The following is a 44,630-nucleotide window of genomic DNA, read 5'->3' as shown; positions in this document are numbered from 1 at the left end:
CTCTTTCCCAGGTCCTGACGTCGCTGCCCGGCGTCGGCGTCAGGACCGCCGCCGTCCTGCTGGTCACCGTCGGCGACGGCACCAGCTTCCCGACCGCCGCCCACCTCGCCTCCTACGCCGGCCTCGCTCCAGCCACGAAGCAGTCGGGCACCTCGATCCACGGCGAACACGCACCCAGAGGCGGGAACCGGCAGCTCAAACGCGCGATGTTCCTCTCCGCGTTCGCCGCCCTGCACGACCCCGCCTCCCGCACCTACTACGACCGGTGCCGGGCCCGCGGCAAGACCCACACCCAGGCCCTCCTCCGCCTGGCCCGGCACCGCATCAGCGTCCTGTTCGCCATGCTCCGCGACGGAACCTTCTACGAGGCACGCGGCCCCGAACCAGCCACCGCATGACCAGCCCCGGCTTGACGAAGGACATAGAGGCACCCCCCCGCCAACCGCCGGTAACCCCTCGGGAACTCGGCCTTTACACGATTTGAACGGTGCGCGCTGCCCCTTTTTCCCAGGTTCGCTCGCATTGGGGATCCCGAGCCCCAGCCGACACGGAAAACAACCCTCTTATCGGTCTCCCCAACCAGCACATCGTGGGCTTAACTTATGTGCCATGACCTCCCCCCGCTCCACCTATGGCGGCGGCTACTACTCCTCCGCCTCCTTCCCGGACACTCCGATCTACGACTCGCTCGTGGCCGAGCGGGGCACCCCGCAGATCGCCCCGATCCGGGTCCCCGCCGCGTACGACACGGGCAGCCATCTGCCTGCGTTGCCGTCGGCGCTGCCCGCCCTCCCGGCGGCACCGTCCCAGCCCTCCTACGGCTACCCGCAGGCACCGCAGCCCGCCCCGCTGCAACAGGCGCCCGCGGCCTACATCCCGCCGCAGGCCACCGCGCCGCGCGGCTACCCCGGCCCGCAGGGCGGCCCGATGCAGCAGCCCCGCCCCGCCGCTCCCGGCATGGGGTACGAGGCGATGCGCCCGGCGGCCCCTCGGCCGGGGCCGGCGCCTTACCAGGATCCCTACAACAACCAGCACTACCGCGGTTACTGATTCTTGATCACGCGTTGTCGGTGCCACCTGGCACGATGACGTCATGACTGAGGCACGACTGCTGTCGATCCATGTCCATCCGGTCAAGGCGGCCCAGGGGGTGGCACTCCCGCAGGCCGTCGTGGAGCCCTGGGGCCTGGCCGGAGACCGGCGCTGGACGCTGATCGACGACGGGGGAAAGGTCGTCACGCAACGCCGGCATCCGCGCCTCGCCCTGGCCGCCGCCGAGCCCCTGCCCGGCGGCGGTGTCCGGCTGTCCGCGCCCGGTCTGCGACCGCTGGAGGTGTCGGTGCCGGGCTCGGCCCGCACGGTCGTCGTCGAGATGTTCCGCGACAAGGTGGAGGGGGTTCTCGCCGACGACGCCGCGCACGCGTGGTGCAGCGCCCATCTCGACGACGACGTACGCCTGGTGCACATGGACGACCCCGCGACCCGCCGGCCCGTCGACCCGGAGTACGCGCTGCCCGGCGAGACCGTCACCTTCGCCGACGGCTATCCCCTGCTGGTCACCACCACCGCCTCCCTGGACGCCCTCAACTCGCTGATCGCGCAGGGTGACCTCGCCGACGAGGGCCCCCTGCCCATGAACCGTTTCCGGCCGAACGTGGTGGTGGCGGGCACCGAGCCCTGGGCCGAGGACTCCTGGTCGCGCCTGACGATCGGTGAGGTCGCCTTCCGGGTCGCCAAGCCCTGCGGGCGATGCGTGGTGACCACCACCGACCAGGTCACCTCCGATCGCGGCAGGGAGCCGCTGCACACGCTGGGCCGCCACCGCCGCCAGGGCGGCAAGCTCGTCTTCGGCCAGAACCTGGTCCCGCTCTCCCGCGGCACCGTCCGCGTCGGCGACCCCGTCGAGATCCTCGGCTGACCGAGACCGTCCTCCCCCGCCCGGCGGGAACACTCTTGCCTCCCCTGCTCGTTGGCCGGTCATGAGAAGTTCATGAGAGGACCCGGGCGGGGGCTGTCATGGAGCGGGAAGGGGGTGCGGGGCGATGCGGGCGATCGGCGGGCTCTGGCGTTGGCCGCACAATCCGCTGTGCCGGACGACGGACCTGATCGAGGCTTGGGTCGCCCTGATCGCCCTGCTGCTGATCCTGCTCCTCGCGCCCGTCGTCGGTGTCCTGGCCGGCGGTTCCGCCCAGGACAGCCTCCAGCAGGCGGTGCGCGAGCAGCGCGCCTCCCGCCACCAGATCACCGCCACCGTGCTGCGCAAGGCCCCCGGCTCCTCCCCCTTCCGGACGGAACCCGACGGCGGCTCCGGCCGCGACACCCACACCCGGGTCATCGCCGAGTGGTCCGCCCCCGACGGCACCGCCCACCAGGACGCGGTCCTGTCGGACCTCACCGATCCACGACCCGGCGACCGGTTCCTGATATGGACCGACGCCCGGGGCCGGGTCGCCACCCGCCCGCTGGACTCCGCGACCGCCACCACCCACGCCGTCCTCGCCGGATTCGGCGCCGCGCTCCTCACCGCGGGCACCGCCGAGGCGGCCCGGCGCGCGGCCGTCCGACACCTGCTCCGCCGCAGATACGCGCGCTGGGACCAGGCATGGGACCGCGCGGGCCCGGACTGGGGCCGCACCGGCACCGGCAGCTGACGGCCTTGCGCCTCTGGTCAACTCACCGCCCGCGCGCACGCTACGGTGGACCGGCCGAGGCTTTCGGGCATCAACCCGCGCACGAGGGAGCCACCGGGGTGCGCCCCGACGGCGACGAGCCAACCGGTACGACGAGGTGGGGGCACAGCAACGCCATGGCACAGGGCACGGTCCAGGTGACGCACACCGGCACATCGCGGTGGCGGCGCCGCACGGGGGAGTACGCATCGCTCGCCGCCGCCCTGGAGGCCGCGGCGGACGGTGACGTCCTCACCGTCGCTCCGGGGACCTACCGGGAGAACCTCGTGGTGCAGCGGGCGGTGACCCTGCGCGGACCCGAGGGCTCCCCCGGGTCGGTGCGCATCGCACCCGTGGACGGGGTGCCGCTCACCGTGCGGGCCTCGGCGGTCGTGCAGGACCTCCACATCGAGGGCCAGGACGCGGCCGCACCCGCGCTGCTCGTCGAGGAGGGCACGCCCGAGCTGATGGACGTACGGATCGTCACGCGCTCGGCGGCCGGCATCGAGGTGCGCGGCAGCGCGCGGCCGACGGTACGGCGGTGCACGGTCGACAATCCCGCCGGCATCGGCATCGCCGTACTCGACGGCGGGGGCGGGGTGTTCGAGGAGTGCGAGGTGCTCGCGGCCGGACAGTCCGGCGTCGCGGTGCGCGGCGGTGGCCACCCCCGGCTGGAGCGCTGCCGGGTGCACCACGCCTCCGGGACCGGTCTGAGCGCGACCGGTGACAACTCCGCGCTGGAGGCGGTGGGCTGCGAGGTCTACGAGGTGCGCGGCAGCGGGGTGCAGGTGACCGGCCGGGCCACCGCGCATCTGACCGACTGCGATGTGCACCGCACCACCGCCGACGGTGTCACCCTCGACACCGACGCGGTGCTCACGCTGGCCGACTGCCGGATCCACGACATCCCGGAGAACGCGATCGACCTGCGCTCGCGTTCGGTGCTGACGCTGACCCGGACGACGGTGCGTCAGTTCGGGCGCAACGGCCTGTCGGTGTGGGACCCGGGGACCCGCGTGGACGCCAACCAGTGCGAGATCTTCGACAGCACCGGCGACTATCCGGCCGTGTGGGTCAGCGACGGCGCCACGGCCGTGCTGGACTCCTGCCGGGTGCACGACGTGCCGGACGCGCTGTTCGTCCTGGACCGCGGCTCGCGCGCCGACGTCGTCGACAGCGACCTGTTCCAGGTGCGCAACACGGCCGTGTCGGTGAGCGACGGCGCGACAGCCCAGCTCGACGACTGCCGCATCCGGGACGCGGCGACCGGCGCCTGGTTCCGCGACCACGGCAGCGGCGGCACCCTCAGCAACTGCACGGTGGACGGCACCCAGACCGGTGTGATCGTCACCAAGGGCGCCGACCCCACGGTCGAGCGGTGCACGGTCGACTCCCCCGCCGAGGCCGGTTTCTACGTCTCGGCCGGCGGCCGCGGCAGCTTCCTGCACTGCCGGGTCACGGGCAGCGGCGGGTACGGCTTCCATGTGATAGACGGCTGCCGTACGACGCTGAAGAGGTGCCGCACCGAGCGCTGCGCGCGCGGCGGGTACGAGTTCGCGGAGGGCGCCGACGCCGGGCCGGGTGCGGGACCGGAGGTCGAGGACTGCACCAGCGACGAGAGCGCGGGTCTGCGGGCCCCGGCGCCCACGCTGCGGGAGACCGCCGTGGAGACGGTGGCCGCGACACCGGGGCTGCTGGGCTCGGTCCCGGAGCAGCGCGTGACCGCACCGGAGCCGTCGGCCGCCGTGCCCGGCACGGAGCAGCCGGGGCGGTCGGTGCGGACCTCCAAGGACGTCCTCGGTGAACTCGACGCGCTGGTGGGCCTGGACAGCGTCAAACGCGAGGTGCGGGCGCTCACCGACATGATCGAGGTGGGCCGGCGCCGGCAGCAGGCGGGGCTCAAGGCGGCCTCCGTCAAGCGGCACCTGGTGTTCACCGGTTCCCCCGGCACCGGCAAGACGACGGTCGCCCGGCTCTACGGCGAGATCCTCGCCGCGCTCGATGTGCTGGAGAAGGGCCACCTGGTCGAGGTGTCCCGGGTGGACCTGGTCGGCGAGCACATCGGCTCCACCGCGATCCGCACCCAGGAGGCGTTCGAACGGGCGCGCGGCGGTGTGCTGTTCATCGACGAGGCGTACGCGCTCTCCCCCGAGGACGCCGGGCGTGACTTCGGCAAGGAGGCCATCGACACGCTGGTGAAGCTGATGGAGGACCACCGCGACGCGGTCGTGGTGATCGTCGCCGGCTACACCGCCGAGATGGAGCGCTTCCTCACCGTCAACCCCGGCGTGGCCTCGCGCTTCTCCCGCACCATCACCTTCGGCGACTACGGCCCGGAGGAACTGCTGCGCATCGTCGAGCAGCAGGCCGAGGAGCACGAGTACCGGCTGGCGCCGGGCGCCACGGAGGCCCTGCTGAAGTACTTCACGGAGATCCCCAAGGGCCCCGCCTTCGGCAACGGCCGCACCGCGCGCCAGACGTTCGAGGCGATGGTGGAGCGCCACGCGAGCCGGGTCGCCCAGGTCACCGAGCCGAGCACCGACGACCTGACCCTGCTGTACGCGGAGGACCTGCCGGAGCTGCCCTAGACGGCCTTCCGTGGTTGCTCCGGTCGCAAGCGGGCCAGCAGCCGCTGCCGTTCCTGCGCGAAGGCCGGGTCCGCCTGGTAGTCGGAGTGGCCGAGGAGGGGTGCGGGCAGGGGGTGCCGGTCGGTGCGGCCGTATTCCAGCGGGTCGTCCAGGGAGGCTCGGTCGACCGCCGGGCCGCAGCAGCCGGGCAGCCGGACCGGGCCGCCGATCGGGTCGGTGGTCCGGTGGAGGTTGCGCCAGCAGTCGACGTCCTCGTGCAGCGCGGCCAGCGCGGGCGGGCCGAAGTGGGCCGGGAACCAGCGGCCGTAGAGGCGTTCGATCGGGGAGCCGTAGGTGAGCAGGGCGACGCGTTTGCGGTCGGCCGGCTCCAGCTGCCAGGCGGCGGCCGCCGCGAGCACACTGCCCTGGGAGTGCCCGGAGATCACCAGGCGGCCGCCCGTCTCACGCGTCCAGGTGGTCATCCGCCAGGTCAGGTCGGGCACCGCGCGCTCGGCGTAGCAGGGCGGGGCGAAGGGGTGGGCGGCGCGCGGCCAGAAGGTGCCGACGTCCCAGAGGATCCCTATGGTGCGCCGTGCGGAGGCGTCCTTGTAGGCGCGGCGGCCCCAGGTGACCAGGAGCAGCACGCCGAGGCCGATCAGCCAGGAGCCGAGTGCCTGCGCGGTGTGGGCGGCGCCGTGGACGAAGGGGTACGACCCCTCGGTGGCCCCGGTCGGGGTCCTGCCGCCGGCCCACGCGCCCGCCAGCGCACCCGCGCCGAGCAGGAGGGTGGAGACGGCGGTGACCGCGACGACCAGGGGCGCGTGGTCGGTGAGCGTGGCCATCGCGCGGGCCCGGGCGATGACCCGGGTGCGCCCGGCGTCTCCGCCGTTGTCGATCCCGTAGTCGCGGAGCACGGCGGCCCGTTCCGCCCGGGCGAGCAGCAGGGCCCGGCGGCCGAGCAGCGCGGCCAGCGCCAGCAGGACGAGGAGTACGGCCGGGATCACGGACGCCTGCCAGGTCAGCAGCACGGGCGGACCCGCGAGTGAACTCCTGGTCCCGTCCAGCCAGTCGCCGACCCGTTGGGCCACCCCACCGGACATCACCCCGCCCAGCGCACAGGCCAGCATGACGACGGCGGGCCCGCCGAGCCCGCGCAGGGCGGCCCGGTCGGGGCTCGGGGTGCTGTCGTCCGGCGGGGCGGCACGGTCGGCGCTCCCGCTCCTCTGACCCGGTACGGCGTCCAACGGGGCGCACCGGTGCGTCCCCGGCCCGCCGGGCGGGGCGGCAGGGCGGTGCAGCGTGCGGGCGACCGCGGCGAGGGCGAGCACCAGGAGGCCCTGGAACAGGGCGATGGCGCCGAAGGTGATGTCTCCGGGCAGGCGGCCCGCCGAGTGCCAGCCGGGGCGGGACCAGCCGGCGTACAGGAGGGTGAGGGCGAGCAGGAGCAGAGCGGTCAGCGGGAGGCGGCGGACCAGGTGCCGGTCCAGGGCCCGGTCGAGACGGCGTTCGGTGCGGCCCCGGCGGCACACCACCCAGACGACGGCGACCGCGCCGCCCACCAGGGCGGTGACCAGGAGCCAGCCGAGCGCGTCGAGGAGCGCGGGGCCGCCCGGGCGGCGGTCCTCGCGGGCGGCCGCCGTACCGACCGCGGCGGCCACCGTGAGCAGTCCCGCCGCGGTGTGCGCGGCACGCAGTCGGGCGACCAGCCGGCGCCCGTACCAGAAGCCGGGCCGGCTCAGCGCGGTCGGGCTGACGCGGTCTGCGGGTTCGGGCGCGCGGTCGAGGGGCTCCTGGGACTCGTAGGCCCGCCAGGTGCGGTGGGAGAGGTACCAGAGCAGGCCGGTGAGGGCGGTGGGTACGAGCGCGGCGAGGGCGAGCCGGCGGCCGGGCAGGCTCCACCAGCCGTCGTCGGAGACGGCGGGCGAGAGGAAGCCCAGCCAGCTGTGGCGCTCGGCGCACGCCTGGGTGCCCGCGCACTGCCAGGCCGTGAGGTCCAGGGCGACCTCGCAGGCGGCGGCGACCAGCAGCACCGTCAGGGTGAGCCCGGCGAGCCGGACGAGCAGCCCGTACAGCCGGACCGAGCGGATGCGGCCCTGGGCGGCCGGGCGCATCCAGTGGGCGAGGTTGACCACCATGAACGGCAGCAGCAACAGCCACAGGGCGCGGGTGCCGTTCCCGGAGGTGAGGTTGGACCAGACGTACGCCTCCGGGATCGGCCCGTCGCGCCGGGCGGCGGGGCCGGTCTCGGCGTCGACGTCGTCGGCGCGGCGGTGGACGGCCGCCGTGTCGTCGCCGGTGATCCGCACGGTGCGCGGATCGTTCAGCATTTTCTCCGGTGTGGCACCGCCCACCCCGTGGACGAGGAGTTCCAGGGCGGCTCGGGCCCCGGTGGGGCGGTCGGGGCTCGGGGCCCCGTCGGTCAGGACGTGTTCCACTGTTCGCACTTCCCCCGTGACGCACCGACGGTGATGTCTGTGTGATGTCTTCGTGCGGGCACAGGATCTCCACTCGGGGCGCGGTCCACACCCGTTGTCACCGAATCTCCTCCGACGACTCGCCGGGCCTTCCCCTCGGATGGCATGCACGCGTCGGGTGGGCGGTGGCGCGGCCCGGACCACGCCGTGCGAGGATGGGACGCCCGCACCCGTCCGACCGGCAGAATGTCCTCGTCGCGGCAGGTGCGTGAGTGTGTCGGCGGAGTGGATCGGCTTGAGGCGAGAGGACCGGAGCGTACGTGAGTGAGAATCAGAACCTCCTCGCCGAGCAGCGTCGCGCCCTGATCCTGGACGAGGTCCGGCGGCGTGGCGGCGTCCGCGTCAACGAACTGACGCGCAAACTCGGCGTGTCGGACATGACGGTACGACGCGACCTGGACGCGCTGGCCCGGCAGGGCGTACTGGAGAAGGTGCACGGCGGCGCGGTGCCGGTCGTGGAGGCGAGCACCCACGAGCCCGGCTTCGAGGCGAAGTCGGGCCTGGAGCAGAGCGCCAAGGAGGACATCGCGCGCGCGGCCGCCGCGCTGGTGACCCCGGGCAGCGCGATCGCCCTTTCGGGCGGTACGACGACGTACGCCCTGGCGCACCAGCTGGTGGACGTGGCGGACCTGACCGTGGTCACCAACTCGGTGCGGGTCGCCGACGTCTTCCACGTGGCGCAGCGCACCTCCGGACAGCGGCAGGGCGCGGCGACGGTCGTGCTGACCGGCGGGGTGCGCACACCGTCCGACTCGCTGGTGGGGCCGGTGGCCGACCAGGCGATCGCGACGCTCCACTTCGATGTGCTCTTCCTCGGGGTGCACGGGATATCGCCGGAGGCCGGCCTGTCCACGCCGAACCTCGCGGAGGCGGAGACCAACCGGCGGCTGGTGCAGTCGGCGCGCCGGGTGGTGGTGGTCGCGGACCACACCAAGTGGGGTGTGGTGGGACTGAGTTCGTTCGCGGCGCTGGAGCAGGTCGACACGCTGGTGACCGATGCGGGGTTGCCTGCGGCGGCGCGGGCGGAGATCTCCGAGCATCTGCGGCTGGTGGTGGCGGGCGAATCCGAAGGCGATACAGACAGCTGATGGCGTGTCAGCTAGGGTGACGCTGCCCGTCGTCTTGAGGGGGTGGCGTCACCATGGTCGTCCGTCGGCTTCGTCCGGTGGGGGTCGAGTTCGTCGAGTCGGCGCCCGTGCGGATGGTTTTCGCGCGGGAGATGTCGGCTTCGCCGGAGTCCGTCTTCCGGGCGCTCGCGGAGGATGTGGCCGGGTGGGCCGACTGGTTCTCGGCGGTCACCAGGGCCCGGCCTACCGCGGGTGGGCGTGAGGTGTGGCTCCGGGGTGGTGCGCGGTTTCAGGAGACCGTGCTTGTGGCGGAGGCGCCTGAGATTTACGCCTATCGGGTGGACGTGACGAATGTGCCTGGGGTGCGGGCGTTGGTCGAGGAGTGGCGGGTTGTGCCTGCCGGCCGGGGTTCGCGGGTTCAGTGGACCTTTGTGGCGGACGGCAGCGGAGCGTTTCGGGCGGTGCTGCGGATGGCTCGGCCCGGGTGGGGGCGGGCCTTTCGGGAAGCCGTCACAGCGTTGGACCGTCGGCTGGGAGCGTAAGCGTCTGCCCAGGAATGTCGTCCTGCGGAGTGCGGGCCGTATGCGGCTTGTCGCGCAGGTCCCCGCGCCCCTGACTCAGCTCACGTCGGTTGCCCACCCACCGGTCTGCAGGAAAACCTCGATCGCTGTCGTGTACGGCTTGATGTCCAGACCCTGTTCGGCCAGCCAGGCATCCGAGTAGTACTTGTCCAGATAACGGTCCCCCGGGTCGCACAGCAGAGTCACCACGCTGCCCTGCTGCCCCGCCGCCACCATCTCGGCGACGATCTTCAGGGCGCCCCACAGGCCCGTGCCCGTGGAGCCGCCCGCCTTGCGGCCGATGGCCTGCTCCAGGGCGCGTACGGCGGCGATGCTGGCCGCGTCGGGGACCTTCATCATGCGGTCGATGGCGCCGGGGACGAAGCTGGGTTCCATGCGGGGGCGGCCGATGCCCTCGATGCGGGAGCCGCAGTCACAGGTGACGTCGGGGTCGCCGGTGGTCCAGCCGTCGAAGAAGCAGGAGTTCTCCGGGTCGGCGACGCAGATGCGGGTGTCGTACTGCATGTAGTGGACGTAGCGGGCGATGGTGGCCGAGGTGCCGCCGGTGCCGGCCGTGGCGACGATCCAGGCAGGTTCCGGGTAGCGCTCCAGGCGCAGTTGGCGGAAGACGGACTCGGCGATGTTGTTGTTGCCGCGCCAGTCCGTGGCCCGTTCCGCGTAGGTGAACTGGTCCATGTAGTGGCCGCCGGTCTCCGCCGCGAGGCGGGCGGACTCCTCGTACATCTTGCGTGAGTCGTCCACGAAGTGGCACCGGCCGCCGTGGAACTCGATCAGGCGGATCTTCTCGGCGCTGGTCGTGCGCGGCATGACGGCGATGAAGGGCACGCCGATCAGCTTCGCGAAGTACGCCTCCGAGACGGCGGTGGAGCCGCTGGACGCCTCGATCACCGGGCGGTCCGGCCGGATCCAGCCGTTGCACAGGCCGTAGAGGAACAAGGAGCGGGCGAGGCGGTGCTTGAGGCTGCCGGTCGGGTGGGTCGACTCGTCCTTCAGGTACAGGTCGATGCCCCAGTGCTCGGGCAGCGGAAAGCGCAGCAGATGGGTGTCGGCCGAGCGGTTGGCGTCGGCCTGGACCTTGCGGACGGCCTCTTTGAGCCAGTCGCGGTAGGCGGGGTCGGTGTGGTCGACGTCGAGGGTGGCGCCGGTCCTGGTCTGCGGGTGGGTGGTCACGGCGGGGCTCCTTAGGCTGCGCGCCGACGGCGTCCGGGCGCGGCCGACACACCGATCATAAGCACCTTCCGCACACCTTCCCACCTGCATAAACACACCTTTGGGCGGCTCAAAGACGGGCCTGGGGAGTGGTGGTGGCCGAGGTACGGCGCGCCGAGGGGGCGCATTCGGGCGAGTGCTCCGGGCTGTTTTGGCCAGGCTGTCGTACACACTGGTGCGGGCCGTCGGGTGGGAGCAGACTGCACCGGGCGGGGGGCGCACACGGGAACATCACGCAAGGGGGCGGCATGACGGAGCCGGAGTTCACGGCGACGGGTGTGCGGATCGGGCGGAGACTGCGCTCGCTCACCCGGGCCGGGCAGGTCCGGATCAGCGGTGGCAGGCTGCAGTTGCTCAACAGCCGGGGCAGTGAGATAGACAGCGCCCCGGTGCAGGCGGTGCGCGCGTCCCGGCCCTGGTTCGCGCCGGAGGACCGGGCGCTGGCCGACCTCAACGGCCACCGGTATCTGCTGACCCTGGGCGAGCGCGACGCCGCGCCGGGCGAGCCGGGGCCGCCCGCGGCCCGCCGGTTCATCGAGGCGGTACGACGGGCCGCCGGGCGTGGCCGCTGAGAGCTCATGTGGCTGCAGTGGCCGATGGGGCGCGAGTTGCGGTCAGGCACCCCCTGCGGCACGCTGTTATCTACGTCACTCTGGGTGTACCGGCGATAACGCTGCGAACCAGCCCGCCGGCCATGACAGCAGGCGGCCGCTTGGCGCAGGGCCACTGCTGGATCGATCCGAACTCCGTGTTCTTCCGGACCTCACGTCGGGGAGTCGCAGCCGTGATCAGCAACCCAAGCAGGCACTGCACGGTGGAGCTCCAAGCCCTGCCGTCGCGGATCGGCCAGGTCCGCAGAATCGTATCGGCGCAGTTGCGCTACTGGCATCTGGATCAACTGATAGACCGGGCCTCGCTCGGTGTGACCGAGCTGTTGACCAACGTCCACCAGCACGCCCGGGCCGACAAGACATGCACCGTGGAGATGGAGCTGCTGCTCGACCGGCTCACCGTGTCCGTGCGTGACCGAGATCCGCGGCTTCCGGTCGTGGAGGACGTCACGGACGGCGACGCGCTCGCCACCTGCGGGCGTGGGCTGGCCATGGTGGCCGCGGTCAGCGAGAGCTGGGGCGCGCGCCCGGACGGCGAGTCGGGCAAGGTCGTGTGGTTCACCCTGCCCGCTCCCCCGTCGACCCCCGCCCCGCCCGCGCGACCGCCGCGCCGTGCGGCCGCGGAGCACACCGCGGTCCGGTTCCCGGACGTCGAGCAGGTCGACGCCCACCGGCCGGCTCATGCTCCCGCCCGGTCCGCCGTTGCCGGCTGACCGGGCGGTGAGACCCTCTCGGCGGTACGTACGTCACTCGGTGCCGACGGCGCGCAGCACGTCCAGGCGTGCCGCGCGCCGGCCGGGCGCAGGCCCGCGAGGGCGCCGGCCTGCACCGGCCCACCAGGGCGACCGCGACGGCCGTGCGGCCGCGGTCAGGTTGCCGGTGGGCTCGTCGGCGAAGACGACGTCGGCCCGGGCGGCGAAGGCCCGGGCCGACGCGTCGCGTTGCTGCCGACCGCCGGAGAGCTCGCAGGGGCGGTGGCGCAGCCCGTCGCACAGCCCGACGACATCGACGAGCGAGTCGTCCACTCCGCGTCGCCCCGCTCCCCGGCGAGGTCGAGGGGCAGCCGGATGTCCTCCTCCACGGTCAGCACCGGCACCGAGGTTGAACACCTGGAACACGAAGCCGACGCGGTCGCGGCGCAGCAGGGCGAGGCGGCGGTCGTCGAGGGCGCCCAGCTCGGTGTCGCCGACGTGGGCGGTGCCGGAGGTGAGGGCGTCGAGGCCGGCAGCGCAGTGCATCAGGGTGGACTTGCCGGAGCCCGAGGGCCCCGTGATCGCGGTGAAGCGGTCGGCCGGGAAGCCGACGCTCACCCCGTCCAGGGCCCTGACCTCGGTGTCGTCGCGGCCGTAGACCTTCACGGCGTCGACGACCCGGGCGGCCGTGCGGGTGGCGGTGGTGACGGTCATGCCTCGACCCCCCTGCCCGTGCGGCCGAACTGCTCGTCCAGGGCCGACAGTCGGCGCCAGTACTCGTCCTCGTCGATCTCGCCGGAGGCGAACGTGACGTCTCCTTCGGTGATGCTCCGAGACTTCCGCTGACGATCGAGGTCGTCGTACGGCCAGCGGCAACGCGCGTACCTCCCGTGGAGTGCGCCGACTTCCATCGGGTGCTCCCGACAGGGCTCGACTTCTGTAACTACTAGTATGTACAGTGGGGTGGTGAGTACTTCCGAGCGACTGATCGAGTCCACCCGGGAGCTGCTCTGGGAGCGCGGCTACGTGGGCACCAGCCCCAAGGCGATCCTGGAGCGCGCGGGCGCCGGGCAGGGCAGCATGTACCACCACTTCAAGGGCAAGCCCGATCTGGCGCTGGCCGCGATCCGGCGGACGGCCGAGGAGATGCGGGCCACGGCCGGCGCCGTCCTCGACGGCCCTGGCACGCCGTCCGATCGAATCCGGGCGTATCTCCTGCGCGAGCGCGATGTGCTGCGCGGCTGCCCGGTCGGCCGGCTCACCATGGACCCGGACGTCATCGCCAGCGAGGAGCTGCGCGCACCCGTCGACGAGACGCTCGACTGGCTGCGTGAGCGGCTCGCCGGACTGGTCGAAGTGGGCAAGGAGCAGGGGCAGTTCGGCCCGGAGCTGGACGCCGAGGAGATCGCCGCCACGATCGTCGCGACCGTGCAGGGCGGTTACGTCCTCGCCCGGGCCTCCGGGTCGTCCGCCGCCTTCGAGGCGGGAGTCCGGGGACTGCTCTCCCTGCTCGAACCGTGAAACCGGCACCAGGAGACGACATCCATGCACGCCCTGCAGTACGCCCTCACCCTCCCCGCCGACTACGACATGGGAAGCATCCGGGACCGAGTGGCCCGACGCGGCCATCTCCTCGACGACTGGGCGGGGTTGGGCCTCAAGGCGTATCTGGTCCGCGAGCGCGGCAGGGACGGCTCGCCGGTGAACGAGTACGCGCCGTTCTATCTGTGGAACACGGTCGAGGGCATGAACGCCTTCCTGTGGGGAGGCCCGTTCCAGGGGATCGCGGACGACTTCGGGCGGCCGGTGGTCCGGCAGTGGACGGGGCTGGCGTACGAGGAGGGCGGCGCCGCGGGCGCTCCGGCGCGGGTCGCGGTACGGCACACCCGGCGGATCCCGGAGGGTGTGGTGCTGACGGAGGTGATGGAGGAAGCGGTCCGCGAGGCGGGGCGGCTCGCCGCGCGGGACGGGGTGGTCTGCGCTGCGGCGGCCGTGGATCCGAGCCGCTGGGAGGTCGTGCACTTCTCGCTGTGGGCACAGGAGCCACCGACGGCCGACGGCGATGTCTTCCGGGTGCTGCACCTGTCGGCCCCCGGCCGGGAGCGGCTGCCCCGGGGCCGGCAGTGGTGAGCACGGCGGGCCGCCGATCTGCCGGCGCCGTGCTCGGCGTGCCGCACGGCGGCCCGGCCGACCTGTTCGTCTCCGAACTCACCGTCCGTATTGGCACATCGGGGGTCCGCGCCGGACCGATCAAGGTGGCGGGCGGCTTCCACGCCACGGGCGCGCCCGTCGCCGTCCACCTGGAGCTCGGCACCGGCGCGCCCGATGTGCTCGACCTGTTGTGCGGCGAGCTGGGCGTACCGCCGGACCGGGTGGTCCTCAGTCACCTCAACCGCTCACCCGATCCCGTAACGCATCGTCATGTCGCCGAGGCCCGACGCCTGGTTGGACTTCGACGGCCGTCGCACGCCGACCACGCCCGGGACTGGCGAATGCCGGACGCCGTGCGCGCCCTGGCCGAGGCCGGGTTCGGGGACCGCCACGAGCCTCCACCACCGTCGACCGAACGCGCGGCCGCGGTAGTGGTGTCCCCGCCGAGCAGGACAACCCGGCCCGCGCCTTCGCGGTGGAGTGGGACGCCCGGGCGACGGCCCGGAGCGCCGCGAGGACAGGAGCACCGCATGGCACTGGAGATGCGCGACCACTACGAGCGCGGTACCGCGACTGAGCTGCCGCTGGAGGCGCCGGCGCGGATCTGCTCGTACGAGTGCACGCTCTGCGTGCCGTGCACCGAGGCCATGGCGGGGGTATGCCCCAACTGCGGCGGGGAACTGGTGACCAGACCCCGGCGGACGGTTGGTCCACTTGACTGAAGATCGACCGACCTTGACCCCCGTCCATGCACTCCGCTCGCGGCGGCATAGGCCATTATTGACCGATCGTTCTTGAATCGCTTAGGGTCATCACATGGCTCGCACCAAGGAGTTCGACCCCGACGCCGCCCTGCAGTCCGCACTGGAGCTGTTCTGGCGGCACGGCTACGAGGCGACGTCGATGGCCGACCTCGTCGAGCACCTCGGGATCGGCCGGGCCAGCATCTACGCCACGTTCGGCAACAAGCGCGACCTGTATCTGAAGGCACTGGACCGGTACGGCGAGCAGCAGAATCCGTATCTGCTGCACGAACTGTCCCGGCCGGGGCCCGCGTTGCCGGCCGTGCGCGCGCTGGTGCGCCGGTTCGCGGCGGAGGCCGCGGACGACGCCCGCCGCGAGACCGGCTGCTTCGTCACCAACACAGCCGCCGAACTCGCCCCGCACGACAGCGCGGCGGCCCGCCGCGTGGAGCTCAGCTGGGAGCGTCTGGAGACGCTGCTGCACTCCACGCTCGTCCGCGCGCAGGAGCAGGGCGAGCTGGACGAGGAGCGCGATCCGCGGGCCCTGGCCCGCATGCTGCTGGTGCTGATGCAGGGCCTGCGGGTGGTCGGCAAGGCGTCCACGGACCCGGCGCGCGTGCGGGACGCGGCGGACCAGGCGCTGGCACTGCTGGACTGACCGACTCCGCGCACCCCGCTGACACTGGATCCTCGCACGCCAAAATTCTGAACCGATCGGTCAAGAAACCGGGGGGCTCATGACCACGACCGACGCCGCCACGGCCGGGCCCACGGCCCGCACCGCCACCCGCGGCCCGTTCCTCCTGCTCGGCTCCGTGCAGGTCACGCTGATCTTCACGCTGGCCGCCGTCGCCGTCCCACTGCCGGAGATCGGCGCCCGGTTCTCCTTACGCCGCGAGGAGTTGGTGCTGCTCAGCGCGGCCTACGGGCTGACCTTCGCGGGGTTGCTGCTGTTCGGCGGGCGGCTCGCGGACCGCTGGGGCGGGCGGCGCGCTCTGGTCGCCGGGCTGCTGCTCTTCACCGCCGCCTCCATCGCCGCACCGCTCGCCCCCGGGTACGCCGCCCTGCTCGCGGCGCGCTTCGCCCAGGGCGCCGGCGCGGCCCTGACCGCCCCCGCCGCGACGGCCGTCCTGGGCGACCTCTTCCCCGAACCCCCGGCATACCGCGGGGCGATGGCGACCTGGGGCGGACTGTCGGTGCTCGGCGCCACGGCCGGGAACCTGCTGTCCGGCGTGATCTCGGCACTGCTCTCCTGGCGCTGGGCGTTCGCCCTGCCGCCCGCCGCCGCCACGACCGCGCTCCTCCTGGCGCCGCGTGTCCTGCCGCCGGGCCCCGGACGCCCGGCGGGCCACCGTCCCGGCCTCGACCTTCCCGGCGCGCTGTTCGCCACCGGCGGGATCGCGGCGACCAGTTACGGCCTCGTCCTCACCGACGCCCGGCCATGGACGTCCGCCGACGTGCTGACTCCGTCGGCCGTCGGCCTCGCCCTCCTCGCCCTGTTCACGGTCGTCGAGCGGCGGGCCCGCGATCCGCTGCTGCCGCCGGGGTTCCTGCGCGACGGCCGCCGCGCGCCCGGGCTGGCCGCCACCGCGCTCACGGCGGCCGGGACCAGCACCGTGTTCGTCCTGTTCTCCCTCCACCTCCAGGAGGAACGCGGCTGGTCGGCCCTGCGGACCTCCGCCGCGTTCCTGCCGTTCGCCCTCGCCCTGCTGCTGTCCGCGCGCGTCGCCGGGCGGCTCGTCGCGCACCGAGGGCCGGTCGCCGTCACCGCCGGCGGGCTGGCCACGGCCGCCGTCGGGCTCGCGGTGCTGGCACTCCTCGGGCTCGACTCCGGTGTCCCGTACGCCCTCGGGGTGCTGCCCGGTTTCGTGCTGCTGCCCGCCGGGGCCGCCGCGTCCTTCGCCGGTGCGGCGGTGCTGGCGACCGACCGGGTGCCCGCCGAACGCGCCGGGCTGGCCGGAGGCGTCCACAACACCGCGATGGAGGTGGGGCCGACCGTGGTCTTCGCGGTGCTGCTCGCCGTCGGCGGCGACCGGGCGAGTCTCGCCACGGCGGCCGCCCTGTTCGCCGTGACCGCGTCCGCGCTGCGGCTCGCACGCTCCTGAGCTCTCTCGCGTCCTTGTCCGTCTGACTGAAAGGAACCTGACTCCATGTCCGACAACCGCTTCACCGGCCGCACCGTCCTCGTCACCGGCGCCGGCTCCGGCATCGGCCGGGCCGCGGCCCTGGCGTTCGCCGCCGAGGGCGCCCGGGTCGTCGTCGCCGGGCGCCGTCGTCCGGCGCTGGAGGAGACTGTCGCCCTGGCCGAGCGGGCCGGCGGCAGCGCCGTCGCCCGCGTCGCGGACGTCAGCCGGGCGACCGACGTGGAAGCGCTCGTGCGGGGCGTCGCCGAGGAGTTCGGCTCGCTCGACGTCGCCGTGAACAACGCCGGCGTCTTCCGCGGCGGGCCCACCGCCGACCTGGCGGAGGACGACTGGCGCACCCTGTTCGACACCAACGTCACCGGTGTGTTCCTCGCCCTGCGGGCCGAGATACGGCAGATGCGGACGCAGACGCACGGCGGCGCGATCGTCAACGTCTCCTCCAACCTCGGCCGGCACATGCAGGTGCCCAGCACCACCGCCTACGCGGCGAGCAAGGCGGCCGTGACCTCACTGACGCGCGGGGCGGCCCTGGAGTACATCGCCGACGGGGTGCGCATCAACGCGGTCAGCCCCGGAGCCACCGACACGACCATGTCGCTCCTGCCGGGCGAGACGGAGGCCGAGCGCGCCGCCCGGATGAAGGACCAGTCGCCGGTGGGCCGCGTCTCGACGACGGAGGAGGTGGCCGCGGCGGTGCTGTATCTGGCGTCCGACGCGGCGGCCTCGGTGGTGGGCACGGATCTGGTGGTCGACGGGGGTGCGGAGCTGTAGCCGGCAGCTCTCCATGAGGCAGGGCCTCGTGGCCGACGCGGTCCGTCAGCTCTGCGTCAGTACCCCCAGCGGGTCGTCCAGGACCGGCTGCCAGGCCAGTTCGGCCGCGCCGACCAGGCTGTTGTGGTCGAGGGAGCAGGCCAGGATGGGGACGCCGCCGCTGCGGCCCCACAGGCTGCGGTCGGCGACGACGGCACGCAGCCGGTCGGGGTCGGCGTCGAGGAGGGTGCGGTGCAGGCCGCCGAGGATGATCCGGTCGGGGTTGAGGATGTTCACCAGGCCCGCCAGGCCCAGTCCCAGCCGGTCGATGAGGGCCTCGACGGCGGTGCGGACGACCGGGTCGGCGTACTCCTCGCGGATCAGCCGGCTGGCCTGGTGCAGCAGCGAACCCTCGGGGCCGGGCTCGCGTCCGGCGGTGGTGAGCAGGGCCAGTGGGTCGGCCTCGACGTCCAGGCAGCCTCGGCCGCCGCAGTGGCAGGGGCGGCCCTCGGAGTTGACGGTGAGGTGGCCGACTTCGAGGGCGAGCCCCGAACTGCCCGTGTGCAGGCGCCCGTCGAGCACCAGCGCGCCGCCGACGCCCCGGTGTCCGGTGGCCACGCACAGCAGGTCGCGGGCGCCGCGTCCGGCGCCGTGCCGGTGTTCGGCGAGCGCGGCCAGGTTCACGTCGTTGCCGGCGAAGGCCGGCCCGGTGACCCCGGCCGCCCGCACCCGCTCGGTGAAGATGTCCCGCACCGGAGCGCCCACCGGCCAGGCCAGGTGCAGCGGGTTGAGGGCGAGGCCCTCCGGTTCCGCGACCGCCGACGGAACGGCGAGCCCGGCGCCCAAGCAGCGGCGCCCGGTGGTGCGCAGCAGTTCGGCCGCGGCGTCGACGACCGTACCGAGCACCTTCGCGGGGTCGGCGTCGACGGCCTCGCAGCTCGGGGTGGTGGCGACGATCCGGCCGCCGAGGCCGACCAGCGCGGCGCGGAATCCGTCGGCGTGGACCTGGGCGGCCAGCACGACGGGGCCGTCGTCGGCGATGTTCAGCCGGTGCGAGGGGCGGCCCTGGGAGCCTGCGGCGGCCGTGGGCCGGGCGTCGACCCGGATCAGGCCGAGCGCCTCCAGTTCGGCGGCGACCGCGCCGGCCGTGGCGCGGGTGACGCCGAGTTCGGCGGTGAGGACGGCCCGGGTGGGCGCGCGCCCGGTGTGCACGAGCTCCAACGCGGGCCCGAGCGCACCGCGTCCCCGGTCCAGCCGCGCCTTCGAGGTGGTCCCTTCCCCCGCAGGCCGGGGGTCCGCCTTGCCGCTCATGAGGGCGAGTCTCCCATGATCCGCTCGGTGGTGTTGCCGCCAGTGAGCCCGCTCACGCGCAGGGTGATGTTCAGCCGTCCGGTCAGCCCGAGCCAGCCGGGCGCGGTGCCCGGACGCACCCTCGGCACCCCGTGGTACGCGCGCCGCGCCGGCCCGCCGAACACGAACAGGTCGCCGCTGCGCAGCTCGACGTCCGTGTACGGGCGGGTGCGGGTCTCCGTGTTGCCGAAGCGGAAGACACAGGTGTCGCCGAGGCTCAGGGAGACCACGGGGGCGTCGGAGCGCTCGTCGGCGTCACGGTGCATGCCCATGCGCGCGTCACCGTCGTAGAAGTTGATCAGTGCGATGTCGTACGACGGTGTCGTGGCCGCCGGTGGCCCGAGCGCGTCGGTGACCGCGCGGCGGGCGAGGTCGTCGAGCCAGGACGGGAAGGGCTTCACCGGGGAGCCGTCGCCGTCGACGACCGTGCGGGCGTAGGCGTACGGGTACCAGTGCCAGCCGAGGCAGACCTGGCGGGCGGTCATGGTGCCGCCGCCGGGCGTGCGGACGGTGCGCAGGCCGGCCGGCGGGCGCGCCCAGACCCGGCAGGCCGCGAGCAGCTCGCGCTGGCGGGTCGCGTCCAGCCAGTCGGGGACGTGCACCGCGCCGGGCGCGATCGTCGCGCGCTTCCGGGGGAACGGCTCGGCACTCTCCCTGGGGAACAGCTCGGCGTCCATGCCTCCCATCCTCCCCCACCGCCCCTGAGCTGCGGCTCCGCTAGCCTTGACCCGGTGGACGACCGTATGACGACGCCGTGGGGCGAGTTCGCCCTGGCCCGCTTCCCCGAGGATCCGCGCGATCGGCTGCGCGCCTGGGACGCCTCCGACGCGTATCTGCTCCGGCATCTGGCGGAGGAGGGCATCGCGCTGTCGGGGACGGTCGTGGTGCTCGGGGACCGGTGGGGCGCGCTGGTCACGGCGCTCGCGGAGCACCGGCCGGTCCAGATCACCGACTCGTACCTCGGGCAGGAGGCGACCCGGGCGAACCTGGCGCGCGGCGGTGTCGAGCCCGGCGCGGTGCGGCTGCTGACCACGCAGGACCCGCCGCCCGGCCGGATCGACGTGCTGCTGGTGCGGGTGCCCAAGAGCCTGGCGCTGCTGGAGGACCAGCTGCTGCGGCTGGCGCCGGCGGTGCACGCGGACACGGTCGTCGTCGGCACCGGCATGGTGAAGGAGATCCACACCTCGACGCTCCAGCTGTTCGAGCGGATCCTCGGGCCGACCCGCACCTCGCTCGCCCAGCAGAAGGCGCGGCTGATCTTCTGCACGCCGGATCCGGCGCTGGAGCGGCCCGCCAGTCCGTGGCCGTACCGGTACGACCTGCCGGAGGGCCTGGGTGCGCTGTCGGGGCGTCCCGTGGTCAACCACGCGGGCGTGTTCTGCGCCGACCGGCTCGACATCGGCACCCGCTTCTTCCTGGCGCATCTGCCACGCACCCGGGGCGACCGGCGGGTGGTGGACCTGGGGTGCGGCAACGGGGTCGTGGGGACGGCGGTGGCGCTGGCCAACCCCGAGGCCGAGGTGCTGTTCACCGACGAGTCGTTCCAGGCGGTGGCCTCCGCGGAGGCGACGTACAAGGCCAACGAGGTGCCGGGGCACGCGGAGTTCCGGGTCGGGGACGGGCTGGAGGGGGTGGCGGACGGCAGCGTGGACTTCGTCCTGAACAATCCGCCGTTCCACTCCCACCAGGCCACGTCGGACGCGACCGCCTGGCGCATGTTCAGCGGGGCGCGGCGCGCGCTGCGGCCGGGCGGGGAGCTGTGGGTGATCGGCAACCGGCACCTGGGCTATCACGTGAAGCTGCGCCGGCTGTTCGGCAACAGCGAACTCATGGCGAGTGACCCGAAGTTCGTGGTGCTGCGGGCCGTCAGGCGCGGGTGACCACGGTGATGAGCCGCGCCACCGTCCGTGCCATCGCCTCCCGGCCCACGCTGAGGTAGTGGCGGGAGTCGACCGCCTCGGGGTGGGTGTCGAGGTACTCCCGGATCGCGCCGGTCATGGCGAGGTTGAGGGCGGTACCGATGTTGACCTTGGCGATGCCGCCGGCGACGGCCGCGGTCAGCTCCTCGTCGGGCAGCCCGGAGGAGCCGTGCAGGACGAGGGGCACCTCCAGGGCCATGTCGAGGCGCTCCAGCAGGGTGTGGTCCAGAGTGCCGGTGCGGGCGGTCATCGCGTGGACGCTGCCGATGGCGACGGCCAGGGCGTCGACGCCCGAGTCCGCGACGAACGCCCGCGCCTCGACGGGGTCGGTGCGGGCCCCGGGAGCGTGCGGGTCGCGCGGCGGCAGCTTGCCGTCGATCTCCCCCAACTCCGCCTCGATCCACAGCCCTCGGGCGTGCGTCCAGTCGGCGGCGGCGCGGGTGGCGGCGAGGTTCTCGCGGTACGGCAGCCGGGAGGCGTCGTACATCACGGAGCTGAACCCGGCACCGGGCGCCTGGCGCAGCAGCTCGTCGCTGCTGACGTGGTCGAGGTGCAGCGCGACGGGGACGGCGGCGCGCTCGGCGGCGGCCGCCGCGGCGCGGGCGAGCGGGAGGACACGGCCGTGGCGGAACCTGACGGCGTTCTCACTGACCTGAAGGACGACGGGCGCGCCGACCGCCTCGGCGCCGGCCACGACGGCCTCCACATGTTCCAACGTGATGATGTTGAACGCGGCGACGGCACGACGCGCGGCGGCGGCGCGGGTGACGAGGTCGCCGGTGGTGGTGAGCGGCACGGATGCTCCTGGGCGGGCGTCAGGGGGCGGGCATCAGCGGACGGACGAGCAGCGGGCCGGTCCGAGGGCCAGGCGTCAACGGGCGGGGCGTCAGGGCCGAGGCCGCCGTCAAGAGGCGAGGCAGCGGACCGATCCGGTCAGGCATCAGCGGGCGAGGGGCGGGGGCAATCCGGGTCGCCGTCAACGAGCGAGGATCACCGGGCGAGGCGAGGCGGCGGGGTGGTCCCGGTCCGGGCGCCAGCGGGTGCGGATCACCGAGCGGGTGAGGTGCGCGTGCGGTCCGGGCGCCGGCAGGCGTGCTTCGCCGAGCGCATGAGGTGGCGGACCGGTCAGGGGTCAGCGGGTGAGGATCACCGAGCGGGTGAGGTGGCGGGGGCGGTCCGGGTCGAGGGCGCGGGCGGAGGCGAGGGCTACGGCGAGCCGTTGGGCGCGGACCAGTTCGGCGAGCGGGTCCAGGTCGCCGGACACCCACAGCCCACCGGTGGCGCGGACCTGTTCGGCCAGCCCGTCAGGTGCCTCGCCGAACAGCCAGACCGCCCTGCCCGGCCCGGTGATGCTGATGGGGCCGTGCCGGTACTCCATAGCGGGGTACGCCTCGGCCCAGGACAGCGACGCCTCGCGCATCTTCAGCGCGGCCTCCTGCGCCAGGCCGACCGTCCAGCCGTGCCCCAGAAAGGTGAACTGGCCGCAGTCCAGCAACCCTTGGGGCAGATCGGAGGCCAGCGCGGTACGGGCGTCCGCGACGACGGCGTCGGTGTGCAGGCCGAGGTGGGCGCGGAGCAGGGTGAGCGCGCTGGTCGCGAACCGGGTCTGCACGACGGAGCGTTCGTCGGCGTGGTCGAGGACGACGACGTCGTCGGCGGCGGTCATGACGGGCGTGTGCGGGTCGGCGGTGATCGCGGTGGTGCGGGTGTGTCCACGCAGCCGGGTGAGCAGGTCGAGGACCTCCGTGGTGGTGCCGGAGCGGGTGAGGGCGACGACACGGTCGTAGGCGCGGCCGTGCGGGAACTCGGAGGCGGCGAACGCGTCGGTCTCGCCCTGGCCGGACGCCTCTCGCAGGGCGGCGGCGGACCGCGCCATGAAGTACGACGTGCCGCAGCCGACGAGCGCGACCCGCTCCCCGGCCCTCGGCAGCTCCCGCGTGCAGTCGGCGGCCCTCGACGCGGCATGGATCCAGCACTCGGGCTGGCTGGTCAGTTCGTCCTCGACGTGGGTCATACCGACGCCCCCTCCAGGGAAGAGCACCCTAGTCCTGATGAGTACTCTTGCAAGATAGGGCCCGTTTTCGAGCAACTTCAAGCATGCGGGAAGGGTGAGGGAATGTCGCGGGACGCCCGCTGGAAGACACTGCTGGAGCTGCTCGTCGAGCGCGGCCGGCTGGACGTCGAGGAGGCGGCCGCCGAGCTCGCGGTGTCGGCGGCGACGATCCGGCGCGACTTCGACCGGCTCGCCGAGCAGCGGATGCTGGTGCGCACCCGGGGCGGCGCGGTCGCGCACGGGGTATCGTACGAGCTGCCGCTGCGCTACAAGACGGCCCGGCGCGCTCCGGAGAAGCAGCGGATCGCCGAGGCGGTGGCCGAGCTGGTCGCGCCGGGCGAGGCGGTCGGGCTGACGGGCGGCACCACCACCACGGAGGTGGCCCGCGCCCTGGCCGTGCGCGGCGATCTCGGCTCGGGGACACCGGCCCTGACGATCGTCACCAACGCGCTGAACATCGCGGGCGAGCTCGCCGTGCGGCCCCAGTTCAAGATCGTGGTGACCGGCGGGGTGGCGCGGGCGCAGTCGTACGAGCTGGTCGGGCCGCTGGCGGACGGGGTGCTGGGGCAGATCACGCTCGACGTGGCCGTGCTCGGCGTGGTGTCCTTCGACGTCGAGCACGGCGCGGCCGCGCACGACGAGGCGGAGGCGGCGGTCAACCGGATGCTGTGCGAGCGGGCCCAGCGCGTCGTGGTGGCCGCGGACTCCAGCAAGCTGGGCCGGCGCGCCTTCGCCCGGATCTGCGCGGCCGACGCGGTGGACACCCTGGTCACGGACGCGGCGGCCGACGCGGGGACGGTACGGCGGTTCGAGGAGGCGGGGATCCGGGTGCTCACGGTCTGAGCCCGGGTCGCCTCAGTCGTGCGCGCACCAGATGACGTCCCATCACATCTTCGAACGGTCGAGGTGTTCGGCGTCGGTCTCCAGCGTGAGGAGCAGGGCGCCCTCGACGGCGGTGAGGGTGCCGCTGCCCTGGGGGAAGTCGACGCTGCCCGTGCCGGCGGCCTCGTCCCAGGACGTCTCGAACCGGCGGCCGAGGTGGGCGGCGAGCTGTTTGGCGTAGCGGTGCGGGCGGTCGGTGGTGACCCGGGCGGTGGAGCGGGGCATGGAGAACCCCTTCGTGTGACGGTGGACCGTGTCGGCCTCCGGCAGTACTCCGTGGGGGATGCCGGCCTGCACGGCTCCCCCGCACCCTAGATCATTTAGGGCTCAAGCAAGCGCACAGCGCGGTGGGCACGGAGTGAAGATTCCGCGCCCACCGGCGAGCCAACTTCCTTGCGCCTCCTAGAGGTTGCTCTCCAGCCGCTCCGCCACCAGCTTCACGAACCGGCCCGGGTCCTGCGGGCGACCGCCCTCCGCGAGCACCGCGAGCCCGTGCAGCAGTTCGGCGGTCTCGACCAGCCCCGAGTGGTCCTCACGCTCGCCGTAGGCCCGGTTGAGTCCCCGCACCAGCCGGTGATCGGGGTTGAGTTCGAGGATCCGCTTGGTCCGCGGCACCTCCTGGCCCATGGCGCGGTACATGCTCTCCAGCGCCGGGGTCAGGTCATGGGCGTCGGAGACGACACAGGCCGGGGAGACGGTGAGCCGGGACGACAGCCGTACGTCCTTCACCTCCTCACCGAGCTGCTCCTTCATCCAGCCGAGCAGACCGGCGTACTCCTCGTCGCGCTTGTCCCGCTCGCCCTCGGCCTGGTCGCCGTCGTCCGTGCCGAGGTCGATCTCGCCCTTGGCGACCGACCGCAGCGGCTTGCCGTCGAACTCGCCGACCGCGTCGGCCCAGACCTCGTCGACGGGGTCGGTGAGCAGCAGGACCTCGATGCCCTTGGCCCGGAACGCCTCCATGTGCGGGGAGTTCTCGATGCTCTGCCGGGACTCGCCGGTCATGTAGTAGACGGCGTCCTGGCCGTCCTTCATCCGCTCCACGTAACCCTGGAGGGTGGTCGGCTCGTCGTCGGCGTGGGTGCTGGCGAAGGAGGCGACGGCGAGGATGGCCTCGCGGTTGTCGGCGTCGGTGACCAGCCCCTCCTTCAGGACGGCCCCGAACTCCCGCCAGAAGGTGGCGTACTTCTCCGCGTCGTTCGCCTTGAGGTCCTTGACGGTGGAGAGGATCTTCTTGGTCAGCCGGCGCTGGATCATCCGGATGTGCCGGTCCTGCTGGAGGATCTCGCGGGAGACGTTGAGCGAGAGGTCCTGCGCGTCGACGACGCCCTTGACGAAGCGCAGGTACGGCGGCAGCAACGCCTCGCAGTCGTCCATGATCAGCACGCGCTTGACGTACAGCTGGAGGCCGCGCTGGTGGCCCTGGGTGAACAGATCGTGCGGGGCGTGCGCGGGGACGAACAGCAGGGCCTGGTACTCGAAGGTGCCCTCGGCCTGGAGCCGGACGGTCTCCAGCGGGTCGCGCCAGTCGTGGCCGAGGTGCTTGTACAGCTCGTGGTACTCGTCGTCGGACACCTCGTCGCGTGAGCGCGCCCACAGTGCCTTCATCGAGTTCAGCGTCTCGGGCTCGGACGCGTCGTCGCCCTCCCGGCGCATCCGGATCGGCCAGGTGATGAAGTCGGAGTACCGCTTGACGATCTCCCGGATGGTCCAGGGGGAGGTGTAGTCGTGGAGCTGGTTCTCCGGGTCGGCCGGCTTGAGGTGGAGGGTGACGGCGGTACCCTGCGGGGCGTCCTCGACGGTCTCCAGGGTGTACGTGCCCTCGCCGCGCGACGACCAGCGGGTGCCCCGCGTCTCCCCCGCCTTGCGGGTGACCAGGGTCATCTCGTCGGCCACCATGAAGCCGGAGTAGAAGCCGACGCCGAACTGCCCGATGAGCCCCTCGGCCCCGGCCGCGTCCTTGGCCTCCTTCAGCTCCTTCAGGAACTCGGCGGTTCCGGAGTTGGCGATGGTGCCGATGAGCTTGCCCACCTCGTCGTACGACATCCCGATGCCGTTGTCCCGCACGGTGAGCGTACGGGCATCCTTGTCGGCCTCGATCTCGATGTGCAGGTCGGCGGTGTCGGCGGCGAGCCCGTCGTCCCGCAGGGCGGCCAGGCGCAGCTTGTCCAGCGCGTCGGAGGCGTTGGAGACGAGCTCGCGCAGGAAGACATCCTTGTTCGAGTAGACCGAGTGGATCATCAGCTGGAGCAGCTGACGGGCCTCTACCTGGAACTCAAACGTTTCGGTCGGCATGGTTGGCTTCTACCTCACAGGTCCCACAGTCGTCGGCTCTGCCGGAAGCCACTGTAAAACACCAAGTCATCCCGCACCCGAGCTTGTTCACCGCGCCGTGAGGCGGAGCAGCAGCAAGCACGGCGGTGAGCAGTGGGCCGAGCGCAAGCGCGCTCTCACGCAGGAGTCCTCCTCCCGCTGGGCCGGGTCGGTCACGAAGGCCACCCACGACCAGTGGGCACTCGCCCGGCGCGGCCAGCTCGCGCACATCCAGAGCCTTCAAGCCGGGATCGACACCATCGGGCACCGGCTGTCCCTGCCCGTGGGTGAGAAGGGCAGCAAGAAGGTGCGTGGTGCGCGGTGGGAAACGGCTGATGAACACCCGCCACCACCTGGAGCAGGCACAGCTCAGCGGACCGTCCAGGCCGAATCGGTGACCCCGGGGCCAGGTACACATGGGCGTCGACGAACCCGGGCAGCACGGTGGCGCCCTGGAGGTCGACCGCCTCCCGGGCGGGCAGGGACGTCACGGCCTCGTCCAGGCCCGCGATGCGGCCCTGCCAGATGCCCAGGTCATGGGCGCCCGGGTGGTGCGGGTCCAGGGTGAGGAAGCGGGCGCTGGTCAGCCTGGTGGTCAGCTCGGTGGGGCGCGTCAGTGGTCCGTGGAGGCGGCGAGGGAGCGGGGGCGCAGATCGGTCCAGTGGGACTCGATGTAGTCCAGACACGCGGCCCGGGTGTTCTCGTCGAAGGCGACGGTCCACCCGCCGGGCACCTCCGCGAAGGACGGCCAGAGTGAGTGCTGGCCCTCGTCGTTCACCAGGACCAGGAATCGGCCTTCGGTGTCATCGAAGGGGTTGGTGCTCATGGTCAATGCCTCCCCGGAACAATGCAATTAGGTTAGGCTCGCCTAACTGCACTGAGCTTAGCCTTCGCCCCTTGCGCTCACAAGGAGACGTTCATGCACGGCCCTGCCGAACAGCCGTCCGCCTTCGCCGAGTTCGGACTGTCCGGGAGGCCGGGCACCGACGCGTTCTGGGCGGCCGCGCGGACACCCCTGTCCGTGCCCGCGGCCGACGGCGGTTGGGTGACCCTGTTCCTGTGGCGCGGTTCCGCCGCGAGCCTCGGCTTCGAGAGCCGGCCCGAGCCGGTGCCGCTGCGCCGCTGGGGCGACACCGACTGCTGGTACGCCAAGGTGCCCCTGCCCCGACGGATGCGGGCGACCTACCAGTTCCTGGTCGGCGACGCGGCGTACGCGGACCCGTACAACCCGGTGGGAGCGGGCGGTGACCGGTCCATCGCCGCGACCCCCGACGCGTCGGCGCAGCCGCACTGGCCCGTCGTCGGGCCCGACGACGTCCTGCCCGTGCCGAAGACCCGGATCCGCTGGGCCAGTGAACGGCTCGGCGGACGGCGTACCGTGCGGGTCCATCCGGTGGGCGGCGGGGGGCCGGTGGTGCTGCTGCTCGACGGGGACGACTGGCTGTATCTGCACCCGGCCATGACGGCGTTCGAGTCGGCCGTCGCGCACGGGGACATGCCGCCCGTCACGCTCGTCTTCGTGCCGACCCGGGACCGAGAGGCCGAGTTCGCGTGCCGGTCCGAAGTGTGGGAGGGGATCCGGGACGAGTTGCTGCCGCTGGTGGCCGACAGTGGCGTGCCCGTCGAGGTGGAGCGGCTGGTGGTCGCGGGGCAGAGTCTCGGGGGGTTGAGTGCGGTGTACGCCGCGCTGGCTTTTCCGGAGTTGGTGTCTCGGGTGGCTTGTCAGTCGGGGTCGTTCTGGTGGTCCCCTGAGGCGGTGGGCCTGGCGGATCCTTTGGGCGGGCCGGTCGGGGGCGCTCTCGCGGGGTGCCTGCGGCAGCTTCCCGAGCTGTCTGGGCTGCGGGTTGCTTTCGACGTGGGGGAACACGAGACGAAGATGTTGCCGCACTGTGAGCTGATTGAGGTGCTGACTGAACGGGCCGGGGCGACTGTGCGGGTGTCCCGGTCGGCCACCGGGCATGATCGCGTCGGGTGGCGGCATGCGTTGCTCAGGGATGTGGCTTGGGTTCTTCGGGAGTGATTCAGTCTGCGGGCCGGTGGGGGCTGGTCGCGCCCACGCGGCGGAGCCGCATGGCGACACAGCCCCGCGCCCTTGGCTGGGATCAGCGGGCCACCGCCGAGTAGTACTCCTCGTCGGTGGCCAGGAGGTTGCGGTGGGTGTTCTCGGCTGTGATGACGCCGTCGTCCAGGACCAGGACCCGGTCTGCCGCGTCCAGTAGGGCCGGGCTGCTGGTGATAACAATGGTGGTGCGGCCCCTGCGGAGTTCCGCGATGTTGCGGGCGATGAGTTGTTCGGTGACCGCGTCCACGGCCGTCGTCGGGTCGTGCAGGACCAGGACGTCGGAGTCGGCGGCCAAGGCCCGTGCCAGCGACAGGCGTTGACGTTGGCCGCCGGAGAGGTTGGCGCCGCGGTCGCGGACGGCGTGGTCGAGGCCCTCGCGATGGAGGTCCACGACGTCGGTCAGCATGGACGCCTCCACAGCCTCGGGGACCGTGCGGCTGGTGCCGGACGGGTCGATGTTGGTGCGAAGGGTGCCGGCGAAGATCTCGCCGTCGTACGGGTTCACCAGCATGTGCTCGCGGACCGCCTCGACCGACAGGTCCGCGAGCTCGCGCCCGCCGACCCGCACCGCGCCCTCGTACGCGTCGGGTGGGACGTTCATCGACAGCACCGCCGCCAGGTCGGCCGCCGCGCGCGGCTGGTAGGAGGCGATCGCCACGAACTCCCCGGCGGAGACATGGAACTTCAGTCGGCGCAGGGTGCCGTGGCGGACGCCGTCGATCTCCAAGTCGCCGCCCGGCGGCGGGAGTTCCGGCCCCGGGGTAGTGACGGGCGGCGCGGAAAGTACGAGGGCCATGCGCTCGGCGGACGCGCGCGCCATCATGACGTACTTGGGCATCTCGGAGAACAGCTTGAGCGGTTCGATGATGAACTGTGCGAGGCCCACGGCCATGACGAGTTCACCGATGGTGATCCGGCCGCCGAAGGCCAGCCAGCCCGCCGTCAGGGTCACCGCGGCGGCGAGGACCGCGTTGAGGGCCAGGGCGGTGCCCGCGTAGGCCCCGTTCACCCGGGCGACGGTGATCGCCTGGTGTCTGGCCTCGGTGCTGACCCTTCGGTAGGACAGGAACGCCTGGTGGTTGCCGCCGAAGCCGTGCAGCGGGCGCAGGCCGGTGATCAGGTCGGCGACCTTCGCGCCGGCCCGCGCCACACGGGCCTGCTGTTCCTGGGTGCTGCTGCCGATCCGCTTGGACATCACGCTGAGGATCGACAGGATCGCGAGCGTGCCGGCGATCACCAGCAGGCCGAGCCGGACGTCGGCCAGTCCCAGGGCGACCGCCGCGACCAGCACCGCGACCAGCGAGCTGACCAGCAGCGGCACCACCTCGATGATGTCGGCGGTCTGGTCGGCGTCCTCGGTGGCGATGGTCAGCACCTCGCCGGACTTCAGGTCGACGTCCCGGGCCACCGGTTGAAGTCCGCAGGCGGCGACCCGCACCCGCCAGCGGTGTGCCTCGGTGGTGTTGGCCTTCTGCAGGATGCGCATGCCGAACCGCCACGACAGGGACACCGTCGTGATGATCACGGCGAGCGCGGCGATCGACAGGCCGAGCGCGCCGAGACTGCGGTCCCGCATGGTGTGCTCGACGATCAGGCCGAGCGCGATGGGGAAGGCGGTCTCGGCCGCCTGGTACATGCCCATGAGGAGGGTGCCGCCGGTCATGGCGCCGACGTTGCGGCGCAGGGCGGTGCGGAGGATGTCGGACCCCGTGCGGGGCCGCTGCGTGTCAGGCGTGGTCATGAGTGGTCGTCGAGGTGGCGGGCGATCGCTTCGGGCGTGCGCAGGGTGAACAGGTCTCGGATGGTGATGACGGGGCCGTACTCCCGGCGGAGCAGGCCGATCAGCCGTACCGCCAGCATCGAGTGCCCGCCCAGGGACACGAAGTCGCTCACCGCGCTCACCTCGTCATCGTCCAGGTCCAGTGCCTCGGCGAAGAACTCGCACACGACGGTCTCGGTCTCGGTCCGCGGGCCGCGTTCGCCCGCCGTGGTCAGCGCGCCGAGCGGCTTGGCCTCGGGCAGCGCCTTGGTGTCAGCTTTCCCGTTCACCGTCAGCGGGATGCTGTCGACCTGGGCGTAGTGGGTCGGGCGCAGGAAGTCCGGCAGCGCGGCACCCACTTCGGCGGCGACCGTGGCCAACTCGGCCCCGTCCAGCACCAGGTAGGCGGCGAGCCGGTACGCGCCGTCGACCTGCGGGTCGGCCTGGGCGACGGCGGCGACGAACCGGACCGCCGGGTGCGCCGCGAACGCGGCCTCCACCTCGCCCGGTTCGACCCGGTGGCCGCGGATCTTGACCTGCTGGTCGGTGCGGCCCAGGTACATCAGGTTGCCGTCGGGCCGGCGGACCACCAGGTCCCCGGTGCGGTACATGCGCTCGCCGGGTGCGCCGAACGGGCAGGCGACGAACCGGTGCGCGGTCTGGGCGGGTTGCCCGAGGTAGCCGCGCGCGATGCCGATGCCGGACACGTACAGCTCGCCGGGGACGCCGTCGGGCAGCGGCCGCAGCCAGGGGTCCAGCACATACACGTCGGTGTTGTCGATCGCGACGCCCACCACCGGGTCCTGGCACTCGAAGGTGCCGACGCCGAGCGTGTTGATGGTGTACTCGGTGGGCCCGTACAGGTTGTAGCCGACGGTCCCCTCGGTGTCCGCCAGGCGCTGCCACAGCGTCGGGGTGACGGCCTCCCCGCCCAGCAGCACCAGCGCGGGCCTCCGTGCCGGGTCGTCGAGCAGTCCCTCGGCCACCAGCTGCTGCGCGTACGTCGGGGTCACGTTGATCACGTCGATCCCGTGCTCCAGGCAGTACTCGACCAGCCGGGGAGCGTCGCGACGCAACTCCTCGTCACAGATGTGCACTTCATGCCCGTCGGCGAGCCACAGCAGCTCCTCCCACGACATGTCGAAGGCGAAGGACACGGTGTGCGCGATCCGGAACACCCGGTGACCGTGCTCGGCCAGCACCGGTTCGAAGATGCGACGCTGATGGTTGATCAGCATGTTGGTGAGCCCTGCGTACTCGGTCACCACGCCCTTGGGCTTCCCGGTCGAGCCGGAGGTGTGGATCGTGTACGCGGGGTGCCGCAGCCGGTCCGGGTCGTCCGGCGCGAACGTGACATACGGCTCGGCATCGGGCAGGGGCCGGTCCAGCTCGATGAGGTCACCGGTCAGCCGTGGCGACACGGCGCTGACGGTGAGGATCACCTCCGGGCGGGCGTCCGCGACGATCGCGGCGATCCGCTCGTCCGGGTGGTCCAGCTCCAGCGGCACATAGGCGGCGCCCACGCGCAGGACGGCGAACAGCGCCACGATCGAGTCGAGGGAGCGGGGGATCGCGAGCCCGACGGTCGTCTCGGGGCCGATGCCGCGCCCGGCCAGCACACCCGCCACCGCGCGGCTGCGGTCGCGGAGTTCGGCGAACGTCATGGTCGAGCCGTGGGCGACGAGTGCGATCCGCTCCGGGGCGCGGTCGGCCGCCCGGTCGAACCGGTCGACGACGGTGTCGGTGCCGACGTCGGTGCGTTCACCGGGCAGCGGCCGCGCTCCCAGGCCCGGCAGCGCGCCCACCGGCCCGGTGGACCGGGCGAGGGCGTCGAGCACGCGCAGGTAGTCGTCGAGCAGGCGGCGCGCGGTACGGCCGTCGTCGTCGCGGTGCTCCAGCTTGATGGTGAGCCGGTCGCCGGGCGTGACGACCCAGGTGAACGGATAGTGGGTGGAGTCGTCGGCCCGCACCGAGGTGATGCCGTGCTTGGCGTTCATCTCGGCGAACGCGTCCAGGTCCAGGAAGTTCTGCAGCACGAACAGGTTGTCGAACAGGGTGTCGTGCCCGCTGGCCCGCTGGATCTCGCCGAGCCCCAGGTGCTCGTGGTCCATCGCCTCGACCCTGGCCGACTGCACGGCCGTCAGATACTCCCGCACGGTGTCGCCGGGCCGGGCCCGGGTCCACATCGGCACGGTGTTCAGCAGCACACCCACGATGCCGTCGAGTCCCTCACCCTCACGGCCGGACACGGTCACGCCGAACACGGCGTCGCTGCGGCCCGTGTGCGCGCCCAGCAGCAGCCCGAACGCGCCGGTCAGCACCGAGTTCAGGGTGACACCGTGCGCCTTGGCCGCGTCCCGCAGCAGGTCCGACTGCTCCAGGGACAGCGTGTGTACGACCGTGTGCGGCAGGTCGTCCGAGAGCGTGGGCGCCGGCCCGGCGAGCAGGGTCGGGCCGGGCAGTCCGGCCAGGTGCTCCGCCCAGAAGCGCTCCGCCCCGGTGGTGTCCCTGGCGGCGAGCTGCCGGGCGTGGTCCTCGAAGCTGGGCGTGGCCGGGGCCGGGGTGAGCGGCTCTTCCGCGACGACGGCCCGGTAGGCGTCGAACAGGTCCCGCAGCACGATCTCGCGGGACCAGCCGTCCCACAGCAGCAGGTGGTAGCTGAGCAGCAGGCCGTCGCGGCCGCCGGGCAGCCGGACCACCGTCAGCCGGATCAGCGGTGGCTCAGCCGGGTCGAATCCCGTGTCACGGTCCCGGGCGCGCAGGGCGGCGGCGTCCGCGTCGGTCGGCAGCTCGACCGTGCGGACGGGGATCCGGCGGCCCGCGCTGAGGACCTGGACCGGGTTTCCGTCACCGTCGGTGGTGAAGCCCGCGCCCACCACCGGATGCCGCGCGATCACGTACGTCATCGCCTCGGCCAGCGCCTCGGTGTCCAGGCGCCGCTCGAAGGTGAACCAGCTCTGCGCGACGTAGTGTCCGGCCGTGCCCGCCATCTGGGCCTGGAAGAACAGGCCCCGCTGGAGGGGGGTGACGGGTGCCGTGCGCTCGGCGGTCGCGGCGGCGTCCGCGAGGTGCTCCAGGGCGCTCAGCCAGTGCTCGGTGATCACGTCGGGGACGCCCTCGGCGAGGGTGAACGCCGCGTGGAGGCCGCCGGTGGCCGCGTCCAGCCAGGCGTTGACCTCGACGGCGTACGGGCTGCCCTGGTCGCCGCCGGTGAGGTGCAGCGCCTGCGACTCGCTGCCCCGGCCGAGGTAGTTGAACAGCACCTGTGGGCGAGCGGTCAGCAGCGGCGCCGTCTGCGGGTTGAGATACCTCAGGCGGCCGTAGGCGACGTGCCCGGACTCGTCCGGCTGGCGTTCGGCGACCTCACGTGCCGCCGCGACGGGGTCGGTGTGCGCGGTGAGCCGTACCGGCGCGATCGCGGTGAACCAGCCGACCGTGCGCGTGTAGTCGTGGTGCTCCAGCACCGGGACCCGGCCGTGCCGCTCCAGCTCGACCGCGAGATCGGTGGGCGCCGGCTGGACCCGGGTCAGGGCGGTGCGCAGCGCGCCGCACAGCAGCTCGGTGAGACCGATGCCGAGGGCGGAGGGCGCGGTGCGTGTCAGGCGGTCGCTCAGGTCGGGGGGGAGCACGACGGTGGTCTCACGCAGTCCGCCGACCGCGGGCAGCAGCGCGGGGGCCTGGAGCGTGGTGATCCAGTGCCCGAGGTCGTCGGCGACCTGGATGGACCGGGTCGCCAGTGCTTCGGCGTACTCGGCGTACGACGTGGTCGGCGGCGCCAGGGGCTCCCCGCGCAGGGCGGCGGCCAGGTCCTCCAGCAGGATCAGCCAGGACACCGAGTCGACGGCGAGGTGGTGCACGGTGACGACCAGGGTCCGGCTCGCCTCCAGCCACGAGAACGCGATGACGTCCCCGGCCTCGGGGTCCAGCCGTCCGGCGGCTTCGTTCGCTGCCGCCGTCGCGTCGGTCCCGGGCGTCCGTACGACGGTGATGGCGCGGGCGGGTTCGGTGCGCAGGGCCCACACGCCGTGCTCGACGCGCAGGCGCAGCCGCAGGGCAGGGTGCGCGGCCACGACGGCGTCCGCGGCGCGCTCGACGTCGGCGAACCCGGTGCCGTCGGGTGCCTGCACCATCCTGGCCTGGGCGAACCGGGCGAGGGACCCGCCCAGTTCACGCTGGCGCAGGATGATCGGGGTCGGGGTCAGCGGGCCGTCTTCGCGGGGGGTGGGCGCCGCTGCCTGCGGCGCTTGCGAGCCGAGGTGCTCGGCGAGCGCGCGTGGAGTCCTGAGCAGGAACACGTCCCGGGGGGCGATCGGCAGGCCGAGTGCGCGGGCTCGGTTGATCACGGTGATGGCGACGATGCTGTCGCCTCCGGCGCGGAAGAAGTCGGTGTCGGCGTCCATGGCGGAGCCGGGGAGGGTTTCGGTGAAGATGTCGATCAGGGTGGCGAGTGATTCCTCTGCGTGCCGATGGGGGCTGGTCGCGCCTCGCGGCGGAGCCGCATATGGATGCAGCCCCGCGCCCCCATCGGGGCGCACTCGCGCCGTCAACGCCTTCCGGTCCAGCTTGCCGTTGACCGTCAGCGGCAGCGCGTCCAGCGTCAGCACCCGGCCCGGCACCATGTGCACCGGCAGCTTCGCCGACAGCAGGCCGGTGAGATCGTCGGGGACCCGGCCGACCACGTGCGCGACCAGATGATCGGCGCTGTCGGCCACGGTGACCGCGACATCCACAACACCGTCGAGCTCCCTGATCGCCGACTCCACCTCGCCCAACTCGACTCGGAAGCCCTTGAGTTGAACCTGGTCGTCGGCGCGGCCGGTGAACTCCAGCTCGCCGTCGAGGGTGCGGCGGGCGAGGTCGCCCGTGTGGTACATGCGGGAGCCGTCGCCCGTGAACGGGTTCGCCACGAAGCGGCCGGCGGTGAGCGCGGGCCTGCCGAGATAGCCGAGCGACACCTGGTCGCCGGCGACGTAGATGGCACCCACCCGGCCCGGCGGCACCGGCCTGAGCCGGTCGTCGAGGAGATAGGTCACCAGGCCGGGGATGGGGCCGCCGATCGGGCTGGCGTCGTCGCCGGAGGCGAAGTCCTCGTCGGTCAGCACGCGGTGGGTGACATGGACGGTGGTCTCGGTGATGCCGTACATGTTGACGAGTTCGGGCGTACCGGTGCCGTGCCGTTCGACCCAGCCGCGCAGCCTCCCGAGGTCCAGTGCCTCGCCGCCGAAGATGATCCGGCGCAGTCCGGTGACCGGCTCGTCGGCGTGCCGGTCGGCCTCGATGAACTGGTAGAAGGCCGAGGGGGTCTGGTTGAGCACGGTCACCCCGCGCTCTCGGACCAGCCGGTGGAAGTCGACCGGGGAGCGGGTCAGCCCGTACTCCGGGACCAGCAGCTCAGCCCCGTGGGTCAGCGCTCCCCACAGCTCCCAGACCGCGAAGTCGAAGGAGTACGAGTGGAACTGGACCCACACGTCCTGCGGGCCGAAGTCCATGCCGGGCCGGGTGTTGGCGAGGAGGGTCACCACGCTGGAGTGCGGGACGACGACGCCCTTGGGGCGGCCGGTCGATCCGGACGTGTAGATCACATAGGCGGGGTCCTGCCAGTCGGCCTCGGGCAGGGCGGCGGGTTCGCGGGACGGCGGTTGCTCGCCCTGCACGAGCACACGTGCCGGCACGCCCGCCCGGTCCAGCAGCCGCGTGAAGCGGTCCCGCTGCACGCGGTCCACGAGCACCACCTGCGGGGCGGCGTCGGCGAGGATGTACTCCAGCCGTTCGTCCGGGTACGCCAGGTCCAGCGGTACGTACGCGCCGCCCGCGGTGACGATCGCGACCAGGGCGACGACCTGTTCCAGGGAGCGCGGTACGGCGACGGCGACCCGCTTGCCCCGGCCGACCCCGGCGGCACGCAGGACGGCGGCCAACTGCTCCTTGGCGTCGGCCAGTTCGCCGTACGTCAGGGAGCGGGTGGCGCCGTCGAGGGCGCACTGGGTGACGGCGGTGGCGGCCGGGTCGCGGTGCGCGGCCGCGTCGAAGAGGCCGCTCAGGGTCGTGGGGGTGATCGGCGTGGGGCGGCGGGTGTTCTCGGTTGCCAGGTCGTCGACCAGGGCGTCCGGCCGGGTGAGCAGACCGGTGAGGGTGTGGGTGAACGTGCGCAGGATGGCCTGGGCGCCGGTCTCCCGGAGCAGCTCGCCGTCGTAGATCAGGTTGAAGCGGGGGCGGCCGTCGAGGGTGCGCTCCACCACCAGGGTCAGCGGGTAGTGGGGGGCGCCCTCGTTCACGATGTCGGTGATGAGGAGGGTGTCGCCGGGCCTGCGCAGGCCGGTCACATCGGTCGCCACGTCGAACACCACCAGCGTGTCGAACAACGGGCCCGCACCGGCCTGGCGGGCGATCCGCGCCAGGGAGACGTGCTGGTGCGGCAGGACCGCGCTCTGGTGTTCCCGTACCGAGGCGAGCAGGTCGCGGGAGGTGGTGGTGCCGGTCCAACGGGCGCGTACGGGAACGGTGTTGATGAACAGGCCCACCATGTCCTCGATGCCGGGCACCTCCGCGTCACGGCCGGACACGGTGGAGCCGAACACCACGTCGCCGCCGTGCAGGATGCCGCCCAGGGTCACCGCCCAGGCGCTGTGCACGGCCACGCTCAGCGGCACGCCGGCCGAGCGGGCGGCGGCGTCGATGTCGTCGCCGGGTTCCAGTGCGGTGTCGGCGAACCGGTCGGAGGGCGTGTGTCCCTCGGCGACCAGTGAGGGGCCGGGCAGTCCGGCCAGCTGGTCGGCCCATACGCGGTCGCTCTCGTCGGCGTCGTGGGAGGCGAGCCGACGTACGTAGTCGGGGAAGCCGCCGAGCGGGTACACGCTGCCCGGCGCGTGGTACTCGGCGAGCAGCGCGCGGAGCATCGGCGGCACCGACCAGCCGTCGGCGATGATGTGGTGCACCGTCTGCACCAGGACGGTGCGGCCGGCGCCGGCGCGGATGAGCGTGTAGCGCATCAGCGGTCCGGTGGCCAGGTCGAACCCGGCGCGTCGGTCCCGCTCGGCGAGGGCACGGAGTTCGTAGTCGGTGATGCCGGGGCGGTCCAGCGTGGTGAAGGGTGCCTGGACGCCGCTCTCCAGCACGGAGACCACGCGGCCGTCGGCGAGGGCGGTGAAGCGCGCGGCCAGGTTCGGGAACAGGGTCAGCAGGCGGGTGGCCGCGGCCGAGAGCCGGTCGGTGTCGATCTCGCCGTCCAGGGTGAGCAGTTGCTGCTCGACATAGGCGCCGGCCGAGTCGTCGTCGAAGACGGAGTGGAAGTACAGGCCCTCCTGCAGCGGGGTCAGCGGCAGGACGTCCCTCAGCGCGGGGCTGTCGAGGGCGTCGACGTCGGCCTGGGTGAGCGTCACCAGGTCGAAGTCGCTGGGTGAGTGGCCGCCTCGGTCGAGTGCGGCCAGTCCGGTCAGGGCCTGGCGGAAGTACTCGGCGATGGTCGCGATGTCCTCGTCGGTGAACATGCCGTCGGGCCAGGAGATGGTGGTGGCCAGCTCGTACGCGCCGCCGGTCGGGGCGGGTTCGGCGATGGCGTTGAACTCCAGGGCGCGCGGCAGTCGCATCCTGGGGTCCCGCTTCTCACCCAGCTGTCCTGTTGTGCTCGTGAGTTGCCAGTCACCGGAGGCGCCTGCGGCGAAGCGGCCCAAGTAGTTGAAGAGCACCTGCGGTGCGGGCGCGTCGAACTCGGTCTCGGTCAGATAGCGCAGGGCGCCGTAGGAGACGCCGTTGTCCGGTACCCGGGCGAGGTCCTCCTTGACGGCCTTGAGCGCGGCGGTCAGGTACTCGGGTGCGGTGAGGTCGGCGGCCGTGCCGGGGTCCACGGTCACCGGGAACAGGGTGGTGAACCAGCCCACGGTCCGGGAGAGTTCGGGTTCGAAGCCGGCGGTGGCCGACACGAACCCGCCCTCGCGGCCGTGGCCTTCGAGTTCGATGTGGGCGAACGTCTGCTCCTGGCCGAGGTCCCGGCGCCAACGGGCGAGGGTGACGGCGAGGGCGGTCAGCAGCACGTCGTTGACGCCCGCGTGGAACTTCGCCGGGATCTCGCCGAGCAGCGCGGCGGTGACCTCGGGGCCGACCGGGACGGTCAGCGTCCGCTCCCGCGCGACGGTGTCGGTTCCGGACAGCGCGCGCCTGCCCAGTGGTCCGTCCGCTCCGGGCAGGGGACGCCAGTAGTAGGAGCTGTCCGCGTCGAACGCGGCGCGTTCCAGGAGCTGGGTCCAGCGCCGGAACGACGTGCCCGCCGGAGGCAGTTCGATCGGGGTACCGGAGGAGAGCTGCCGCCATGCCGTGGCCAGGTCGTCCATCAGGATCCGCCACGACACGCCGTCGATCACCACGTGATGGGCGGTCACCACCAACTGCCGTGCGGCGCGCCGCCACACGGCCCTCAGCATCACGCCGCCCGCCGGGTCGAGCCCATCGGTGGCGAGCGCCACGCACTCGTCGAGCGGCCGGTCGCTCTCCTGCCACAGTGGGCCGGCCTGGCCGGCCTCCGGGATGTCGAAGCTCCAGCGGTCGCCGCGCACCAGCCGCGCGCGCAGCATGTCGTGCCGGACGGTCAGGGCGGTGAGGATCCGGTCGAGGGCGTCGGCGGTGAGGTCGGCCGGGGTGTTCAGGACCACCGACTGCACGAAGCCGTCGATGGCGTCGGTGGTCTCGCCGAGCCACTGCACGATGGGCGATCCCACGACGGAGCCGGTCGGGACGTCGGCGTGGTCGACGGTGGAGACGTCCCCGCGGCTCGCCACCGCCGCCAGTGCCCGCGGGGTGCTGTGGGCGAAGATCTGCCGTGCCGTGACATGGAGACCGGTGTCGCGCAGTGCGCTCAGCAGCGAGATCGCCAGGATGCTGTCCCCGCCGAGCTGGAAGAAGTCCTGGTCGGCACCGACCTCCTCCAGTCGCAGCACCTTCGCGACCGCCGCGCACACCGCGCGCTCGTCGTCGGTGGCGGGCGGGACGAGCGTGCCCGTCGCGATCTCGGGCTCCGGCAGTGCGCGGCGGTCCAGCTTGCCGTTCGCGGTCAGCGGGAACTCCGTCATCACCACGATGTGGGCGGGCACCATGTACTCGACCATGTGCTCGGCGGCCCACGCCTTGACCTCGTCGGCGCTCAGGTCCTCGCTGCCGGCGGCCGGGATGACGTATCCCACGAGGTAGGTGCCGCCCGCCGCGTTCTTCTTCGCCACGACACAGGTGTGCCGTATCCGCGGGTGTTCCGCGAGGCCGACCTCGACGTCCTCGATCTCCAGCCGCATGCCGCGGATCTTGATCTGGTTGTCGACCCGGCCGAGGAAGTCCAGCGAGCCGTCCGGGGCGAAGCGTGCGAGGTCGCCGGTGCGGTAGAGCCGGGAGCCGTCGGCGGCGAAGGGGTTGGCGACGAACCGGGACGCCGTCAGGCCGGGCGCGTTGACGTAGCCGCGTCCCAGGAGGAAGCCGCCCACGTACAGTTCGCCGCCGACGCCGACCGGGACCGGGCGCAGTTCGTCGTCGAGTACGTACAGCTGGGTGTTGGGGTTGGCCCTGCCGATGGAGGTCGACAGGCGTTCGGCCGCGCCCCGGTAGATGACGTGGGAGACGCCGATGGTCGTCTCGGCGGGCCCGTAGCCGTGGTACAGGGGGATGTCGAGCAGGGTGCGGAACCGCTCGTGGAGTTCCGGGGTCAGCACCTCGCCGCCGCACCACACATGGCGCAGGCTGTTCAGCCGCCCGGAGTCGCCGGCCATCTCCAGCAGCACGTCCAGCATGGACGACACCAGGTAGGTGAAGGTGACGCGCTGTTCGGCGATCACGCTCAGCAGGTGGTGGGGGTCGCGTTCGCCGCCGGGGCGCAGGACGACCAGCCGGGCGCCGCACACCAGCGGTAGGAAGATCTCGTTGATGGAGATGTCGAAGGACAGCGGTGCCTTGAACAGCGAGGCGTCGTCGTGGCCGAAGCCGAGGATCTCGTGGACCTGCCAGAGCAGGCGCTCGCTGATCGCCTCGTGCCGGATCATGGCGCCCTTGGGCCGCCCGGTGGAGCCGGACGTGAAGATGACGTAGGCCAGGGCGGCGCCGGGGACGGTGATCCCGGTGCCCTCGGTCGGGTGGGCGGCGTGGCGCCAGTCGCCGAGGTCGACCGCCACGGCCTCCGGCTCGGCCGGGTCGTGTTCGCCCGAGGTGTTGAGCTGCAGAACGACGCGGGCGTCCTCGATGACGACGGCGCGGCGCTCGGCGGGCCACTGGGGGTCGAGCGGTACGAACGCGCAGCCGGCCTGGAGCACCCCGAGCAGTGCGATCACCATGTCGGCGGAGCGGCCGAGGGAGATGCCGACGACCTGTTCGGCGGTGAGTCCGCGGTCGATGAGGTGGTGGGCCAACTGGCTGGACAGCTCGGCCGTCTGACGGTAGGTCAGGGTCCGGTGCTCGTCGACGACGGCGACGGCGTCCGGCCTGGTACGGGCCTGTTCGCGGAACATCTCCACGATGGTCGGGCGGATCCGGTCGGCCCCGGTGTCGTTCCACTCGGCCAGCGTCCGGAGCCTTCTCGCCATGTCGGCGGGGCCGATGGTGCCGAGGGTCCGTTCCGGGAAGTCGGTGAGGTCGTCCAACGCGAGCTGTGCGTCGGCGAGTCGCACGCCGTCGGGGACGGTGATGCTCCGGCCGTCCGCGCCGACCTCCCAACCGCCGGGCAGGGGACCGCCGTTGTCGGCCCAGCCGAGGACGTCGGCGAACAGGGTGCCGGGGGTGAGGTCGATGCCGTCGGGACCGCGGCCCGTCGCCCAGTACGACAGCCCGATGGCGCACGCTTCGGCGATGGTCCTGTCGGAGTGGTCGCCGCCGGTCCGCCGGCGTACGCCGGCCAGTCTCCCGGGAGACAGCCGTACGACCCGAGCGTTCGGTTCCGTCATCCCCGTCATCGAAGAATCAGCCATCGAAAGACTCAGCATCCCTTCCAGGGCATGAGAGAGCCAGCCCGGTCCGACTTAGGTTTACCTAACTACCTTCTCGCCAGGCCCGCCACAGCCGCGCGTACCGGCCGCCCAGCTTCACCAGCTCCTCGTGCGTGCCCTGCTCCACCACCCGGCCCGCGTCCAGGACGGCGATGCGGTCCGCCGACATCGCCTGGGTGAGCCGGTGCGCCACGAAGAGCGTGGTCCGGCCGGCGCACGCGGCCAGCACGGCCCGCTCCAGCTCGGCGGCGCCCTCGCTGCCGGCCTCCGCGGTCGACTCGTCGAGCACCACCACCGGTGTCCGGCCCAGCACCAGCCGGGCCAGGGCGATCTGGGCGACCTTGGTGACGTCCAGGCGCTCCCCGCCCTCGCCGACCAGGGTGTCCAGCCCGTCGGGGAGCGCGTCGACCCACTGCTCGGCGCCGACCGTGCGCAGGGCGTCCCGCAGTTCTGCGTCGGTCGCCTCCGGCGCGGCCAGCCTGAGATCGTCGGCGAGCGGCCCGGAGAAGACGTGGGTCTCCTGCGTCAGGATGCTCACCAACGTCCGGGCCCCGGCCTCGTCCAAACCGGCGAGGTCGGTCGGTCCGACCCGCACCGATCCGGTCTGTGGTGTCCCGATGCCCGCGATCAGCGCGGCCAGGGTCGACTTGCCCGCGCCCGTCGCGCCCACCAGGGACAGCGAACCGCCGGCCGGGATGGTCAGGTCGACGTCCCGCAGGACGGGCTCGTCGGTGTCGGGGTAGCTGAACGTCAGTCCTTCCACCGTCACGGGCAGCGGCCCGGCGCCCGCCGGTGCGGCGGCCGCGTCACCCACCAGCCGTTCCTCGGCCGGCTCGCCCATCACCCCGACCAGCCGGGTCAGGCTCGCGCCCGACTTCTGTGCCTCGTCGAAGGTGAACATGATGAGGCCCAGCGGCGCGAACAGCCGGTGGAACATCAGCGGGGCCGCCGCCACCTCGCCCAGGCTGGCGGCGTCGGCCTCCAGCAGGGCGTACCCGACCACGATGATCAGGGTCAGCCCGATGAACTCGGCGCGGTTCTCCCGGCCGACGAACCGGCCGAAGAACCGGAACACCTCGATGCCGAGGTCGCGCACCCGCCATGACTCGCGGGTGACGCGCTCACGGAAGGCGTCCTCCAGGCGGTACGCCCGGACCGTGTCGATCCCGTTGAGGCCGCTGATCAGCGCCTGCGCGCGGTCGGCCTGGGCCGCCCGCTGCCTGCGGTAGAGCGGGGCGGACCGGGGCAGGTACCAGCGCAAGGCCAGCGCGTACGCGGGCAGCGCGCCGGCGCCGGCCAGGCCGAGCCGCCAGTCCAGTCCGAACATGCCGGCCGTGGCGATGGCGACCAGCACGCCCGCCGAGAACACGGTCGGGATGGCGGTCCGGATGCCCTTGGAGATGACGGCAACGTCGTCGCCGACCCGGGAGAGCACATCTCCCCGGCCGACCTGCTCGATCCGTGCGCTGGGCATGCCCAGGACGGCTCGGACGGCGCCTTCCCGCAGCCGGGCGAGGAGGTCCGCGCCCAGCCGCCCGATCAGATAGGTCGACACCGCGGTGGCTGCCGCGCCGAGCAGCGCGGCGGCCACCATCAGCGACCCGATCGTGGCCAGGACCGAGCGGGACTCGCCCTCGACCACTGCGTCGACCACCCGGCCGAGCAGCAGCACCGGGAGCACCTGGAGGGCCGCACCGGCCACCGTGGTCACCACGGTGGCCGCCGTCAGCCAGGGCGCCTCTCGGCAGTGGGCCGCGACCCAGCGGGTGGCCTCGCGTCCGGTCGCCGTGCGCAGGGCCGCCGGGGCGACGCGCGTGTCGGTGGTAGTCACACCTACTCGGCCGACTTCACGAGTTCGTCGATCGCGTACGGCATGGACAGCAGGGTGCCCTGGGAGATGGCCGCGCCGATCGCCGGACCCTCGCTGTCGAGCAGGTACGAGACCTTGCCGTTCTTCACCGCGGCCAGGTTGTTGAACAGCTCGAACTTCTTCAGCGCGTCGATGTCCGCCTGGTCGTTGATGACGAAGATGCGGTCGACGTCGATCAGGTCGATGCGCTCGGGTGAGAGCGTGGTGTAGAAGCTGCCGCCGGCGATCTTGTCGATCTCGGTCTGGTACTTGTAGCCGATGCCGGTCACCAGTCGTCCGCGTACGTCGGTGGAGGTGAAGGGCGCCACCGAGTCCTTGTACCAGGACAGTGCGACGGCGGTCTCGTCGCCGAACTGCGGGTGTGCCTTCTTGGCCGCGTCGAGCTTGCCCTGGATGTCGGCCACCATCTTCTCGCCCTCCTCGGCCTTGCCGAGAGCCTTGGCGATGTGCAGCGCGTTGTCCTGCCAGGGGGCGCTGAACGGCTCCTTCTCGGCCTTGGTGCGGCCCACCGTCGGCGCGATCCGGGAGAGCTTGTCGTAGGCGGCCTGGTCGATCTCGGAGTAGACGGCGATGATCAGGTCCGGCCGAAGGGCGGCGATCTTCTCGTAGTTGGGGCCGGAGTCACCGTTCTTCATGATGACCTCGGGCCTGGTGTCGCCCCACTTGTCCTTGACCCAGGGCCACTGGGTGTTGATGTCGGGGGTCTGGCCCGGCGGGTTGGGGTACTGGTCGACCATGCCGACCGGCTTGATGCCGAACGCGAGGACGGTCTGGTCGTCGGTGTAGCCGACGGAGACGACCCGCTCGGGGGCCTTCTCGACGGTCGTCGTTCCGAACGCGTGCTCCACGGTGACCGGGAACGCGCCGGCGGGGGCAGCGGCGGTGGTGTTGTCGGCGGGCTCGTCCGACGAGTCGGAGCCGCACCCCGCGAGGAGGCCGGCGCCGAGCGTGACGGCGGTGAGTACCGCCGCCATCCGTCGCCGGGACTTCAAGAGCGTCGATCGATGGAAGAGCATCCGGAACCCCTTGCTTTCGCGCTGTCCGCTGCGCCCTGTCTAAGGGCAGGCAAACCTTACCGCGCCGAAGTGAGGTAAGCCTAGCCTAACTTGTACGTAGTCTGTGGTGAGATCTAGTCGAACTGGACGTGCGTGCGGCCGATCGGCACGATGAGCGGCCGATCACCCAACGGATCGTCAATCACCTTGGCCCGCAGGCCGAATGCCTCGTGCAGCAGCTCGGCGGTGATCACCTCGCGGGGGTGCCCCTGCGCCAGGACCACCCCCTCCTTCATCACGACGAGGTGGTCGCTGTAACGCGCCGCCAGGTTGAGGTCGTGCAGCACCATCACCACCGTGCACCCCGACTCGTGGAGGTCGTCCACCAGGTCGAGCACGTCGATGGCGTGCGCCAGGTCCAGATAGGTGGTCGGCTCGTCGAGCAGCAGCAGGTCGGTTCCCTGAGCCAGCGTCATGGAGATCCACACCCGCTGCCGTTGGCCGCCGGACAGCGCGTCGACCGGTCGGTCGGCCAGGTCGGACACCCCGGTCATGGCCAACGCCCGCTCCACCACGGCGACATCGTCCGACGACCACTGCCGCAGCCAGCTCTGGTGCGGATGGCGGCCCCGGGCGACCAGGTCGGCCACCGTCAACCCCTCCGGCGCGACCGGCGCCTGCGGCAGCAGGCCGAGCTTCTTGGCCACGTCCCTGGTGCGCAGCCCGGCGATGTCCTCGCCGTCCAGCACGACCGTCCCGCCGGTCGGCTTCAGCAGTCGCGACAGGGTGCGCAACAGGGTGGACTTCCCACAGCCGTTGG

33 protein-coding genes and 3 pseudogenes (1 of these 36 running past the window's edge) are annotated in these 44,630 nt (G+C 72.5%); 19 read left to right on the top strand and 17 right to left on the bottom strand.

Features of this window, described 5'->3' with window-relative positions; translation table 11 throughout:
* The 5 genes from ACH5AC_RS29455 to ACH5AC_RS29435 form a co-directional block, all read left to right on the top strand.
* Nucleotides 1-398, top strand: a 398-nt coding sequence (locus ACH5AC_RS29455; RefSeq protein WP_398865230.1) for a transposase, incomplete at its 5' end; no start/stop codon positions are given.
* A gap of 211 nt (nt 399-609) precedes the next feature.
* Nucleotides 610-1,050: a DUF6643 family protein gene (locus tag ACH5AC_RS29450; protein WP_398865229.1), complete on the top strand. Its 441-nt coding sequence runs from the start codon at nt 610-612 to the stop codon at nt 1,048-1,050.
* A 43-nt stretch (nt 1,051-1,093) separates the two neighbouring features.
* Nucleotides 1,094-1,918 (top strand): MOSC domain-containing protein, encoded by an 825-nt coding sequence (locus tag ACH5AC_RS29445; protein ID WP_398865228.1) that lies wholly within the window; start codon nt 1,094-1,096, stop codon nt 1,916-1,918.
* Nucleotides 1,919-2,042: 124 nt separating this feature from the next.
* A complete protein-coding gene (locus ACH5AC_RS29440; protein WP_398865227.1) occupies nt 2,043-2,651 on the top strand; it encodes a hypothetical protein in 609 nt (202 codons plus the stop codon).
* A 155-nt stretch (nt 2,652-2,806) separates the two neighbouring features.
* The gene (locus tag ACH5AC_RS29435; protein WP_398865226.1) at nt 2,807-5,257 is read left to right on the top strand and encodes a right-handed parallel beta-helix repeat-containing protein; all 2,451 of its coding nucleotides are present in this window, start codon (nt 2,807-2,809) and stop codon (nt 5,255-5,257) included.
* Here ACH5AC_RS29435 and ACH5AC_RS29430 read toward each other — a convergent pair.
* Nucleotides 5,254-7,671, bottom strand: coding sequence for a hypothetical protein (locus ACH5AC_RS29430; RefSeq protein ID WP_398865225.1), 2,418 nt, complete (start codon nt 7,669-7,671; stop codon nt 5,254-5,256). The genes ACH5AC_RS29435 and ACH5AC_RS29430 overlap by 4 nt on opposite strands.
* 299 nt (nt 7,672-7,970) lie before the next feature.
* Between ACH5AC_RS29430 and ACH5AC_RS29425 the strand changes: the two genes are divergently transcribed.
* Complete coding sequence (locus ACH5AC_RS29425; protein WP_398865224.1) at nt 7,971-8,798, top strand: DeoR/GlpR family DNA-binding transcription regulator; 828 nt, start codon at nt 7,971-7,973, stop codon at nt 8,796-8,798.
* 53 nt (nt 8,799-8,851) lie between these two features.
* Nucleotides 8,852-9,319 (top strand): SRPBCC family protein, encoded by a 468-nt coding sequence (locus ACH5AC_RS29420; protein WP_398865223.1) that lies wholly within the window; start codon nt 8,852-8,854, stop codon nt 9,317-9,319.
* 75 nt (nt 9,320-9,394) lie between these two features.
* Here ACH5AC_RS29420 and ACH5AC_RS29415 read toward each other — a convergent pair whose 3' ends face one another.
* Nucleotides 9,395-10,528, bottom strand: a complete 1,134-nt coding sequence (locus ACH5AC_RS29415) for a PLP-dependent cysteine synthase family protein (RefSeq protein ID WP_398865222.1) — start codon at nt 10,526-10,528, stop codon at nt 9,395-9,397.
* Between the two features lie 287 nt (nt 10,529-10,815).
* Between ACH5AC_RS29415 and ACH5AC_RS29410 the strand changes: the two genes are divergently transcribed.
* Nucleotides 10,816-11,139 carry a hypothetical protein gene (locus ACH5AC_RS29410; protein WP_398865221.1) on the top strand — a complete coding sequence of 108 codons (324 nt, stop codon included), beginning with the start codon at nt 10,816-10,818 and terminating at the stop codon, nt 11,137-11,139.
* A 212-nt stretch (nt 11,140-11,351) separates the two neighbouring features.
* Nucleotides 11,352-11,891 carry an ATP-binding protein gene (locus ACH5AC_RS29405; protein ID WP_398865220.1) on the top strand — a complete coding sequence of 180 codons (540 nt, stop codon included), beginning with the start codon at nt 11,352-11,354 and terminating at the stop codon, nt 11,889-11,891.
* 33 nt (nt 11,892-11,924) lie between these two features.
* Here ACH5AC_RS29405 and ACH5AC_RS29400 read toward each other — a convergent pair whose 3' ends face one another.
* Nucleotides 11,925-12,584 carry an ATP-binding cassette domain-containing protein gene (locus ACH5AC_RS29400; RefSeq protein WP_398865219.1) on the bottom strand — a complete coding sequence of 220 codons (660 nt, stop codon included), beginning with the start codon at nt 12,582-12,584 and terminating at the stop codon, nt 11,925-11,927.
* Nucleotides 12,581-12,676, bottom strand: a pseudogene (locus ACH5AC_RS29395) (SHOCT domain-containing protein); the annotation flags it as partial. The pseudogene ACH5AC_RS29395 and the gene ACH5AC_RS29400, both read right to left, overlap by 4 nt.
* Before the next feature lie 145 nt (nt 12,677-12,821).
* On the opposite strand from ACH5AC_RS29395, the gene ACH5AC_RS29390 reads away from it, so the two are divergent.
* The 6 genes from ACH5AC_RS29390 (at nt 12,822) to ACH5AC_RS29365 (ending at nt 17,679) form a co-directional block, all read left to right on the top strand.
* On the top strand, nt 12,822-13,391 hold the full coding sequence (locus tag ACH5AC_RS29390) for a TetR/AcrR family transcriptional regulator (RefSeq protein ID WP_398865217.1): 570 nt from the start codon (nt 12,822-12,824) through the stop codon (nt 13,389-13,391).
* Nucleotides 13,392-13,415: 24 nt separating this feature from the next.
* Complete coding sequence (locus ACH5AC_RS29385; RefSeq protein ID WP_398865216.1) at nt 13,416-14,000, top strand: DUF4865 family protein; 585 nt, start codon at nt 13,416-13,418, stop codon at nt 13,998-14,000.
* Nucleotides 13,997-14,743: a DUF1272 domain-containing protein gene (locus ACH5AC_RS29380; protein ID WP_398865215.1), complete on the top strand. Its 747-nt coding sequence runs from the start codon at nt 13,997-13,999 to the stop codon at nt 14,741-14,743. The genes ACH5AC_RS29385 and ACH5AC_RS29380 overlap by 4 nt, the downstream gene beginning before the upstream one ends.
* A gap of 94 nt (nt 14,744-14,837) precedes the next feature.
* A complete protein-coding gene (locus ACH5AC_RS29375) occupies nt 14,838-15,422 on the top strand; it encodes a TetR/AcrR family transcriptional regulator (RefSeq protein WP_398865214.1) in 585 nt (194 codons plus the stop codon).
* Between the two features lie 79 nt (nt 15,423-15,501).
* Complete coding sequence (locus ACH5AC_RS29370) at nt 15,502-16,869, top strand: MFS transporter (RefSeq protein ID WP_398865213.1); 1,368 nt, start codon at nt 15,502-15,504, stop codon at nt 16,867-16,869.
* Between the two features lie 45 nt (nt 16,870-16,914).
* On the top strand, nt 16,915-17,679 hold the full coding sequence (locus ACH5AC_RS29365) for an SDR family NAD(P)-dependent oxidoreductase (protein WP_398865212.1): 765 nt from the start codon (nt 16,915-16,917) through the stop codon (nt 17,677-17,679).
* Between the two features lie 45 nt (nt 17,680-17,724).
* On the opposite strand, the gene ACH5AC_RS29360 is transcribed toward ACH5AC_RS29365, so the two are convergent.
* Nucleotides 17,725-18,969, bottom strand: a complete 1,245-nt coding sequence (locus ACH5AC_RS29360; RefSeq protein ID WP_398865211.1) for an ROK family protein — start codon at nt 18,967-18,969, stop codon at nt 17,725-17,727.
* A complete protein-coding gene (locus ACH5AC_RS29355) occupies nt 18,966-19,685 on the bottom strand; it encodes an alpha-ketoglutarate-dependent dioxygenase AlkB family protein (RefSeq protein ID WP_398865210.1) in 720 nt (239 codons plus the stop codon). Before ACH5AC_RS29355 ends, ACH5AC_RS29360 begins: the two co-directional genes overlap by 4 nt.
* A gap of 66 nt (nt 19,686-19,751) precedes the next feature.
* Between ACH5AC_RS29355 and ACH5AC_RS29350 the strand changes: the two genes are divergently transcribed.
* Nucleotides 19,752-20,888: a methyltransferase gene (locus ACH5AC_RS29350; protein ID WP_398865236.1), complete on the top strand. Its 1,137-nt coding sequence runs from the start codon at nt 19,752-19,754 to the stop codon at nt 20,886-20,888.
* Here ACH5AC_RS29350 and ACH5AC_RS29345 read toward each other — a convergent pair.
* Together ACH5AC_RS29345 and ACH5AC_RS29340 are read right to left on the bottom strand one after the other, a co-directional pair.
* Nucleotides 20,875-21,723 carry a ketose-bisphosphate aldolase gene (locus ACH5AC_RS29345; RefSeq protein WP_398865209.1) on the bottom strand — a complete coding sequence of 283 codons (849 nt, stop codon included), beginning with the start codon at nt 21,721-21,723 and terminating at the stop codon, nt 20,875-20,877. The genes ACH5AC_RS29350 and ACH5AC_RS29345 overlap by 14 nt on opposite strands.
* 336 nt (nt 21,724-22,059) lie before the next feature.
* The gene (locus ACH5AC_RS29340) at nt 22,060-22,941 is read right to left on the bottom strand and encodes an SIS domain-containing protein (RefSeq protein ID WP_398865208.1); all 882 of its coding nucleotides are present in this window, start codon (nt 22,939-22,941) and stop codon (nt 22,060-22,062) included.
* A gap of 102 nt (nt 22,942-23,043) precedes the next feature.
* On the opposite strand from ACH5AC_RS29340, the gene ACH5AC_RS29335 reads away from it, so the two are divergent.
* Nucleotides 23,044-23,823: a DeoR/GlpR family DNA-binding transcription regulator gene (locus ACH5AC_RS29335; RefSeq protein ID WP_398865207.1), complete on the top strand. Its 780-nt coding sequence runs from the start codon at nt 23,044-23,046 to the stop codon at nt 23,821-23,823.
* Nucleotides 23,824-23,865: 42 nt separating this feature from the next.
* On the opposite strand, the gene ACH5AC_RS29330 is transcribed toward ACH5AC_RS29335, so the two are convergent.
* Both ACH5AC_RS29330 and htpG read right to left on the bottom strand, forming a co-directional pair.
* Entirely contained in the window at nt 23,866-24,087 is a 222-nt protein-coding gene (locus ACH5AC_RS29330; RefSeq protein ID WP_398865206.1) for a DUF2218 domain-containing protein, read from the bottom strand.
* Nucleotides 24,088-24,264: 177 nt separating this feature from the next.
* Complete coding sequence (gene htpG, locus ACH5AC_RS29325; RefSeq protein ID WP_398865205.1) at nt 24,265-26,154, bottom strand: molecular chaperone HtpG; 1,890 nt, start codon at nt 26,152-26,154, stop codon at nt 24,265-24,267.
* A 115-nt stretch (nt 26,155-26,269) separates the two neighbouring features.
* Here htpG and ACH5AC_RS29320 point away from each other — a divergent pair.
* Nucleotides 26,270-26,546, top strand: a pseudogene (locus ACH5AC_RS29320) (IS200/IS605 family accessory protein TnpB-related protein); the annotation flags it as partial.
* A 30-nt stretch (nt 26,547-26,576) separates the two neighbouring features.
* On the opposite strand, the pseudogene ACH5AC_RS29315 reads toward ACH5AC_RS29320, so the two are convergent.
* Both ACH5AC_RS29315 and ACH5AC_RS29310 read right to left on the bottom strand, forming a co-directional pair.
* Nucleotides 26,577-26,771: pseudogene (locus ACH5AC_RS29315) on the bottom strand (amidohydrolase); the annotation flags it as partial.
* Nucleotides 26,772-26,785: 14 nt separating this feature from the next.
* Nucleotides 26,786-26,998 (bottom strand): MbtH family protein, encoded by a 213-nt coding sequence (locus ACH5AC_RS29310; RefSeq protein ID WP_398865203.1) that lies wholly within the window; start codon nt 26,996-26,998, stop codon nt 26,786-26,788.
* Between the two features lie 93 nt (nt 26,999-27,091).
* On the opposite strand from ACH5AC_RS29310, the gene ACH5AC_RS29305 reads away from it, so the two are divergent.
* The gene (locus ACH5AC_RS29305) at nt 27,092-28,192 is read left to right on the top strand and encodes an alpha/beta hydrolase-fold protein (RefSeq protein ID WP_398865202.1); all 1,101 of its coding nucleotides are present in this window, start codon (nt 27,092-27,094) and stop codon (nt 28,190-28,192) included.
* 82 nt (nt 28,193-28,274) lie between these two features.
* Here the strand turns inward: ACH5AC_RS29305 and ACH5AC_RS29300 are convergent, their stop codons facing one another.
* From ACH5AC_RS29300 to ACH5AC_RS29280, 5 genes are all read right to left on the bottom strand, one after another.
* Nucleotides 28,275-29,975, bottom strand: coding sequence for an ABC transporter ATP-binding protein (locus ACH5AC_RS29300; protein ID WP_398865200.1), 1,701 nt, complete (start codon nt 29,973-29,975; stop codon nt 28,275-28,277).
* Complete coding sequence (locus tag ACH5AC_RS29295) at nt 29,972-40,903, bottom strand: amino acid adenylation domain-containing protein (protein ID WP_398865199.1); 10,932 nt, start codon at nt 40,901-40,903, stop codon at nt 29,972-29,974. The genes ACH5AC_RS29300 and ACH5AC_RS29295 overlap by 4 nt, the downstream gene beginning before the upstream one ends.
* A gap of 85 nt (nt 40,904-40,988) precedes the next feature.
* Nucleotides 40,989-42,776 (bottom strand): ABC transporter ATP-binding protein, encoded by a 1,788-nt coding sequence (locus tag ACH5AC_RS29290; protein ID WP_398865198.1) that lies wholly within the window; start codon nt 42,774-42,776, stop codon nt 40,989-40,991.
* 2 nt (nt 42,777-42,778) lie between these two features.
* Nucleotides 42,779-43,831 (bottom strand): iron-siderophore ABC transporter substrate-binding protein, encoded by a 1,053-nt coding sequence (locus ACH5AC_RS29285; RefSeq protein ID WP_398865197.1) that lies wholly within the window; start codon nt 43,829-43,831, stop codon nt 42,779-42,781.
* Between the two features lie 113 nt (nt 43,832-43,944).
* Nucleotides 43,945-44,630, bottom strand: the 3' portion of a protein-coding gene (locus tag ACH5AC_RS29280) for an ABC transporter ATP-binding protein (RefSeq protein ID WP_398865196.1). The gene runs 154 nt beyond the window's last position; the window shows 686 of its 840 coding nt (coding positions 155-840); the start codon falls outside the window, past its right edge; its stop codon occupies nt 43,945-43,947.

Source organism: Streptomyces sp. NPDC018693 (assembly GCF_044391385.1).
Taxonomy (GTDB): Bacteria; Actinomycetota; Actinomycetes; order Streptomycetales; family Streptomycetaceae; genus Streptomyces.
The sequence above is the reverse complement of the archived record's forward strand: the minus strand, read 5'-3'. Positions and strand labels throughout refer to the sequence as shown.

Bases quoted from the DNA above. Each gene is read 5' to 3' on its own strand.
- ACH5AC_RS29450 (WP_398865229.1), top strand. From the start codon at position 610: ATGACCTCCCCCCGCTCCACCTATGGCGGCGGCTACTACTCCTCCGCC.
- ACH5AC_RS29445 (WP_398865228.1), top strand. From the start codon at position 1,094: ATGACTGAGGCACGACTGCTGTCGATCCATGTCCATCCGGTCAAGGCG.
- ACH5AC_RS29440 (WP_398865227.1), top strand. From the start codon at position 2,043: ATGCGGGCGATCGGCGGGCTCTGGCGTTGGCCGCACAATCCGCTGTGC.
- ACH5AC_RS29435 (WP_398865226.1), top strand. From the start codon at position 2,807: ATGGCACAGGGCACGGTCCAGGTGACGCACACCGGCACATCGCGGTGG.
- ACH5AC_RS29420 (WP_398865223.1), top strand. From the start codon at position 8,852: ATGGTCGTCCGTCGGCTTCGTCCGGTGGGGGTCGAGTTCGTCGAGTCG.
- ACH5AC_RS29410 (WP_398865221.1), top strand. From the start codon at position 10,816: ATGACGGAGCCGGAGTTCACGGCGACGGGTGTGCGGATCGGGCGGAGA.
- ACH5AC_RS29400 (WP_398865219.1), bottom strand. From the start codon at position 12,584: ATGACCGTCACCACCGCCACCCGCACGGCCGCCCGGGTCGTCGACGCC.
- ACH5AC_RS29390 (WP_398865217.1), top strand. From the start codon at position 12,822: ATGTACAGTGGGGTGGTGAGTACTTCCGAGCGACTGATCGAGTCCACC.
- ACH5AC_RS29385 (WP_398865216.1), top strand. From the start codon at position 13,416: ATGCACGCCCTGCAGTACGCCCTCACCCTCCCCGCCGACTACGACATG.
- ACH5AC_RS29375 (WP_398865214.1), top strand. From the start codon at position 14,838: ATGGCTCGCACCAAGGAGTTCGACCCCGACGCCGCCCTGCAGTCCGCA.
- ACH5AC_RS29370 (WP_398865213.1), top strand. From the start codon at position 15,502: ATGACCACGACCGACGCCGCCACGGCCGGGCCCACGGCCCGCACCGCC.
- ACH5AC_RS29365 (WP_398865212.1), top strand. From the start codon at position 16,915: ATGTCCGACAACCGCTTCACCGGCCGCACCGTCCTCGTCACCGGCGCC.
- ACH5AC_RS29360 (WP_398865211.1), bottom strand. From the start codon at position 18,969: ATGAGCGGCAAGGCGGACCCCCGGCCTGCGGGGGAAGGGACCACCTCG.
- ACH5AC_RS29355 (WP_398865210.1), bottom strand. From the start codon at position 19,685: ATGGACGCCGAGCTGTTCCCCAGGGAGAGTGCCGAGCCGTTCCCCCGG.
- ACH5AC_RS29350 (WP_398865236.1), top strand. From the start codon at position 19,752: ATGACGACGCCGTGGGGCGAGTTCGCCCTGGCCCGCTTCCCCGAGGAT.
- ACH5AC_RS29340 (WP_398865208.1), bottom strand. From the start codon at position 22,941: ATGACCCACGTCGAGGACGAACTGACCAGCCAGCCCGAGTGCTGGATC.
- ACH5AC_RS29335 (WP_398865207.1), top strand. From the start codon at position 23,044: ATGTCGCGGGACGCCCGCTGGAAGACACTGCTGGAGCTGCTCGTCGAG.
- ACH5AC_RS29330 (WP_398865206.1), bottom strand. From the start codon at position 24,087: ATGCCCCGCTCCACCGCCCGGGTCACCACCGACCGCCCGCACCGCTAC.
- htpG (WP_398865205.1), bottom strand. From the start codon at position 26,154: ATGCCGACCGAAACGTTTGAGTTCCAGGTAGAGGCCCGTCAGCTGCTC.
- ACH5AC_RS29310 (WP_398865203.1), bottom strand. From the start codon at position 26,998: ATGAGCACCAACCCCTTCGATGACACCGAAGGCCGATTCCTGGTCCTG.
- ACH5AC_RS29305 (WP_398865202.1), top strand. From the start codon at position 27,092: ATGCACGGCCCTGCCGAACAGCCGTCCGCCTTCGCCGAGTTCGGACTG.
- ACH5AC_RS29300 (WP_398865200.1), bottom strand. From the start codon at position 29,975: ATGACCACGCCTGACACGCAGCGGCCCCGCACGGGGTCCGACATCCTC.
- ACH5AC_RS29295 (WP_398865199.1), bottom strand. From the start codon at position 40,903: ATGACGGAACCGAACGCTCGGGTCGTACGGCTGTCTCCCGGGAGACTG.
- ACH5AC_RS29285 (WP_398865197.1), bottom strand. From the start codon at position 43,831: ATGCTCTTCCATCGATCGACGCTCTTGAAGTCCCGGCGACGGATGGCG.